This window comes from Hymenobacter polaris, assembly GCF_012927305.1.
GTDB classification, from domain to species: domain Bacteria; phylum Bacteroidota; class Bacteroidia; order Cytophagales; family Hymenobacteraceae; genus Hymenobacter; species Hymenobacter polaris.
This window is the reverse complement of sequence record NZ_JABBGH010000001.1, coordinates 1,257,058-1,313,772: the sequence shown is the minus strand read 5'-3', so window position 1 is coordinate 1,313,772 and position 56,715 is coordinate 1,257,058. Positions and strand designations below refer to the sequence as shown.

The window sequence follows — 56,715 nt, the reverse complement described above, 5'->3', positions numbered from 1 at the left end:
GCACGCCCCGCCCCAGCTCCGTAAGTTTCTGAGCGACTTCGCCGGCCCGGTAGCGGTGGACAATTAGCAGGTAGTAAGGAATATAAAGAGACCGTCATGCTGAGCTTGTCGAAGCATCTCTCCCGAACGATACCCTAGGCGGCGTGGTAGAGATGCTTCGACAAGCTCAGCATGACGTTCTGCTAATTGCTAACTGCTAGTTACTACCCAGCCACCTGACCACCGGGTAGCGACGGTAGCCGGCCTCGGCCCAGGGCGAGTGCTGGTACACCCATTCGAGTTGGGCGGGGCCGCTGGCGGCCAGCGCCGGGTCGGCGGCCTTGGCAGCGTCGAGCTGCTGGCGCACGGCGGGGTTTTTTGCTAGGTAGTCGGCCGCTAGGTCCTCGAATACATAGTCAGAATAGTGCTCTTTCTGCTGCAAGATGGCGTCGAAGAAATTCCAGGCAAAGTACGAGTCGGTGGCCTGAGGCTCCAGGGTTTCTACCACGAAGCGGGCGGCGGGGCCCTGCTCGGCCAGCACGGCCAGGTAGGTGCCCGCCGGCAGCGTTAGCGTCTGGCGCTGCACGGTTAGCTTCACCTGGCTGTGCGGGTAGTGCCCCTCGTGGGCCCTAGGGCTCGTTTTGTAGTCGTCCAGGGTATACACTTCGGCGGGGCCGGTGCGCGCCTCGGGTAGCGGGCGCAGCACCGCGCCGTTGCGCCGCAGGTGCTCCAGCACGTCGGCGTAGGCGGCCGGAATGGCGTAGGCCACCGGCGCCGTAGCTTGGGTGGTGGCGTGGGCATCGTTGTAGAAGGGCACCGGGCGGGTGTAGGGCCGGCTGCGGTCGTAGTAGAGGCGCGGCTGGCCGCTCACGGCGCTGGGCTTGTGGCCGGCCTCGTAGCCGCGAAACTCCACCGTGCCGCTGGGCTGCTCGTTGAGCGCCCAGGTGAGGGGAAAAACGGTTTGGGTGGCCAGCGCCCGGTCGGCGGCGGCGCGGGCGGCCAGCAGGGTAGGGGCCTGGGTGGCGGCGGTTTCCAGGAAGGTAACCAGCAGGTCGTAAGTCGCCTGCACCCGCGGGCCGAATGCTTTCAGCATGTGGGTTTCGGGCATGAAGCCGAGGCTATTAAACAAGGCCGCGTAGCCGGTGGAGTAGCGCGGGCTTTCCAGAAAGGCGCGCAGGCCGCTTTCGGGGGTCTCGCCCTCAAAGTCCACGTAAGGCGTCATCGGCCACTTTTTACGCGCCATGCCGCTGTAGAGCGCGGGCAGCAGACTTTGCTGCAAATACGCCCCTAGGGCCGGCGCTAGCTTGTTGTGCTGGCTCGGGATGAGCGTCATCGTATACTGATAATCAGCGCCGTTGCTGGTGTGCGTATCCACGAACAGCTCGGGCCGCCACCGCTGAAACAGGGCCGCAAACGAGCGCGCATTGCGCGAGTCCTGCTTCACGAAGTCGCGGTTCAGGTCGTAGTAGCGCGCATTGCCCCGGAAGCCGTACTCCCGGGGCCCGTTCTGGTTGGCGCGGGTAGTGGCGTTGCGGTTCAGCATGCCGCCGATATTGTAGACCGGCATAAGCACCACCGTCACCTGGCGCAGCAGCTGCCCTAGGCGCTTGTCTTGCAGTAGGTTGCGGGCCAGCAGCATGCTGGCGTCGATGCCCTCGGGCTCGCCGGGGTGAATGCCATTCTGGATGAAAAGCACCGGCCGGCCCTTGGCCCGGCTGGCGGCGGGCTCGAAGGTGCCATCGGCCGAGAGCACCACCTCGTGCAGGGGCTGGCCGCTGTCGGTGGGGCCGGCTTCGCGCAGCTGCATGGTGGCCGGGTAGGCGGCGGCTAGGGCTTCATAAAAGGCGATGCACTCGGCGTAGGTGGCCGTGGTGTTGTGGGTAGGGTCGCGCTCGAAAGGGGTAAGCGGGCTAGGGGCCGGGGCGGCCAGCGCGGGGATGGCCGCCAGCAGGGGCAGGGCCAGCAGAAGTATCCTGAAGGGAAGCATGGCCGCGAAAGTACATTTGCTCGTAGAACGAATAGCACGTCATGCTGCGCTGGCCGAAGCATCTCTACCCAACACTAACGGCGCGGTAGAGATGCTTCGGCCAGCGCAGCATGACGTTCTTTTTCGCTTCTATACTTTCAACATGCCCGTTTCCTCCCGTCCGCTCATCCTGGTTTCCAACGACGACAGCATTTACGCGCCCGGCATCCGCCACCTAGTGGAGCTGCTGCGCGAGCTAGATGCCGAAATAGTAGTAGTGGCGCCCGCCGACCCGCAGTCGGGCAAGGGCCACGCCATCACCATCGGCCACCCGCTGCGGCTCGATGCCTCCGACCGCTTCGGGCCCGGCGTGGTGGCCTACGCCTGCACCGGCACCCCAGCCGACTGCGTGAAAATCGCCAAACACTACGTGCTACTGGGCCGCCGCCCCGATTTGGTGGTGTCGGGTATCAACCACGGCTCTAACTCGTCGGTGAACGTGCTGTACTCGGGCACCATGTCGGCGGCCATCGAGGCGGCCATTGAGGGGCTGCCGGCAGTGGGCTTCTCGCTGTGCGACTACGGCGAAGGCGCCGACTTCTCGCACGTGGGCCCCTGGGTGCTGCAGGTGTGCCGCCTGGCCCTAGGGCAGGGCCTGCCCGCCTACACGGCCCTCAACGTTAATATTCCCAAAAAATCGGCCACTCCCATCCAGGGACTGCGCCTGGCCCGGCAGGCCCGCGCCAAGTGGGACGAGAAGTTTGAGCAGCGCCTCGACCCCTACCGCCGCCCCTACTACTGGCTGCTGGGCGACTTTGTGAACCACGACCGCGGCCAGGATACCGACGAGGCCGCCCTGGCCGACAACTACGTGTCGGTGGTGCCTTGCCGCTTCGACCTCACCAACTACGAAGGCCTCGGCGAGCTGGCCCAAGCCTGGCAGCTGCCCCTGCCGCCCGCCTCGCCCGCCGCCGCGCCGCCGCAGCCCGTGGCCAGCGAAGCCTACGGCCCCGCCGCCGAGCAATAGGCCCTGGCTGAGGGCTAGAAGCTGGGAAAGGCGCTGGTAGCAACCGCCCGTGAAACGTTCTTTTACTAACTCCTGGCCCCCCCTAGGGGCCGCACTACCTTGGGGCCCTGCGGCGTGCGCAGCACCCGAATGGGGCGCAGGTAGTGGCGGGATACCTGCGGGCCAAAGTCCCGCGCTCGGCGGTGGGCGCTGCGGCTGGTAGGCGGCGCCAGGGAAGCGGCCAGCAGCACCAGGATGAGCAGCAAAATTTTCATAGAGCAGAGGCAGAAAAGGAAGCCGCAAAGCTACTTTTTCGGGTATGAAAGCTCTATGAATCAGGTGCCTTAGCTGCTACTGAGCCAGCCCTTGCGCCAGAAGTAAAAGAGCTGCCCGGCCACGATGAGCGCCAGCACCGCCAGCAGTATTGGGTAGCCCCAATAAGAGTATAGCTCAGGCATATTGAGGGGCAGCACGTGGCCCTGCGGGTCTTCGTGCTGAAAATTCATGCCGTAGAGGCCCACCACAAAGCTGAGCGGGATAAAGATGGAGCTGATGATGGTGAGTACCTTCATCACCTCGTTCATGCGGTTGCTTTGGTCGGAGAGGAACAGGTCGGCCAGCGAGGAGATATTATCGCGGTAGCTCTCGGCCAAGTCCAGGGCCTGGATGGCGTGGTCGTAGGCATCGCGGTAAAACACCTTCAACTCCTCGGCCACCACCTCGTCGGGCAGGCGCAGCAACTCGGCTATTTTATCGCGCTCGGGGTACACCAGCCGCCGGAAGCGCACCACGTCCTTCTTCACCCCCAGGATGCGGTTGAGCAGGCGGCGCTCGCGGCGGGCGTCAAAAATGTGCTCCTCCAGCTCCTCAATGTAGTCGCCCAGGGCGGCCATGGTAGGGTAGTAGTGGTCGATGATGACGTCGGTGAGGGCGTAGGCCAGGTAGCCTACCGGCTTATGCCGCAGCTGGCTGAAATTGGCCCGAATGCGGTTGCGCAGCACCTCCAGGCAGTCGTCGTAGTCGTCCTGAAACGTGAGCACGTAGTTGGGCCCGGTGAAGATGGAAAGCTGGTCGTCGTTGATAACCAGGCCGGCGGTAAACTCCGTCATGCGCGACACCAGAAACAGGCGGTTATCGTCGAACACCTCCACCTTGGCCCGCTGGTAGTCGCCCAGCACGTCCTCCATTTGCAGCGGGTGCAAGCCAAAATCCTGCATCAGGCGCTCCATCAGGGGCAGGTCGCCGTAGCCGCGCACGTCCAGCCAGTGTTTTTCTTCGGAATGCTGGCGCAGGTAGTTCAGCAGCTCCTCGTAGCGGCCCGTGTACTCGGCTTCCTGGTGCGTATGGTCGGTGTAAGAAAGCAAAAACAGGCGTGGCTTCTGCGCATCGGGACGCACCTTGAGGGTGCCGGGGCGCTGGCCCACTTCCTGGTACAGCACCTGGCGCCGCGCCTCGCGGTCTTGGTGGCTGGCCTGGCGGGCGGCCACCTCGTCGTCGGCTGGGGCGCTGGCAGCAAGCCAACTAGGGGAAAGCGTGTCAGTGGGAGTCATGCGAGCAGAGCAGGTAAAGTAGTGGCAAGCGCCGGGCGCTGTCCAAGTTACTACCGTACCTTATCCAGTTTTAATGAAGACGCTTTGAAATCAACTACTTATAAATAAAAATGGTGCTATTTTTTGATTTAGCTCCACTTTTTGGTAACACTAAATTCGATTGCTGGTAGGGCTGGGTTCGATGTTGGGGATATTAAGCGAAAGTAGGGCTTTTTAAGGTCGTATCAGATGAAGCTGTAGCTCCCATTCCTGAGCTTGCCACTGTCTCACCCGCTTGACTCTCACCAACCCACTACTTATGAGTTCCGGCTACACAATTCGTTACAGAATTTAACACTTGATAAGGTAAGGGAGGACGCCATTACGGTCGAGCTTCAGAACACCTAATGTTTCACTGGCAAGTGGCCTAGCGAAGGGGATAAGGTTAAGTCACATCTTGCCCTATTTTCAACGAGCCTATTTTTAAAAGAGGCGTCCATCTAATACATAAAAGCACGAGTCAGTTTTTGGTCAATCACTCAGTGCACCGCTTTCTACATAATGGTATTTCTTCTAACCTGCCAACAGAATAAAAGTACAGTTAACAGCAGATTACCTAATTCTGCTCATTCAATATTCATGTTGCGCTGCCTATTTAGGCTTGCAAAAAAGAAGTCCTGACTATTTTTCATTGATTTTTTGGAGCTATGTATAAGTCTGATGGGCTTGACTATAAGCTAGTATTGGTTGATAATAATCAGACAAAGCGAATTCTAGAATTAGATGGGTTACGTGCTTTTGCTGTTGCTCTTGTTGTTTTGTATCACATGATAGATATAGCAGGTATTACTACCAATATAAATCCCTTTTTAATTTCATTAATTGCTATTTTAGGACAAGCAGGAGTTCACATTTTTTTTGTAATAAGCGGTTTCATTATCACGTCTCTCTTGTTGAAAGAAGTGGTAGATTCGGGAACAGTTTCACTAATAGCATTTTATCGAAGGCGTTTTTTTCGTATCATACCTCCACTTGCAGCTTATTTATTAATTTTGCTTTTACTTTTTAAGATTGGTTATATAACTATTAAGCCGATTAATTTTTTGTTGAGTTTTCTATTTATAGGAAACTTCGAGCCATTCGGTAGTTCAGATAGTGCAAATGGTTGGTTTTTTGGTCATACTTGGTCGCTATCAGTTGAAGAGCAATTTTATTTAATCATACCGTTTGTGATGGTTAGAATATTGAAATTCAATACTTGGTTAGCTACGTTTTTACTTATTATATGCTTTGTATTTTGTCTGTTATCGCTTAAAGTAGCAAAAGAAGCCTCAACGCTCAACTCTAATTTAATGGGATTAACTATATTCTATGCATTTCGCTATATTATTATAGGTGTTTTATTTGCTTTGAATAGGAATGAAGTACAAAAAATTATTAAAGAAAGAATAGTATTATTGCCGGTATGCCTTATACTTTTTATTTTGGTAAGTAATTTTTTGAATCATATGCCAGGATTTGTTGCGGTGTGCTTAAGTGGTTTAGAAGCTATCTGCTACGGGTTTTTAGTATTATGGTTTGTAGAAAATCCTGAAAAATGTGCTGCCCTGCGGTGGGGATGGATTCAGTGGCTCGGTGCTTGCTCTTACAGTATCTATCTGTGGCAACAATTATTCACCGGAAAACCCTTCTTTTATAATGGCTGGACAATTGCACAATCTCCCTACGCAATTTTAGCAATTATAGGCTGTGCCGCCTTATCTCATTACCTAATCGAATTGCCAAGTAGTCGTTTAGGACGCGTCGCATCCAAAAGAAAATTATATTCAAATTCTAATCGGAGTAGTCTAGCACAGGTGTAGCTATTTTCATAATAAGTTGTATTATTAGATACTGAATATATTGAAAATAAAATGTATGTATCAAATAATTTAGCCGTAAAAGTATTTATTTAAGTTGATTTAAAAATAGTTTGTACTCAGTAAATAGTTAAAACTAATATAAGGATTAAAAAATTTAGTTTATTAAATAAACTTATAAAAAATACAATATTTTGTTGTTTTTTGAAAAAAGTTAAGACAAATACATAAGAATGCAATAAATGTAATAATGATTGCTAATTTTCTTTCAATAGTTAATGAGTATCAAATTTTTTATTTGATGTGCCATAATTAATAAGTGCAATAGATATTTGTATTTGCTATTAGCGTATTAAAGTAAATTATGAAAATTGTCTTTCTATGTGGTTCTCTAGAAATCGGCCGTGATGGCGTTGGAGATTATGTTCGACGTTTGGCTATCGAGTTATCGCAGTACGAACACCAAGTGACAGGAATTGCTTTAAATGACCACTATGTTACGGAAGAAACATCAAGCTTATCGCAGATAGAAGATAATAATATTTCTATAATTCGTTTGCCATCTATATGGTCATCTAAGCAACGTTTTAACCGAGTGCAATATTGGATAGATATGTCAAATCCTGAATGGATAAGTTTACAATTTGTGCCGTTTTCTTTTCATCACAAGGGTTTGCATTTTGGATTAACCGAACAGTTAATTAAAGTTGGCAAGAATAGATTATGGCATATAATGGTTCATGAGCTATGGGTAGGAATGGAAAAGGAAACTTCGATAAAATATAGATATTGGGGTGAAGTTCAAAAATATTTAATAAAAAATCTTATCGCTAAAATTAATCCTAAAGTTATTCATACTCAATTGTTGCTTTATAAAATTGAACTTGCTAAGATGGGTTTTGTTAGCAATCTTTTGTTATTGTTTTCTAATATTCCTGCTGCTAATAAAGTTTTAAATAAAAACTCTGTATTAGTAAAGAATACTAGTGCCTATAAAAATGAAATATCTTTAATTGTATTTGGGCATATTCATCCAGACGCCCCAATAAATCAATTTGCATATGACGCTTCACAATATGCTAAGCGGAATAATATAGTAATATCGCTAACTATGATTGGGAGATGTGGCAGTGAGCAAGAGCATTGGGCTGCTCAGTGGAAATCATTTAATCTACCTGTGAGAATATTAGGTGAACAGAATGCGGAATGCATATCGTTAACTCTTCAAAATTCTTCTCTTGGTATAGCAACAAATCCTATTCATCTTGTTGGCAAAAGCGGCACGGCAGCCGCGATGAAAGAACATGGACTTCCCATTATTTGCGTGTCCAGACCGTGGAACCCTAGGGATACAAAAGAATTAGAATTGCCAGCCAATATATATGCTTATTCGGAAGGCGAATTTGATAAGTATATAGATAATTATTTGTACATATCTGCTCCGAGTGATATATCTGCTGTTTCTCAGCAATTGTTACATGATTTGTTAAACGCGAACTAGTTAGCCTTTTAGTATTAATCTTAATTTAAAATTAAATGCAGATGAAGATTTCAGTTTGTATTCCAACTTATAACCAAGCTGAATATCTGAGTGAAGCTATTATTAGTGCGTTTAATCAAACAATACCTCCTTGTGAGATTATAGTATCAAATGATTGCAGTACTGATAATACTGTAGAGGTATTGCAAAAGCTCATAAGTGAAATATCTTTATTAAAAGTCATTAACCAAACAAAAAATTTAGGTATTTCTCAAAATACAGATGCATGCTTGCGAGCAGCTAGTGGAGAATTTATTGTTAGATTAGATTCTGATGATATGCTTTCACCTGGCTATATCGAGCAACTTGGTGCTTTGCTGTTATCTAATCCAAATGCAGCGTATGCGCATGCAGCGGTACAGGAAATTGACAATAACGGCAAATTTCTTCAACAAAGATTGTTGGCAAGAAAACCAGGTTTTCAATCTAGTAATGAAGCTTTGCTAGCAGCTAAAAAAGGCTTTAGGGTTGCTGCTAACATTATTATGTTTAGAAAAAATGCATTGGAGAAAGTTGATTTTAGTACGAAAAGACCAAGTTATGTAGAAGATTTTCATTTATCAGCTGCCTTAGCTGCCGCAGGTTTTGGTAATGTGTATCATAATGGTATTCTTTCTTTCTACCGAGTGTGGGTTGATGATAATAAGGTTCGTCAACGGCGTAAATTACTCGAAATAGTAGGTGTTTATAGGGTATTTGAAGAAGTATTAGAGCCAGCTTATAAAGCTCGTGGTTGGGACTTGGTTCAATTATATAAACAACGGGCAGCTTTTGCGAAAGAATTGGCGGATTGTTTAGGGTGGAGTGTTTATACAATAGATGAAAAAAAGGAAATAGTAAGAGAATTAAGTAAGTTGTCTTCCTCCAAAAAATCAAAATTAATCGCATATTTTTATTTAAAAGGCTTTGGTTCTTTGATGAACATTTGCTTTGGTATTCCTAAGGTGGGAAAATCAATATTTAAAAAGATTTATAATATACCAGTTATTTATAATATAATTAACCATAGAAAGCCCCAGGCTGTATGATTGATTACATGTATATTATTATTACCTAAATCTTGCTAATAGTTGTATTTAAATAATCTTGTAAATAAAAATTAGTAATTGATAATTGTCGCTGAATAATTTTGCTAACAGTATTATTTTAAATTAGGACTTGTGCAGTAAATTATATTTATTTTACCAATAATTAACTTTTATGTTTACAGTTATTAAAGGCCTAATTTTAAATTATAAATTTATGTTTATGCCGTTAAATTGATTTAACTGGCAATAGGCAATGAATTAAAGTAGTTAAGTTATTCATTTTCAGTTTGGTGTAGGAACAGTAGCCTAGGGGTATGCAGCGACGGTCGAGGCTGAAAAATAGACTGATATACTAGATTACTCTATAACTCTTGACTAATACTGTAGAAAGTAAAAAGGTTGTTATCATTTAATGATTTCGCGTGCCATGTCAACGGGCTTCAAGAAGGTATACTGCTAGGCACGCCTGCTTCAAGGTGGTAATCCAAGAGGGTGAACGAGATTCCCGGAGTACGGGCTATGCCGTGATTGCCGTGCGCCGGTTGCCACTTGGTGCGAGCGCTCGGCTCATGAAAGCGGGCGTATAGTTTGGCTGGTGGTAGGCTAGCCAGTAGTTCAGTTCTTTTTGATTATAGATAGGTAAAACCTCTCACTGGTCGTCTTAGTTAGTACACCTACGGTTCTTTCCTAGGGGCTAACTTGGTTTTCAACTCTGCCGTTTTCTTGTATGGGCGTCCGGTTTCGGTTAGCACCAAGTCAGTTAGTTTATTAAGCACGGCTGCCTTATTCTTGGTATTACCACTAATCCAAGCGTATTATTCACATAAGCTCTTTGCCGCAGATTTGTACTTGCCGCATTGCCATAGCCAGGTAATTATTTAACAGTTGCTTAACGTGCATGCTATAGGACTGTTTATCGGCCGGTTCGGAGTCATCTTTATTACTAATCTGTCATTCTTGGTGTAAAAGCGCGCTGATGGGTAATGCACTTAGGCCAGAGCATTTTAATGCCATTTCCGTTAACCATATAGCCCTTAGGGACTGTAGTTTTACCAATCCTTTTGCTGGTGCAGTTAAGCTTGTAGAAGGCTTCAAAGGAGTAGGGTAAGAGTAGAAAGAAAGAATAGCTAAAGACAACCGGGATTATTGAAAGAATTATTTTCAATCCTCAGTTATCTTGGATTTTGCACTTAAGGAGTAACTTAATATTAAGATGCCACCCAGCTTTTGCTCCGCTCTGTCCAAACAAAATGAAGCTCTTTAGCTCCTCATTACTGGACGCCGCGCCGCCCGGCTGGGTGGTGTATGCCGCCGCGGCCGGGCCCGGCCAGGTGCCCGCCGGCCCGCGCCGCCCGCTGGCTTTTGCGAGTTGGCTGTTTCTGGAGCCCACCCACCAAGCCCTGCAGCCGGTAGCGGGCCCGGTGCTCAGCTTTTTTTTAGAAGAAGAAGCGGCCGGCCGCACCGTAGCGCAGCTCTTTGTAGCCCTAGGTTACCCTGCGCCCGGCCAGGCCAGCTCGCCGGCTCAGGCCCCGTTTGGCGCCGTGCAGCTGGCGCCCGGCGTGCCCGCGGCGGCCTTGCATGCCCTGCTAGCCGCCGCCGAGGCCGCCCTGCGCCAGCAAGGCCAACAGCGCCTCCACCTGCGCAGCCCCGCCCCCTGCTACGACCCCCTAGGGCTGCTCCAGCTAGCCGAGGTGCTGACTGAGCGCGGCTACCGCGTGGCGCTGGCCGAGGAAAACTACCACCTCGACCCCGCCCGCGACTACGAGGCCCATCTGCACCCCAGCGAGCGCCGCCGCTTGCGCCGCTGCCACCGCCTGGGCCTGGTGCCCGAGCAAGAACCACCCCTAATTTTACCCTGGGCCTACGACTTTATTGCCCATTGCCGCCACGAGCGGGGCCAGCAGCTCTCGCTGCCGCTCGTGCGGTTACAGGAATTATTTCGGGCGTTTCCGGCGCAGCATCTGCTGTTTTCGGTGCGCAAGCCCGGCGGCGAGTGGGTGGCGCTGACCATCGCTATTCAGGCCAGCGCGGGCGTGCTCTATAATTTTTACCCAGCCAGCCCGCTAGCCGACAACCAGCTAAGCCCCACGGTGTTGCTTAACGAAAGCCTGCACGCATATGCCCGCGCCTCCGGCCTGGCGGCCGTTGACCTAGGCACTTCCACGCTGCCTGCTGGGCCGGGCGCTGGCTTGCCCAACGAGCCGCTGCTGCGTTTCAAGCGCCACCTAGGGGGGGTGGTGGGCACCAAGCTAAGCTGGGAGCTGGCGCTCGGGTGAGGGTAGCTCGGCACTAAAAAGCGGTCGTACTGCTGACCTTTGCTACATGGCCGATTCGTCTGTGCGTTCTATCTGGCAGGGCTTTGTGCGCGGTTCTTTAGGTACGGGCTTGGCGGTGGGCGCGCGGGCGGCGGGGGTACTGATGCTCAATAAGCTGATGGCCGTGCTGGGCGGGCCGGGTGGCCTTACGGCCCTGGCGCAGTTCCAGAGCCTGATGAGCTTATTTGCCTCCTTGCCGGTTGATGGCATTCAGGCGGGGGCCACGGCCCGGCTGGCACCGCTGCGACCCGGCTCGGGGCGCTACCGGGCGTGGCTGGGGGCCGGGTTGCTGCTCACGGCTGGCCTGGTAGGGGCGGCTGGCCTGGTGCTGCTGGCAGTGGGCGGCGCCGAGTGGCCCCTAGGCCGCGTACTGCTGTTTACGCTGGGCATGCTGCTGCTGAGCTGGCAGGGCCTGCTACTGGCGGCCTTGCTGGCGGCCGGCCACCGCGCGGCCTACGTGCGGCAGTCGGCCGCCCTGAGCTTACTGGGCACTGGGGCGGCGGCCGGGGCCCTTGCTTTAGGCTGGCCCCTAGGGCAGGTGCTGCTGGCCTACGTGCTGGGGCAGGCCCTCACGCTGCCCCTGGCTGGCTGGGCGGCGGCGCGGGCGGGCCTACTGCGGGGCCTGCACTTACGCTTGCCAGGTAGCCTGGTGGCGCGGATGGGCCTGCTCCGCTTCGTGCTGATGGCCGTGGGAGTGCTGCTCTTCGGCCGGGCCGTTGACTACGCCGTGCGGGCCTGGCTGCTGGCCCACTACGGCGCGCACACCGACTTGTGGCAGGCCGTGGCCAAGCTCTCTGACACCTACACCCCGGTGGTGACGGCGGTGCTCAGCACTGTGCTGTACCCGCAGCTGGCGGCGCTGGCGGGGCAGCCACGCCAGGCGCAGCGCTACCTGGGGGCGGTGCTGGCCCTGCTGGCCCTGGGGCTGGGGCTGGCCCTAGGGGCCGTGTATGGGCTGCGCGGCTGGCTGCTGCCGCTGCTGTTTGCCCCGCGCCTGCTGGCGGCTCAGGTGCTGCTGGGCCCGCAACTGCTGGGCGACTGGGCCAAGTTTTTGGGGTGGGTGCTGCTGTATCCGCTGCTGGCGCGGGCCCGGCCGCTGCCCTACCTGGCGGTGCAGGCCGCTTCGGCGGTGGTGTACGTGGGCCTGCTGGCGGGGCTGCTGCCCCGCCTGGGTTTGCGGGGCATGGTGCTGGCCCATGCGGGCCGCTACGGGCTGATGCTGGCCGCCTGCCTGCTGTGGGAGCTGCTGAGCCGCCGCCGGCCCCGCCCCCTGCGGGTGGCCCCGCTGGCGGGTAAGCCAGGGCTGCCGTAGCCCATCGGCGCTGGGGTGGCTAGTATTGCTCCGCGTTTGCGCGGCCGGGGCTAGGCGTGCGGCGCTGCCTTGCCTCATGCCGCTGCCGCTCGTCACCATCATTGCCCTGTGCCACAACCACGCGCCGTTTTTGCGCGAGGCGCTCACTTCTATCGAGCAACTGGACTACCCGGCCCTGGAAGTGTGGCTGGTGGATAATGGCAGCACCGACGGCAGCCCGGCCCTGCTGCGCGCCTATGCCCAGGCCCACCCCGGCTGGCACTTGCTGCTGCTGCCCGAAAACCTGGGCAACTGCCGCGCCTTCAACCAGGCATTTTGGCAGAGCCGGGGCGAGTTCGTGGTCGATTTTGCCACCGACGACGTGCTGCTGCCCCAGCGGCTGCGCCAGCAGGTGGCGCTGTTTCAGGCCTTGCCGGCCGACTACGGTATGGTATATTCCAACTGCGAACTGCTGCGCGAAAATGGGGAGCCCCTAGGCTTCTACTACCAACCTACTGGCCGCGGTGGCTTGCGGCCGGCCCCGGCCAGCGGCTGGGTATTTAGGGAGGTGCTGGCGCGGTTTTTTATCAGCACGCCCACCATGCTCATGCGCCGAACCTGCCTGGCGGCCCTAGGGGGCTACGACGAGCGCCTGAGCTACGAGGACTTCGACTTCTGGGTGCGGGCCAGCCGCGACTGGCGCTTTCAGTACCAGGACGCGGTGACGACCCGCAAGCGCCTGCACCCGCGCAGCCTCTCGGCCCAAACCACCCGGCGCCACAACCCTCACTTGGCCAGCACGCTGGCCGTGTGCGCCAAAGCCCTCGGCCTGTGCCGCACGCGCGCCGAGTACCGGGCCCTGGCCAGCCGCCTGCGCTACGAGCTGGCCCACGCCCTGCGCCGGGGTCAGTGGGCTGAGGCCCGCCGCGCCGCCCGGCTACTCGTGCAGGTAGTCGGCCGCGTCGTAGGGGGCCGAGGCCAGGCATAGCAGCACAGCGCCGGGCTCGAACTCAATTTCGGGCCAGCAGTGGGGCGGCAGGTACAGCGCCTGGGTGGGGCTGCTGAGGCAAAAGCAGCTGGGCTCGGCCTGGCCCGGCACCCGAATGCGCAGGTGCACCGTGCCGTGGGCGGCCACTAGCAGCTGCTCGAGGGTGTGGTGGGCGTGGCGGCCGCGTACCTGGGCGGGCGGCACCTGGGTTATCCAGTAGGTGCGCTTCACTTCGAAGGGCAGGCTAGGGGCCTCGGCTACCGTGAGCCAGCCAGTGGCGGCCGAGCCGTGGGTAGGCAGTGAAAGTAAGTAGGGGAGGGTCATGCCAGCGGAAGGCTGCGGGCCGCAAAGGTAGCCTAGGGCCGGGCGTAGCGGCGCGTGAGCGCGGGCGAGGCACCGCCTATTGGCTGCTGCCGGCCTAGCGCCGCCACTCATTCAGCTAGTAAAGGCTGCCTTTTTATTGTTCAGCTTGCTTATATTCAAGGCGTTAGTCTTATTTGTAACGTATTAGTGAACGGCCGGCTTACTACCCGGCGCCAGTTGTTCTCGTTGCCTTTCTGAGCTATGGAACTACGTTTACAGAACCTCTCCAAAACCTACCCCAACGGCGTGCGCGCCCTGCAGGGCGTGAGCCTGACTATTCCCAACGGCATGTTTGGGCTGCTGGGACCCAACGGCGCGGGCAAGAGCACGCTCATGCGCACCATTGCCACGCTGCAAGAGCCGGACAGCGGCAGCATCACCCTGGGCGAGCTGGACGTGCTGCGCCAAAAAGACGAGGTGCGCCGGGTGCTGGGCTACCTGCCCCAGGAGTTTGGCCTCTACCCCGGCATCTCGGCCGAGGTGCTGCTCGACTACTTCGCCGGCCTCAAGGGCCTGCGCGACGGCCCCGCGCGGCGGGCGGCCGTGGAGAGCCTGCTGCACCAAACCAACCTCTGGAGCGCCCGCAAGAAGGCCGTGGGCGGCTACTCGGGCGGCATGAAGCAGCGCTTCGGCATTGCGGTGGCGCTGCTGGGCGCCCCGCAACTCATCATCGTGGACGAGCCCACCGCCGGCCTCGACCCCACCGAGCGCAACCGCTTCCTGGACTTGCTGAGCGAGATTGGCGAGAACGTGGTGGTGATTCTCAGCACCCACATCGTGGAAGACGTGACCGAGCTGTGCCCCCAGATGGCCATTATTGCCGGGGGCGAGGTGGTGGCCACCGGCAGCCCCAGCGACGTGATTGGCGAAATAAAGGGTAAGGTGTACCGCACCAAAACCGAGAAAGCGGCCCTAGCCCAGCTGCGCCAGCAGTACGAGGTCATTTCCTCGAAGCTGGTGGCCGGGCAACCCGTGGTGCGCGTGTTTAGTGAGGAGCCGATTAACAAAGTCTTCCAACCCGTGGAGGCCACCCTGGAGGACGTGTACTTCTACCGGCTGGCGCAGCGCGAGCGGGCGGTGGTGGCCTAGGGTCGTCGGATTAAAAAAGGCGGTCATGCTCATCTGGCGTCCGCTTGTCGAAGCATCTCTGCCGCGTAAGTAATCCTAACGTGTTGAGTTACTTACGCGGTAGAGATGCTTCGGCTAGCGGACGCCAGATGAGCATGACCGCTTTGTGTAAACCCTAGAATAAAGCAACCCGCCATGTTCTGGACTATCTTCAAGTTCGAGCTGCGCTACCGCTTCACGCAGCCCACTACCTACCTCTACTTCGGGGTGTTTGCGCTATTTGCGTTCCTGTCGCAAACGGTGGACGACTTTGGCTTCAACAGTAGCCCCAAAATCCACGTTAACTCGCCCGATGCGCTGGCCGAACTGTACCTGATGTCGTCCATCCTGGGCATGTTTGTGACGGCGGCGGTGCTGGGCACGCCCATTTACCGCGACGACAAGGACGGCATGACGGGGCTGCTTTATACCACGCCGCTGCCTAAGGGCGCCTACCTGGGCGGGCGCTTTCTGGGGTCGCTGCTGGCCATGTGGTTTATCATGGCGGGCACGGCCCTAGGGGCACTGCTGGGCATGCTGGCGCCCTGGGTTGAGGCCAGCAAGCTGGGGCCCATCCTGCCCGCGGCCCTGCTGGCGCCGCTGCTGTGGGCCGGCTGGGTGAACGCGCTGTTTGCGGGCGGGGTGTTTTTTGGGGCTTACCTGCTGTTTCGCTCGCCGCTGGTGGTGTACCTGGGCGGCATCGTGCTGTTTGTGGGCTACCAGCTGTCGCTGAATTTCAGCAGCCGCGTGGGCAGCGACCACCTGTTTGCCTTGCTCGACCCGTTTGGCCTGGTGGCCAAGCACCTCGACGTGAAGTACTGGACCATTGCCGAGCGCAACGGCCAGCTGGTAAACGCCCTAGGGGGCTACCTGGGGCAAAACCGCCTGCTGTGGGGCGGCGTGGGCGTGGCGGCCCTGCTGCTGGCGGCGGTGCTGTTTCGGCTGGGGCAGCCGCGCAGCCGGCGGCGCCGCGCGCCGGCCGAGGCGGCGCCGGTAGCCCCGCCCGCGGTGGCCCTGCCCCGCACCGCGCCCCAGTTTGGGGCGGGCCTGAGTTGGTGGCAGGTGCGGCAGCTGGTGCGGGTGCAGGCGCTGAACGTGGTGCGGGCCTGGCCGTTTCGGGTGCTGGCGCTGCTGGGGGTGGCATTCGTGCTGTTTGGCGCCTACTACACCTATCAGGACGCGCGCGGCGTGCAGCTGCCCGTCACCTACCAGATTATCAACCTGCTGAACGAAAACTTCACGCTCTTTTTGCTGCTCATCATCACCATTTACGCCGGCGAGCTGGTGTGGCGCGAGCGCGACACGCGCCTGCAGCTGGTGTTTGATGCGCTGCCGCTGCCCACCTGGGTGCCCTTCGTGAGCAAGTTGCTGGCGCTGCTGGCGGTGGCGGTGCTGCTCACGCTGGTGCTCACGCTGGTGGGCGTGGGTTTGCAGCTCTATCTCGACGCGGCGCTGGTTGAGCCGCTGCTGTACCTCAAAAACTTCGCGCTGCAGCTAGCCAACCTGGCGGTGCTCAGCACATTGGCCCTGGCCGTGCAAACGGTAGTCAACCACAAGTACGTGGGCCACGCCCTAATGATGGTGTACTACGGGGTGGTGTTTTTGCTGGCCGATGCCCTAGGGCTGCACCACGCGTTGCTCAAGTTCGGGGCCCCGGTGCCCTACACGTACTCCGACATGAACGGCTACGGGCACCTGGTGGCGCCGCTGCTGGCCATCAATGCCTACTATCTAGCCGGGGCGGCGCTGCTGGGGCTGCTGGCCAGCCTGCTGTGGGTGCGCGGCACCGACACCGGCTGGCGGGTGCGCACGCGCCTGCTGCAAGCGCGCCTGCGGGCTCCCGGCGTGCGCCCGGCCCTGCTGCTAACCGGGCTGGCGCTGCTCACGGCCGGCGGCTGGGTGTTCTATAATACCAACATCCTCAACGAGTACGTGACGCCCAAGGGCCTGGAGGCCCGCACGGCCCGTACCGAGCGGCTTTATAAAAAGTACGAAAACCTACCTCAGCCCAAGATGGTAGCGCTCGACTTGGTGGCCGACCTTTTTCCCACCGCGCACCCTAGGGGCTACCACCTGCGCGGCGTGTTTACGCTGCGCAACGAAACCGCCCGGCCCCTCGACTCGCTGCTGGTCAACTATGACCCCAGCCACGCCCTGCGCCAGCGCCTGACGCTGGGCCGCCCGGCCCAGGTGCTGCTCGACGACCCCGTGGCGGGCGTGCGCCTCTACCGCCTGGCCCGGCCCCTGGCGCCCGCCGACTCGCTGCCCCTGACCCTGGAGCAGGACTACCGCGCCCGCGGCTTCACCTCGCGCCTGCGCGGCACGGGCGTGTTCGACTGGGCCAGCATCTCGCCCGAAGACCGCCTCACGGCCAACGGTACCTTCTTGGATATTAGCAGCCTGCGCATTGGCTACCAGCCCGGCAATGAGCTGGAAGACGACGAAGTGCGTCAGCGCAACGGCCTGCAGCCCAAGGAGCGTGCCCTGCGCCTGCACGACCCTAGGGGCCGCCAGCGCGCCCAGTTCGCCCGCGATGCCGACCGGGTGCGCTACCAGGCCACCCTCAGCACCGACCCCGACCAGGTGGCCGTGACGGCCGGCGCTCTCGAAAAAGAATGGCAGGCCGGCGGCCGGCGCTACTTCCGCTACCGCATGGACGCGCCCATTCAGCCGCTGGTCAGCGTGTTGTCGGCCCGCTTTCGGCAGTACCGCACCAGCTGGCAGCCGCCGGGCGGGGGGGCGCCGGTGGCCATCGAAATCTACTACGACCCGCACCACCCCACCAACGTGCGCCGCATGGCCCAGGCCCTGCAAGACGGCCTAGGGTACTACAGCCGCGCCTTTGGGCCCTACCAGTACCGCCAGATTCGGCTGCTGGAGTTTCCGCGCTACAAGTCCTTCGCCCAGAGCTACGCCAACACCATCCAGACGTCGGAAAGCGCGGGCTTTATTGACGATGTGCGCGACAAAAACCGCCCCGATTTGGTGTATTTCATCACCAGCCACGAGCTGGGGCACCAGTGGTGGGGCCACCAGGAGGTGGGCGCCGACGTGCAGGGCGCCAGCCTGCTGGTGGAGTCGCTGGCCGAGTACTCGGCCATTATGGCGGCCAAGCACGCCTTCAACCCCGGCCAGATGCAGCAGTTTATGCGCCGCGAGCTGAACAACTACCTGGCCGGCCGCCGCGCCGAGCGCAAGAAAGAGGTGCCGCTGCTGCTGGTTGAAAACCAGCCCTACATCCACTACTACAAGGGCGGCATGGTGTTTTACGCCCTGCAAGACTACCTGGGCGAAAACAAGCTAAACGGGGCGCTGAAGGATTTTCTAACCCATAACCACCAGGACCGGCCGCCCTACGCCACCGCGGCCGACCTGCTGGGCTACCTGCGCCCGGCCACGCCCGACAGCCTGCAGTACCTGCTGCACGACCTGCTGGAAACCATCACGCTGTATAAAAACGAGCTGAAAACCGCCACCTACGCCCGCCGCCCCGACGGCCGCTACGACGTGGCCCTCACGGTAAAGGCCGAAAAGGTGCACGCCGACAGCCTGGGCAACGAAACCCCCGCGCCCCTGGCCGACTACGTGGAAGTCGGCATCTTCGGCCCCGACCAAGCGCCCGGCGAAAACTGGGACGTGCACGGCCAAGCCCTGCTGCTGCGCAAAATTAAGCTCACCAAGCCCGAGGAAACCCTGCACTTCGTGGTGCGCGAGCAGCCCGCCAAGGCCGGCATCGACCCCTACCAAAAGCTCATCGACCGCTTTTACTACGACAACGTGAAGCCGCTGGAAGCAGCAAAGCCGGTGCGCGCGGTGGCAAGGCGGTGAAGCCCGGCCGGCCCGTGTAGTGCCCGCGTCCCTAGGGGCTGCCCCCGGCGCTACTCGCGCCGCACCAGGCTAAAGCCTACCATGGCCCCTAGGTACCAGCTGCGGTAGCCATAGGTATAGCCCGTGTCGGCCCCGTAGACTTGGGCGCGGACAGAAGTGTTGTCGTAGAATTCGTCGACCCGGCTCAGGCGGCCATCCAGCAGCAGCAGCAACCGGTTTTGCCGCAGCCCCAGCTCTACGTAGGGCAGCCCGGCGAAGCCTCTGTAGCCACCGGGGTAGGGCGTGGGCGGGCCGAAGAAAGCAGTTCTGCTCGGTGCGCTCCCACTGGCCGGATACACCAGTTGGGAGCGCGTTTCGTCAGCGTCCTGGGGTATGGCTATCGTGAGGCCGGTGCCCGCCAGCACCCGCAGCTTGTGGCCGCCTACCGGCCAGAAGTAGCGCGCCCCCAGCCGGTACTCCATGGCGGTTCGGTAGTTGTCCAGCTGCCCAACCTGGCCGGTGCTTAGGGCGGGCACGCTGCCCCGGCGCCCGTAGGAAGAGAAAATCCCGGCCACGTGCAGGGCCACGCGTCGACCCGGCGACAGCAAATCCAGCTCTAGGCTGCCCAGCGGGTGCAGCTGGCCGTCGAGGTTTACCCCGTCGAGGCTGGGCGCCTCGAGGCCCGGCGCGTCGGCAGTACGCAGCCGGGCCGAGGCGTAGCGCCCGCCGGCCACCAGCGTTAAGTGCAGCCCGACCTTCGGGGCCGGGCGGCTTTGGTAGCGCGTACCCAGCTGGTGGCTCGGGCTGCACTGCAGGTTGTAGGTCTGCACCAAGCCAACCAGCCCCGCCCGCGTGAAAGACGTGGTAGCCAGCGCCTGCACGGCCGCCGGGCAGTCGCCCAGGTAGGCTTGCAGCTGCCCGCGGTAGTTGTTGCCATCGCCCACCAGCAGCGTGCCATCGGCGGCCCGGCGCAGGTAGCGCCGGGCCGCCAGCTCCATGAAGGCCTGCCCGGCGCGCCGCACAAAATAGTGGGGCACGTTGCCTACTCCAGAGTAAAGCAGCTGGGCTGGCCCATCTACCAGCACTTCCGCCAGCAGGGTTTCGGGCGCTTGGCGGGTGGCGTGCCCCTCCACCAGGCGGTCCATATCGGTTTGGGCCGAGCGGTCGAGGGGCACGGTTTCGCGCCGGTAGTACCGGCCAGCCGTGAACTGAAAGGCAAGGAGCTGAGCAGCCGGGTACGTGGTGGCTGCGGTAGTGCCCGCGGGGCGAAAGCGCACCTGCTCGGGGGCGTCGTCCCAGGAGTCATCCTCCAATTCACCCCGCAGCGTGTCGCCCGCCACTGTAACCAGCAAGCCCGGTTGAAACACCTGGGCCTGGCTGCTCAGAGCGGCGCCCATTACCAATAAACCTGTCGCTAACGTTTTTTTCATGAGTTGCTACTTGTCCCGCCTAAGTCCGCCAGCCAAGCAGGTGCCCCTTGAGTCGGCCTTGGTGGCCTAGGCCCCGCGCTGGCCGCCAGGCGCCGCGGCGCCGCTGCCCACGTGCCCCGACAAAGCTGCCGCTGGCTCCGCGGGCCCGCCGCTCCTAGCTGCCCCGAGGCAACGCCGCCCGACGGGCTTTAACTGAATTATAAGAATTAGCTAAAATAAGCTGGTTATTATACTGATATAAAGTACTGATTACGTGCCATAATGCAAGATAGGGGTTGGCTGCTACCCAGTGGTAGCAGCCAACCCCTAGGGCAGGCAAATGGGGAGTGGTGGTTACAGGCGCTCGACTTCCACGCGGCGGTTGCGGGCGTCGGGCGAGGGGTAGAGCAGGCGGGTGTCGCCGTAGCCAGCGGTTTCGAGGCGCTCAGGCGCCACGCCGGCTTTCACCAAGTAGGCCTTGACGGCGGCGGCGCGCTGCTCGCTCAGTACCTGGTTTTTGTCGGACTCGCCCAGGCGGTCGGTGTGGCCCACGATGCGCAGGCGCACCTGGGGCTGGGCCTGCAGTTCGGCGGCCAGCTTATCGAGCGCCGCGTGGCTAGTGGGCAGCAGCGTGGCGGTGGCTTGCTTGAAAAGTACCGTGGGCAGCACCAGCGGCGCCGGGCCCGCGGGCACCAGGATGGGGGGCGCCGGGGCGCCGACCGCCGGGCGCTGGCGGGCCGTATCGGGCGCGGGCCGCGGGGCCGGGGTAGGTGCTGGCTTGGGGGCCGGCGCTGGCGTGGCGGGGCGCGGGGTGGGCCGCGCGGCCACGGGCGGCACCTGGGCCGTGCCGGTGGTTTGCACCGTGATGGGCACGGCTTGGCTCTGGGCCGAGGGGTAGAAGCCCTGGGTGATGTAGAAGGTGGTGGTTTTGGCGAGCCGGGTGGCGTAGGTATTGCCGGTGGCCACCAGCTGCTTGTGCGCCGCGTCGAGGTACCAGCGCACGTCGCGGCCCGATACGCGCAGCGTGCTCAGCGCTCCGGCCTTGACCCTAGGGGCCGACTTGAGCTTGACGCGGTAAAAGATGAATTCGCCGGTGTCGCAGTCGCCGGTGGGGTCATAGGCGGCGCGGCCGGTGAGCTTTTCCTGCGCCGCATCGTAGGTGAAGCTGATGCTGCCCTCGCACCAGTAGCTGAAAGGCGAGGCGCCGGTTTCGTCGAGCTTGCGCCCGTGGTTGAGCTTGAAACCCGTGGCCGTGCGCGCGCCCTCCATCTCAAACGTGACCGTGATGCCGGGCCGCTGGCCTACTTCCTGGTACAAAATGCCAAACAAGCGCTCGCCCTGCCCGCGCTGCAGCCGCAGCACGGCCGGGTAGTAGCGGGCGGCTTCGGCGTCTTCTACGCCCTGCCAGGTGCCGGCCAGGCTTTGGGCGCGGGCCCCCCGGCTGCCGAGCAGCAGGAGCAGGGCTGCCAGCCAGTAGTGGTTACGAAGTGTTTTCATGCGGCGAAAATAGCCCTGCCCGTACCCCGGCCAGGAGGTTGCCGTAACGCGAAGTACGCAATGGGCCGGCGCGGGCAGGCATCCCAAAAATAGGGAGTACGGGAGGCGGCGGGAAGGTTGCGGGCGCCCGAATAACCCGCCCCCTGGCTTTTCGGCAGTCGTACGCAGGGGCCTGTTTTAAAGATGCGGCGCCGGCTAGCTCGGCTCTCGGCGCGCCTTGGCAAACAGCTACTGGCAACGGAACGTCGGTAGCTAGCCGCCCACTTTCGGCGCGCGGCTCGCCTACAAGTACGACAGCCACCAGTAGGTGTGCTGCTGCTTGAAGCGCTGGTACCAGCGGCACGGCCAGTACAGGACCAGCACCAGCAGCGCCCACACCAGGTAGGCCCGCCCCAGGCTGGGCGCGTAGGCGGGCGGCCACGCGCTGGCCGGCACAAACCCCAGGTTTACGGCCCGGCCAAAGGCCAGCGTCGTCCAAACCCAGGCCGCGCCGCTGAGGAGCGAAAAGTGCAGCAGGTAGTAGAAAAACGGTACCTGCCCAAACGTGCGCAGCACCCGGCTGAGCCAGCCAGTAGCCGTTTCGACCCAGCTGAGCAGCAGCAGGGCCACCCCGATAGTGAGGCTTAAAAAGAGCAGCGAGGGCGGCGATTTCGTCACGTTGACAAACGACAGCACCGTGTGCAGCAAGCCCTGCGGCTGTATGCTCCAGGGCGAAGGGTCGCCGTACCAGTTGGTGGCGCGCAGCACCAAAAATAGCCCCAGTAGCCCGGCCCCGGCCCCGCGCAGCCGCCGCGTGCGCTGGGGCAGCGGCAGCCGAAACCACGGCCCCACCAGGTAGCCGGCCAGCATTACCCCCAGCCACGGCCCTAGGGAGTACCCCACCAGCACCGGGTGCCCCCGCACCGGCAGCACGAAGGGCGTGTGGTACAGCAGCGCCCACCCGGCATTGGCCGCCGTCACGGGCTCACCGTCCGGCACCAGGTTGTGCCCGGCTAGGATGACGAAGGCCAGCCCCACCAGCAGCCAGCGGGGCAGCCACCGCAGGCCCGCCAGCAGCACCATGCTCGCCCCAATTACCCAGATAACCAGCAGCAAGGTCAGGTCGTAGCCCCAGCCGAGGAGGAAGGTAAGCAGCCCCGTTTCCGCCAAAATCAGCCACGCGCCCCGCGTCAGCAAAAAGCCACTGACCGCCGCCCGGTCCTGCCGCTTCTGCTCGTACAAATAGATGCTGCTACCCGACAAAAACACGAACGCCGGCGCGCAGAAATGCGTGACCCAGCGCGTAAGAAACAGCAAGGCCGGGGCGTGGGCCACGTCTTCGGGCCGCACAGGGGTGGCGCTCCAGTAGTCGCGGGTATGGTCGAGCGCCATCACCACCATCGCCAGGCCCCGCACAATATCAATCGCCTGCACGCGGGGCGTCGCCGCGCGGCGACGCGCCAAAGCAGCGGGAGCGGGCTGTTGGGGAGTCATGAGCAGGGCAGGGGTTTAGGGAAAGACCGGGGAAGATACTCTTTTCGGACTGCACCGCGAGGGGCGGGCCCGCAAGCGGCGGCCCGCGGCCCGGTCAGCGCCAGTCCCACGCCACCACCACCCATTCCTGGCTTGTAGCCGGCTCGTGAAACCGGGTGAGGGGCTGGAAGCCCACCCGCTCGTGCGCCCGCAGCGAGCGGGTATTGCGGGCCGCAATGTCGGTTACCAGCACCTGGTACTGCGGGCCGTACGTGGCCCGGTGGCAGTGGTAAAGCTGGTCGAAGAGGCCTAGGCCCCGAAAGCCGGCGGCCACGCACACCTGCCCCATGAGGTAGTACGCCTGCGCAGCCAGGGGCCGGCCCCGGTAGGGAATGGTTTCGGCCAGGGCAAACAGGCTTTCCAGCTGCGGCACCTGGGGCCGCACGACCGGCACGGCCGCCAGGGCGTAGCCCACGATGCGGGTGCCCACGCGGGCCACCACGCTCGGCGCCGCCGCGTGCATGAGCTGCAACTGGCCTAGGGTGTAGCGCAGGGTCAGGAAGCCTTCACGCGCTTGGGTTTCGGCGGGCACTGCGCCGGGTAGGTTTTGCGCCTGCAAAGCCAGGATGCCGGCCAGGTCCTGCTCGGTAGCAGCCAGCGTCACGAAAGGAGCGGGAAGGGACATGGCATTGGCGCGGCCAGGCCCGCGCTGGGTAGGTGCTGGTGAAAAACCGGAGCGCTAAGCCCGCCGCCTGCCGCCGCACCCGGTTTATTTTGCTAGTGCAGCGGCGCGGCGCCGGCAAAATAAACCGGGTTCGACTTTCAACCTTCCTCGGCCACCTCGCCTGGCATTTCGTAGCACCCCTTTTGCCCGGAGATGCCAGAAGCTGGCAATCAATACGCCAGCGCGGCCGGGCGCCTGGGGGCCGGGCTGGCTTCCCAAGCTAGCTGTCGCCGGCGAAGCTAGGGTTTTGGCCAGCGGCCAGCCCTAGGTCCTAGGTCCTAGGCCAGCTTGCGGAAGAAGCCGTGCGCGTACTGGTTGCCATACAGCTCCACCATCTGCTCGGGCTTGTCGGCCAGAAACTCCTCGCCCGCCAGCAGCACGCCGGGGTTTATCTCGCCGTAGCTCTCGGGCAGGAAGGGCGGCCGCTGGTAGTCCATGAGCACGCACACGGCGCCGGGGCTCAGGCGCGGGTACAGCGCCCGCAGGCAGTGCAGCACCACCGCCTTGTGGGCCAGCTTATCGTTGCCAAAGCCGCAGTCGATGTGCGCAAAGGCTATCTGGGCGGGCAGCTCGGCCGGCACCGTCTGCTCGAAGTAGCCCTTGTGCAGCACCGGCTGCGGCAGGCCGGCCCGCGCAAAATTGCGGTGCAGCACTTGCTCAATGGGCTTCGTGAGGGTGAAGCTCACCTCGAAGCTGTCGTAGAGGTGCAGCTGCTTGGCGCTGCCACGCTGCGCGAGCACCTGCTGGAAAAGCTGGGCGCACTGCCCCGTGAAGCAGCCCAGCTCCACCACCTCGCCGGGCACCTGGTAGGCCAGCACCGCGTCGAGCAGGTGGAAGTAGTTGATGCGCTGCTCCAGCGTGCTCATGTCCACCACGGGGTGGGGCAGCGGCTGCGCGTAGTGCCCCGTGCGCAGCCGCCGCAGGCCGGCATTGAGCAGCTGCAGCAGCCGGCGGCCGCGCCGCGTGTGGTAAGTGGGGCTGGCGACGTAAAAGTTATTCATAAGGTAATGAGCTGATGGCCAAAGATAGCGCCTGGCTGACCAGGTTACTCGGGCTGGCGGCCCTAGGGCCCCGGCCCCGCGCCAACCCGGCTAGCTGGCCGTCGTAGCTTCGGGCATGATTCGCCTTTTCCTGCTGGGCGGGGTAGTGGCGGCCGCGGCTGGGCTGGGCGCCTGCCAGCGCACCCCCGAAACGCCCACCCCCGCCCCGTTTAGCCTGCGCACCAGCCGCCTCAACGGGGCCGCGGGCACCAGCTTCAGCGCGGTGCCGCGCACGCCGCAGCTCACCTTCACCTTCAGCGCGCCCCTGCTGCGCGGGCAGGATTTAAACCGCGCCATCAGCCTGCAGGCCGGCGCGGGTGGGGCCTTGGCCTACGCGGCCAGCCTGCCCAACGACACCACCCTGCTGGTGCGCTCCGCCGCGGCGCTGCCCGGCCTCAGCCGCTATACCCTCACCGTCACCAGCTCGCTGCAAAGCGCGGCCGGCCAGCCCCTAGGCCAGTCGGCGGTGGTCAGCTTCTCGACGGGCATCGACAGCACAGCCAAGTTTGCGCGCCTCAGCACCCCGGCGCTGCTCGACCTGGTGCAGCGCCAAACGTTTCGGTACTTCTGGGAGTTTGGTCACCCCGTGAGCGGCCTGGCCCGCGAGCGCAACACCTCGGGCGACGTGGTGACGACGGGCGGCACCGGCTTCGGGGTGATGGCCATGCTGGCCGCCGCCAACCGCGGCTTCATCACCCGCGAGCAGGCCAGGGCCCGCGTGGCGCTCATCGTCGGCTTTTACCTCACCCGCGCCACCGCCTACCACGGCGCCTACGCCCACTGGCTCAACGGCGCCACCGGCGCCACCATCCCCTTCAGCGCCAAGGACGACGGCGCCGACCTGGTCGAAACCGCCCTGCTGCTGCAAGGCCTGCTGTGCGCCCGCCAGTACTTCAGCGGCGCCGACGCCAACGAAACCGCCCTGCGCACGGCCATCAATCAGCTCTGGGACGGCGTAGACTGGGCCTGGTTTCGGCAGCCGGGCCAGAACGTGCTCACCTGGCACTGGAGCCCCACCTACCAGTTTGCCATCAACCAGCCCATCCAGGGCTGGAACGAGGCCCTGATAGTGTACGCGCTGGCCGCCGCCGCGCGCGTGCCGGCCCGCGCCATCCCTAGGGTGGTGTACGACCAGGGCTGGGCCCGCGCCGGCGCCATCGCCAACGGCCAGGCGTACTACGGCGTGCCGCTGCCCCTGGGCGAGGCCGGCGGCGGGCCGCTGTTCTTCGCGCACTACTCGTTTCTGGGCATCGACCCGCGCGGCCTCACCGATACCTACGCCAACTACCAAACCCAGGTCACGGCCCACGTGCGCCTCAACCAGGCCTACTGCGTGGCCAACCCCGGCCGCTACGCCGGCTACAGCGCCGCCTGCTGGGGCCTCACCGCCAGCGACGACCCCGGCGGCTACGCCGCCCACTCGCCCACCGCCGACAATGGCACCATCGCGCCCACTGCCGCCGTGGCCTCGGTGCCCTACGATACCACCCGCTGCCTGCCCGCGCTCCGGTTTTTTTACTACACCCTCGGCGACAAGCTGTGGGGCGACTACGGCTTCAAAGACGCCTTTAATTTGCAGCGCCTTTGGTTTGCCGACTCCTACCTGGCCATCGACCAAGGCCCGCAGGTAGTGATGCTCGAAAATGCGCGCAGCGGCCTGTTGTGGCAATTATTTATGAGCTGCCCCGAAATAAAAACCGGGCTGCGCAACCTGGGTTTTCAGAGCCCCGCTTTGTAATAAATAGCGCGAGTTGCTACCGCTTAGGATGGGCGCAAGTTAAGCGGCAATAGCTAGGTAGCCAGCTAGTAATCAGTTGTTCGCTAGCCTGCCAAATTAGCCGCTGCATGGCGGAGCGCTAAATAAAAGCCAGCGGATTGCTGCTCACTAGCTAGCAGTTTGAGAGCTGGCTGCGCTGAAGGTAGCGGACGAGTTTACGGGAGTAGCTCGCGGCGTTTTTGTATTTATATAGCGACATTTCTACGCGTAGCAGGCCTAGGGTAGCCAGGCTTTTATTGCTCGGCCTAGGCGCCCGTAAATAAATAAGAGTAATTCAGTTATTGCTTGTTAGCGGAACTAAAATACTCATCTTCTTTATTGGTAAATAAAGCAAAAAATCGCTGAAGCGCTTAAAATAACCAGCGAGGCGGTAGCAATTAATAAGTAGTCGCCTTTACCTTTGCGTGCACCTACAATCACCCAGCACTAGCCCAACTGAACAATGGCCTTAAATTTTGATGAATTCCAAAAAGTAGTGGAAACGGCTCAGCAAGCCGACGCGGTAAAGGGCGACTTAAAGCGCGCGCTTAAGAAAGTAACCAGCGCGGTGGAAAACCTCCAAGGCGCCTTGAGCGATATGGAGAAAGTAATGGCCGACGACTACGTGGCGGCCCCCAAAGAGCGCAAAGTCCGCACGCCCCGCGCCCCCAAGGAGGATGGCGCCGACGGCACCACTGCTAAAAAGCCCGGTCGGCCCCGCAAATCAGCCGCCGAGTAACCGAACGTAAAAAAAGGCCCGACTATGCTAGTCGGGCCTTTTTTTTGGCCATTGCCCTAGGCGCGTTGGGCGCGCAATGGCGGCCTACGCAGCCGGCGCCGCACTGCCGATAGGCCGGCACGCAGATTGTGCCGCTGTTGTAAATGAAAATTACCGCTGAAAACTTAGTAGCGTTAGCTGGTATAAGTCGAACCGGCTATTTATAAGGGGTAGTTAGCTGCTGTAGGCTGTATATACTAGCTGGCTTGTCAAAAGCAGTAGGGCAGCGCTAGGGCGAAGAGGTAGCCAAGCCGCCAAAACCTTAAACCTTAAAAAAATACTGGCGCTGAGCGGCTCGCTAAAAAACTGTGCTCGCTGCTAAATAGCCCTGTGGCACCCGCGCCACATTTATAATTGGCTAAAACTACTTGGCCGCAATTTTATTAAATAGCCTTAGTGAAATGCCTAAGTAGGTAGCAAATAATTAGGATAGCTACCAGAAAGCCGCGTGGTGCGCATGGGTGAGCTGGCAACTGAATTAGCCACTTGCTGAATTAATTACGCGCCGCCGCAATTTGCCGCACTGCCAGCCGCGTTTTAATTGCGAGCTACCCTAGGAAAGCCATTTCCTCGGCGCTTAGCTCGATGGTGGCGGCGGCCAGGTTTTCGCGCAGGTGCACCAGCGACGACGTGCCCGGAATGGGTAGCAACAGGGGCGACTTGTGTAGCAGCCAGGCCAGGTTGAGCTGCGCCTCGATGATGCCGCGCTGCTTGGCTAGCTCGGCCAGCTTATTGCCAGCCTTGGGCAGGCCGTGCACCAGCGAGAAAAACGGCACCAGCAGAATGCCGTGCTGCTCACACAAGGGCAGTACCTCTTCGCCGCCCTGAGTTTTGCCGTGGCCATCGCGCAGGGTGGTGCGCCGGGCGTAGCCGTACATGTTTTTTACGCTGGCTACTTCGCCTAGGGCCAGGGCCTGGGTTAGCTCCTCGGGCGTCACGTTGCTCACGCCCACGTGCTGGATTTTGCCTGCGCGCTGCATGTCGTACATCGCGCCCAGCTGCTCGGCGAGCGGCACGCCGCCCCGGCCGCCCATCAGCCGCAGGTGCACAAGCTGCACCTGCTCCTGCCGGAGCGTGCGCAAATTGTTTTCGATGCTGGTGCGCAGGTTTTCGGGCGTATTGAAGGGCACTCAGCTGGCATCGGGCCGGCGGGTGGCACCTACTTTGGTGCAGATAACCAAGTCCGGCGGGTAAGGATACAGGGCCTCCACCAGCAGGCGGTTGGTCACGTCGTCGCCGTAGTAGTCGGCCGTGTCGAAGAAATTAACTCCGCTGGCCACGGCGGTTTTCAGAATTTCGAGCGCCTGCGGGCGGTCAGCAGGCTCGCCCCAAACCTGGGGGCCCGTCAGCCGCATGGTGCCGTAGCCCAGGCGGTTGGCGGTGAGCGGATGGGTTGAGTGCGGCGCGATGGTGAGGGTAGCGGGCATGGAAAAGAAAGGCGGCGTGCGTACGGTAGCCGCCAGCGACCGGCGCGGCCTCAAAGGCAACTACCTGATAACCGCCGCCAGCAGAGGTTTGGGCGGCGCGGCGGGCCTAGGGCTTGGGGCTGGCCGCTAGCGCCGGCCCAGCCACCGCAGGCTGTTGAGGAGGAATTGGCTTTGGGCCGGGCTGCTGAAGGTGGACGATAGCGGCTGGTTGGTGCCGTGCTCGTAGTCCAGGTCGTTGTGGCCCATGTTGGCATACACCATGCGGTAGCGCCGGTTGGTCCAGGCCACGGGGTAGTAGCCCGCGTGCCAGATTTCGAAGGGCTTGGGCCCGGTGCCGAGCGGAAAGCTGCTGGGGTCGATGGCCAGCAGCACGTCGATAGCCGGGTTTTGGCGCAAGTCACGGGTCCACTTATACCACTCGTTGGGCGCCGAGCGGAAGGTGGCCGGCAGGTGGCGCGTGGCCGGGTGGTGCCGGTCGGCCACTTGCAGCACGGCCGCCGTGGGCCGCCAGGTATTGCCCGCGTACTCGCCGCTGCCCAAAAACTGCTCGTGGTACCAGGCCCAGTTTTGCGGGTAGGCGGAGGGCGTGAGGGCAAAGGCCGCGAAGTGAAAGCCCAGCCACGCCCCGCCGTGCTCCATGTACTGCTGAAAAGCCAGCCGCTGCGCCGCCTGCTCGGGCCGCGAATCCAAAAAAACCACCACTTGGTAGCGCGCCAAAAACGCCGCGTTCAGGTGCTGCCAGTCAGAGGTCGTGTCGTAGGCGAAATGGTACTGCGCCGCCATGCGCGGAAACCACTGGTTGGCCTCGCGCACAAAGCTGATGTGGGCCAAATCCTGCTTGCCCGTAAAGAACGCGATAACCCGAAAATCGGGCGGACGGGCCTGCGCCTGCGCCTCCCCGCCGCCGGCCAGCAGCAGGCCCAGCGCCAGCAGCCGGGCCGCCCGCCCGCCGGTTCCCCTAGGCCCCCTGGCCGCCACCAGGCGGGTCCCGCCGCTAAAATGTGTGGGTTGCTTGCTGGCCACGTGCATACGCCTACAAAGTAAAAGCGGTGCGGCTATGCGGGTGCCCGCGCCGGCTACTTGGCGGCCGCCGATGCCGGCTGCACCGCCCGGATGCGCCCGGCCACTTCCACCATCGGCGCGATGTAGAGGTCGCGCTCGTGGGCCTTGAGGTAGCGCAGCAGCTGCCGGTGCGCCCCCAAGGACACGTTGAGGCTGTGGCCGCCGCCCACGCCGTGAAACAGGAACACCAGCAGCGTGTGCGACTGCTGCGCCTGCTTCACCAGGTTCACGAGGTAGTCGCCCGACTGGCCGTTAATCATGTAGCAGTCAATGTCATCGAGCTTGACCTGGGCGGCCGTTTGCAGGCCCGGCGTGACGCCGCGGGCCGCCACGAAGTCGTTTTTGAGCTGCTCGTAGAAGTAGACGCCCCCAATCTGCCGGTCGCCGCAGGGGTAGGCGAAGGTGCGCGCCGTTTTGCCGTCGATGGCAGTGAGCAGCGTATTGTTGGCGCGCACCTCGGCCACGGCCCGGCTCACGGTGTATTTGCTCAGGTCGTTGTCGGGCGTCACGAAGCCGCGGCCGGGCAGCGTGCCATCGCAGGGGTGAAACAGGGCGTGGTTGCCCAGCTCATGCCCGCGCTGGGCCGCCCGGCGCCACTCGGGCAGCCGCTTGCTCACCACCGGCGACGAGCCGATGAGGTAGAACGTGCCGCGCAGCCCCAGCGAGTCGAGGGCCGGCAGGGCGTTGTCGAGGTCGGCGTCTATGGCGTCGTCGTAGGTTAGCACCACGGCGCACTGCCGGCCGTTCCAAGCACTGGTTTGGGCCGTGGCGGCGGGGCCGGCGCCCAGCAGCCCTAGGGCCAGTAGCCCGTAAAAAGGAATACGCATAAGCAAACCTAGCACCGCCCGCGTCCGCGGTAGCTCGCTGGTCGCGCTCGCCCCGGCCCCGCCTGGCCCGCCTTAGCCCAGCCGCCGCCCCAACTCTGCTAAAAATAGCCCCACGTGGTAGGCGTCGGCCAAGCCGTGGTGCACGTTCACCGATACGGGCATCAGTGTGGCGGCGCCTTCGCGGTAGGTCTGGCCCACCGATATTTTGGGGGCGCTGTCGGGCCCCCCGAAGCGGCGGGCGTGCGTCAGGCCGGTGAAGCGCACCCACGGGATGGCCGAAAAATGGATGACGTCGGGCCGGGCGGTACTGGGGCCGAGGCGCAGGCCGGTGCTGGCCTGGGTGGCGGCCATCTCGGCCTGGGCCCCGCGCACGAAGGCCGCCAGCTCGTCGTGCTGCTCGATGAAGCTGAAGCTAAACGTGTGGTCGGGCCGCCCGAGGGTGGCCGAGGCGTGGATGCGGTCGTAGCGGTACACCTGGCCGCCCTCGATGCGGTCGCGCAGGTTCTCTACCGCGTTCACGGCCTGCACCGCGTGGTAGAGGTAGTACAGGAAGAACGACACCCCTAGGCGCTTGGCCTCGCCCAGCGCTGGGGTGCAGTCCACGTTGGCCACCAGGCCGTGAAACGGCTCGTCGAACTGGGAGAAGAACTCAAAATGCTCGCGCCGGTTCCAGGTGGCGAGGTCGATGGGGTGTCGCATAGGGTACTGTTGAGAACCCAAAAGAACGGCATGCTCAGCTGTCGTCCGCGCAGCCGAGGCAGCTCGCTTGCTTTTCCAGGCGGTGCGGCAGAGAGGCTTCGGCTGCGCGGACGACAGCTGAGCATGCCGTTCTTTGTACCCCATGCTCATCGCCTTCGACGCCGACGATACCCTCTGGCCCAACCAGCCGCACTTCGACGCGGTGGAGGCCACGTTTTTTGAGATGCTGGCCGCCCACGGCAGCCCAGAGGCCCTGCACCCGCGCCTCTACGCCGTGCAGCGCCGCAACCTGGCCCTCTACGGCTACGGCGCCCGCGCCCTCACCCTCTCGCTCATCGAAACCGCCATCGAGCTGACCGCCGGCCAGGTAACTGGCCCCGAAATCCAGCGCCTGCTGGAGCTGGGCAAAGACCTGCTGCGCTTCCCCATCGAGCTGCTGCCCGGCGTGGCCGAGGTGCTGCCGCAGCTGCGCCAGCGCGGCTACCAGCTGCTGCTGCTCACCAAGGGCGACCTCTTCGACCAGGAAGCCAAGCTGGCCCGCTCGGGCCTGGGCCCGTTGTTCGACCACGTAGAAATCGTGAGCGAGAAGGACGAGGCCACCTACCGCCGCTTGTTCCGGCGCTACCACCTTACCCCCGATAACTTCGTGATGATTGGCAACTCGCTCAAGTCCGACGTGCTGCCCGTGGCCCGGCTGGGTTACCGCGCCATCCACGTGCCCTACCACGCCACCTGGATTCACGAGCGGGTAAGCGAGGCCGAGCTGGCGGGCGTGCCCTTCGAGCAGGTGGCGACCCTAGGGGAGGTGCTGGCCCGGCTGCCCTAAGGACCGGCTGCTCAAGCGCCTACCTATCGGCATCCTTTGCGCGAAAGGGCCGGTGGTGGCCGCCGCCGCCTGGCTTTTCTCCGAAACCTATCCGGTAGTTCCAAGTACGTGGGGCGGCGGCGTACTTTGCCCGGCCCGCCACCGCCGGCGGGTACTTTCTTCCGCGTGTGCGTATGTCGGTTACCTTGTTCTTAAAGTGCGCGGGGTGGTGCCTGCTCGGCGGGTGCCTGGCCCAGCCCAGCCAGGCCCAGGCGGTGCCGCCCGTCACCATTCCCCAGTCCGAGCACCGCGTGGTGCAGTCGAAGGTGGCCGGCCACCCCTACGACGTGTACGTGCACCTGCCGGCCGGCTACAGCCCGGCGGCCACCGCGAGCTACCCGGTGCTTTACGTGGTAGATGGCGACAACGACTTCGCGCCCACCCTCGAATACCTGGGCCTGCTCATGGCCGAGTACCACATTCCCGAGCCGCTGGTGGTGGCCATCGGTGACGGTGGCCCCATCGGCAGCCCCGGCAACCAGCGCACCCGCGACTTCACGCCCACGGCTACGGCCGACCGGCCCGGCAGCGGGGGCGCCCCGGCCTTTCTGGGGTTTATCGAGCAGGAGTTGTTTCCGCTCATCGAAAAAAACTACCGCGCCGACCCCGCCCGGCGCACCTACTACGGCTACTCGCTGGGGGGCTTGTTTGGGGCTTACGTCTTGTTTAGCAAGCCTACGCTGTTTCAAAACATCCTGCTCGGCAGCCCGGCCCTGGGCTACGACAGTGGGCAGCTGTTTGAGTTGGAAAAAGCCTACCACGCCACCCACGCCGCGCTGCCGGTGCACGTGTTTATGGAGGTCGGTGCCCTGGAGCCCCCTAGCCAGCAGCAGCCCTACCAGCGCCTAGCCACCCTGTTGCAGTCCGGCCGCTACCAGGGCCTCGACCTGCACTCCCTCGTGCTTGCTCACGCCACGCACCTCACCGGCAAGCCCGATACCATGCTCAAGGCCCTAGGGTGGGCCTACACCAGCCCGCACGCAACCTTCTGATGGCTAGCCTGCTCCTCCTCTGGGGCCGCCGGTGCCTCGGCGGGCTGGCCCTGCTGCTGGCCGCCGGCCCCACCCGCGCCGCGGCCCAGCGCCTGGCCACGCTCACCGTGACCCTGGCGCGGCCCACCGGCGGGCTGGCCATTCCGCTCAGCACCAGCCTCGACGCCCTCACGCTGCTGCCCGACTCGGCCCTGCAACTGGTGGAGGTGCGCGGCGGCGCACGCACGGTGGTGCCCCTGCAAGTAGAGCGCCGCCCCGAGCGCGTGCTGCACTGGCTGGCCCTGGCCGGCCCCGCGCCCACCCACACCTACGAGCTGCGGCAGGTGCCCGCGCGCCCCCGGCCAGCGCCCGCCGCCGTGCAAGTGGCCGACGAGCAGGGCGGCCTAGTGCTGCAAGCCGGCGGCCGGCCGCTGCTGCGCTACAACTACCGCCCCGTGTACCCGCCGCCCGGCATCGATACGGCCTACAAGCGCAGCGGCTTCATCCATCCACTGTGGTCGCCCCACGGCCAGGAGCTGACCCGCATACAGGCCCCCGACCACTACCACCACTACGGCCTGTGGGCGCCCTGGACGCACGTGCTGTTCGAGGGCGACACGGTAGACTTCTGGAACCTGGCCGACCGCAAGGGAACCGTGCGCTTTGCCGGGGTGCTGGCCACCAGCGCCGGCCCGGTATACGGCGGCTACCAGGTGCTGCAAGCGCACGTGGCCTTCCCTAGGGGCCGCCCCGAAAAAACGGCCCTCCGCGAGGTGCAGGCCGTGCGCGTGTACCACCCCGCCGGCCCCGATGCCTACCTGGCCGACCTCAGCATCGAGCTGAGCTGCGCCAGCGCCAGCCCGGTGCGGCTGCTGGCCTACCGCTACGGCGGCCTGGGCTGGCGCGCCACCGCCGCCTGGAACCAAGCCAACAGCGAGGTGCTGACCTCGGCTGGCAAAACCCGCCACGATGCCGACGGCACCACCGCCCGCTGGTGCCTGGTGCAGGGCCAGCTCGGGGCCGGCGACTACGGCGGCGTGCTGCTGCTCGCCTTCCCCACCAACTACAATTACCCCGAGCCGCTGCGCATCTGGCCCGATAACATGAACGGCCGGGGCGACGTGTTCGCCAACTTTTCGCCCACCAAAACCAAAGACTGGCTCCTGCTGCCCGGCCAAACCTACGCCCTGCGTTACCGCCTGCTCGTTTATAACGGCCGCTGCACCGCCCAGCAGGCCGAAAACGCCTGGCAGTACTTCGCCCACCCGCCCGCCGTGGTGGTGCGGGTAGCCGGCCAGCGTGGGGCCGCCACCTTTTAAGCGCTTGTTTATTTTCTGCTCATGCACGCATGCTATCTGGCCGTGGTGGCCCTAGCCGCCCTGGCGCTCCCCGCCGATTCGCTCCCCTCGGCCGTGTACCACGCGCCAGCCGCGCCCGGCGCGGCTACCACCCAGCTTCTCACGGGCAGCACCCTGGACCTGGCCGCGCTGGAAGTTACCACCGCCACGCTGGCGCCGGGACAGGCTAGCCGCCCGCGGCCCACCGGGGCCGAGGAACTACTCATCGTGGCGCAGGGCCAGCTAACGGCCACGCTCGCCGATACCACCAGAACGCTGGGGGCCGGTGGCGTGCTCCTCGCCATGGCCGGCACCGCGCCCGCCCTGCGCAACGCATCGGCCGCCCCCGCCCGCTACTGGACGCTGAAATTCACGGCCGTGGCCGGCGCCGATGCCCGCCGGGGCCAGGCCGGCGGGGGGTCCCGGCTGCTTGCCTGGCCCGGCTTCCGAGTCATCAAGACCGATAAGGGTGAAACCCGGCCCGTATTCGACCGGCCTTCGTCCATGTTCCCGCGCTTCGATGTGCACGCCACCGTGCTCAAGGCCGGCCTAGCCAGCCACCCGCCCCACACGCACCGCGCCGAGGAAATCGTGCTGCTGACCCAGGGTCAGGGTCAGATTCAGATTAACGACCAGACTTACCCCGCCGCGGCCGGCGATGTTATCCTGCTGCGGGCCAACGTGCCCCACGCCTTCACCAACACCAGCAGGGCCCCGGTGAGCTACTTCGCCATTCAGTGGCACAGCCAGGCTGGCGAGTAGGCAACCCACCACGGAAGCCATCCGTTGGCCGCGACTAGCCCGCCCCGGCGAACCCTAGGGCTAGCGAATGTGTAGCTCGCCCTCGTCTTCGCCCTGCCAGTACTTGATGCGCTGGGCCTTCACGTGCACCAGCACCACGCCGGGCGTATCCACACCCTCGGGAAACCACTGGTTCAGGCTCGGCACCCAGTGCTGCTGCAAAATAGCCTTTTGCCGAATCAAAGACGCCGCGCCCGTAATGGATATGTACAGCCCCTTCGCCCCGCTGAAGCCCAGGTTCACGTGCGCGTCCTCGGTGATGTCCTGCACCGTGCGCGACTTCTCGAAGGTGAAGTAATAGGAGTTGCCATCGTATTCCACATCGCCGTTGTTGCTCATGGGCCGGCTGGTGAGTTGGCCCCGGCTGGTGCGCGTGGTAAGCAGGGCAATGTCGAGATTAGCCATTTTGGCGGCAATCTCCTTCAGAGTTTTATCGGCCATAACAGGGTGGGGGGTGGGTGAGCCTATCGTTACGACTGGTCTAGGCAGTAGTTGCTTTGCGCGCCACCCCGCTTGGCTGCCGGCGCGGCGGTGGGGACTAGAGGCTTCGGGTAGCTCAGAATTTTATCGAAAACTCCAGATGCCCGCCTAACCCGTCGGCGATGATGCGCTGCAACGTAGAAAGCCGCACGTCTTTCAAGTCGTTTTCCAGCTTGGAGATGTACGACTTATCGGTGCCCGACAGCTCGGCTAACTGCGCCTGGGCCAGCCCCTTGGCCTGCCGGGCCCGTTGCAGCAGCACGCCCAGCTTGAAGGTTTCGTAGCCGGCCTCAAACTCTTCGCGCGCCTTGGTGCCGGGCGCACCGTGCTCCTGGTCGATAAAGTCGCTGAGGCTGGTGAGGTTCTTAGTGGCTTTCATAGTATTTAGCTTTGATTTTGTGGGCGCGGTTCAGTTCGGCTAGGGGCGTTTTCTGCGTCTTCTTGGTGAAACCGTGGCCGATTACCACTACGTTGCCTTGGTCGAAGAAGCAGAAACTCTACAACTATCGCTGCCAACCTGCACCCTGATTTCATACAAGCCATCGGTACCATTGCTGCCGGTGATACGATTTAATACGATAGTGATACGAATTGTATCGAGCAGCCCCGCCCGGCCTTTGGCGCGGCGGCTAGGAGATTTACTTGGTAGCAGTTGCAGAGTAGTTTTACCGCGCTGTGCGGTAGCCTCCCGCCAACCACGGTGCTCGGTAAAACGAGCGAAGCCCGTGGTCGGCAAACCACGGGCTTCGAGAAGTGGGTGATTTGTTCCTGCCCATGACTTGAAAACCAATGGAGAACAAACCAAACGGTGGCGATGATTACGTGGTAATCGTCGTCAGGCTCCCGGCTAAGCTGCTGACGCGGCTTGGTCGGTGGCTAGTGCTGGCAGCGGGCACTTACGTGCTGCTGTCTCACGAGCCCAAGGCTGGTAGGTAGGATGCAAGTTATTGATTATTAGAGCGTTAAATTGGACCGGCCGCCGGAAGTTACGCAAAGATGCAAGGTTTTTGGGAAAGTGTGTGCCACTCTGCCGCCGCATGCCGCTAGGGCAACAGTAGAGATGCAACCTCCACCTCTTATTAGCCATGAATTACAACTTCGTCTAAACTCGCGTCAGTTTGAGTTGAGTCTTAATTCAAGATTGTCTATTTGCTTTGACAACTGCTATGAAAACGGAGGTATCGACAAAAGAAGCTTTTATATGTGGCTCTAAGGTTTCGATTAATGCTGCTTCGTCATCATTCAAATCATGAAACATAATCTCGCTTTCATGATTAATGTAAGTTGCAATTAATCGGTTATTGCTGAAAAAATAAAGAAAGTCAAATTCGTAATAGTTGTGAAATTTTTCACTCTCAAAATGATGGACCGCAAACTCATATTCTAGAAGCTTATCTCGGCAATTCTTATTAAGTTGAAACTTGCAAACTACATCGCCATCAGCTTCAGCTAAACCAACAATATCAAGTGCCCAGTCAGTAAAGTAATTTAAGCCATCTGGAAACAAGTCCTCTTTTTTGAAAACGTTATCGAAGGCAAAGCTATCGGCAATTTTAAATACGTAATTACTAAGCACATTTTGCCACTCTTCATCAGAGATAGAATCCCAGGATGGAAAACCGCCCGTTTGAAGATTTAGATTGCTGTAGAAAGATTTGTTGTGTATAGCCATTTTGATACTATTAAATAGCATTACATATTCCGCCGATATTGCCCCCCCACCTCAAACAACGCCCGCGTAATCTGCCCTAGGGAGCACGTTTTCACCGTTTCCATCAGCTCGGCAAAGAGGTTGCCGTTCTGCACGGCTACTTGCTGCAACTGCTTCAACGCTAGCGGCGAAGCCTCCGCGTTGCGCTGATGCAGGGCGTCGAGCATGGTGATTTGGTACTGCTTTTCGGCCTCGGTGGCGCGGATTACCTCGGCGGGGATGATGGTGGGCGAGCCTTGCGAGGAGAGGAAGGTGTTGACGCCCACGATGGGATACTCGCCGGTGTGCTTCAGCATCTCGTAATGCAGGCTTTCCTCCTGAATTTTGCCGCGCTGGTACATGGTTTCCATCGCGCCGAGCACACCGCCGCGCTCGGTGAGGCGGTCAAATTCGAGCAGCACCGCTTCTTCTACCAGGTCGGTCAGCTCCTCGATAATGAAGGCGCCTTGCAGGGGGTTCTCGTTTTTGGCCAGGCCCAGCTCGCGGTTGATGATGAGCTGGATGGCCATGGCGCGGCGCACGCTTTCCTCGGTGGGGGTGGTGATGGCCTCGTCGTAGGCGTTGGTATGCAGCGAATTGCAGTTATCGTAGATAGCGTAGAGGGCCTGCAGCGTGGTGCGGATGTCGTTGAAGTCGATTTCCTGGGCGTGCAGCGAGCGGCCCGAGGTCTGGATGTGGTACTTCAGCATCTGGCTGCGGGCGTTGGCGCCGTACTTGAGCTTCAGGGCCTTGGCCCAGATGCGCCGCGCCACCCGCCCAATGACGGCGTACTCGGGGTCGATGCCGTTGGAGAAGAAGAACGAGAGGTTGGGGGCGAAGTCGTTGATGTGCATGCCCCGGCTCACGTAGTACTCTACGAAGGTGAAGCCGTTGGAGAGCGTGAGCGCCAGCTGGGTGATGGGGTTGGCCCCGGCCTCGGCAATGTGGTAGCCCGAGATGCTGACCGAGTAGAAGTTGCGCACCGCGTGCCGGATGAAATACTCCTGCACGTCGCCCATCAGGCGCAGGGCAAACTCGGTGCTGAAGATGCAGGTGTTCTGCGCCTGGTCTTCTTTGAGGATGTCGGCCTGCACCGTGCCGCGCACCTGCGTCAAAGTCCTGGCCTTGATGTCGTTGTAGACCTCGGCCGGCAGCACCTGGTCGCCGGTTACGCCCAGTAGTAGCAGGCCTAGGCCGTCGTTGCCTTCGGGCAGCTCGCCCTGGTAGCGGGGGCGGGGCTGGCCTAGGGCGGCGTAGATGGCGTCGATTTTGGCGTTTACCTCGGCTTCCAGGCCCTGCTCGTAGATGTACTTCTCGCAGTTCTGGTCGATGGCTGCGTTCATGAAAAACGCCGCCAGCGTGGCCGCCGGGCCGTTGATGGTCATGCTCACCGAGGTGGCGGGGGCGGTCAGGTCGAAGCCCGAGTATAGCTTCTTGGCGTCGTCGAGGCAGCAGATGCTCACGCCCGCGTTGCCAATCTTGCCGTAAATGTCGGGCCGGTGGTCGGGGTCCTCGCCGTAGAGCGTTACCGAGTCGAAGGCCGTGCTCAAACGCTTGGCGGGCAGGCCCTTGCTCACGTAGTGAAACCGTCTATTTGTCCGCTCCGGCCCGCCCTCGCCGGCGAACATGCGGGTGGGGTCTTCGCCCTCGCGCTTGAAGGGGAACACGCCCGCCGTGTAGGGAAACTCGCCGGGGAAGTTCTCCTGCATGGCCCAGCGCAGCCGGTCGCCCCAGCCGCGGTAGCGCGGCACGGCCACCTTGGGTATCTCGTTGCCCGACAGAGAGGTAGTGTGCGTCTTGACCCGAATTTCCTTGTCGCGCACCTTATACACGTACTCCGGGTTGCGGTAGTTCTGCAAGGTGGCGTCCCAGTTTTCCAGGATAACCTGCGCGTCGGCATCGAGCTGGCGCATAGCCTTGTCCTTCTCCTTGGTAAATTCGCCCACCATGCTCGCCGACGACTGCCGCGCGTCGCGGTAGTGCTCCTCCAGCTTGGCAAACGCCCCGGCCACTTCGGCCAGCTGCACCTGCTCGCGCACACGCTGGTCGTAGGCGCGGTTGCTCTCGGCAATCTCGGAGAGGTAGCGCGTGCGGCTCGGCGGGATGATGTAGACCTTTTCCGACTGCTCGGCGCTGGTTTCGAGGTGCGAGGTGAGCTGCACGCCGGTTTTCTCCTCTAGCACCGTCAGCACGGCCCGGTACAGGCGGTTCATGCCAGGGTCGTTGAACTGCGAGGCGATGGTGCCGAACACCGGCATCGCGTCCAGCGGTGCGTCCCAGCGCTGGTGGTTGCGCTGGTACTGCTTGCGCACGTCGCGCAGGGCGTCGAGGCCGCCGCGCTTGTCGAACTTGTTGAGCGCGATGACATCGGCAAAGTCCAGCATGTCAATCTTTTCCAGCTGGGTGGCCGCGCCGTACTCGGGCGTCATCACGTAGAGGCTGGCGTCGGAATGCTCGATTATCTCGGTGTCGCTCTGCCCGATGCCGCTGGTTTCCAAGATGATGAGGTCGAAGCCGGCGGCCCGCACCACGTCCACGGCGTCCTGCACGTAGCGGCTCAGGGCCAGGTTGCTCTGGCGCGTGGCCAGGCTGCGCATGTACACCCTAGGGCTGTTGATGGCGTTCATCCGGATGCGGTCGCCGAGCAGCGCCCCGCCGGTCTTGCGCTTGCTAGGGTCTACCGAGATGATGGCCAGCGTCTTGTCGGGGAAGTCGAGCAGGAAGCGCCGCACCAGCTCGTCTACCAGGCTCGACTTGCCCGCGCCGCCCGTGCCGGTGATGCCGAGGATAGGGGCGGGGGGAGTTTCTATTTTCTGGTTTCTGGTTTCTTGTTCGGGGCTGCTATTCGACGGTTGGAAATCGGCTGCCAGTTGGCCCTTCACCCGCTCAAACTCCGCTGGGAAGTTCTCCGCCGCCGAAATCAGCCGGCCCAGGTCGCGGGCGTTCTTGTCTTTAATGTGCGCGGCCTCGCCGTTGAGGTGCTCGCCGGTGGGGAAGTCGCTCTTTTCCAGCAGGTCGTTTATCATGCCCTGCAGCCCTAGGGCCCGGCCATCGTCGGGCGAGTAGATGCGGGTGATGCCGTACTGCATCAGCTCCTCAATCTCGGTGGGCAATATGACGCCGCCCCCGCCGCCAAACAGCTTGATGTGGCCCGCGCCCCGCTCGGCCAGCAGGTCGTGCATGTACTTGAAGTACTCGTTGTGGCCGCCCTGGTAGCTGGTGATGGCAATGGCCTGGGCATCTTCCTGAATGGCGCAGTCCACGATTTCCTGCACCGAGCGGTTGTGGCCCAGGTGAATCACCTCGGCGCCGCTGCTCTGGATGATGCGGCGCATGATGTTGATGGCGGCGTCGTGGCCGTCGAAGAGCGCCGCGGCCGTGACGATGCGGACGTGGTTCTTCGGCTTGTAGGGGGCGGGGGTGGGAAACATAGGGGAGGGGTAGGAGAGGGTAGGTTCCTCAACATGCCCCGCGCCCGGCCGGTTTCCCTGCGCCGTCCGCCAGGCAGTTGGGTACGGCAAAGGTACGGCGGGCCCCCTAGGGGTAGCCAGGGGCACTAGATGTTGTCACCAAATAGATTGCCTGCTTGCAAACGCTGCCAAAACGCAGGCCACGTTTGGCCTATAATAACAGGAGTTTCTTCGTCGTGGCCGATAAATGGGGTCACTACAAAATAGCCAGTGGCTTTTTCGATAGCCAGCGCCTCCCCACCACCGTTTGAACCTATCAAAAGATAGCCGGGATAAAATTCTGCGGCGTTATAGTCAAGGTTGGTCGCTATCAAATCAGTAGCTCCATAAAGATAGCTGCCGTCTATTCCTAAGTAGCTATAGTTGCAGTGGTCATGGATAATGTTATTAGAGAATATAAAAACTAGATAGTCGGAGGGTGGCGTAAAGTCAAGCGCTGCTAAAAGAGTTTGTTGTTTGGAAACGGAAAGGTGCTGGGCTGACATAGTGATTAAACAGCTACCGCAGCTTGCGCAAGTCCACCCGCAGGCCTGGCAGCACTGCCTCGCCTGCTAGCTCCCGGTTGAAGCCCTCCAGGGTTTCGTAGCCTTCCTGCCCGGCGCGGAAGATGTAGGCCCGCTCGTCGTCGCAGGAGAGCAGCCAGCCCAGCAGCGCTCCGTTTTGGCGGTATTCCTTCATTTTCTCCGGCAGCACCCGCAGCGAGTCGGTTTTCGAGCGCATCTCCACTACGAACTCCGGGCACACCTGGGCAAACTTGTCTTGCTGCGCGGCGGTCAGCGCGTTCCAACGCCCGGCCGACACCCAGGAGGCATCGGGCGAGCGCACGGCCCCGTTGGCCAGCGTGAAGCCGGCATTGGAGTCAGACACGAAGCTAGGTTCGTCGTGCCCGCTCCATCAAGCGTATAGTTGGCCGATGAGGCTGGCATTGCACCGGCCGGAGAGGGTGAACGTAGGGACCATAATCAGGATTTCGTGCTGGGCGTTGCGCTCAATGTGCCACTTACGATGCTGCTGGCAGAAGTCAAAGAACTCCGCCTCGCTCATGCGACTGATGTAGGGGTCGTCGAGCACCAGCGGCTCGTCCAGGGCAAAAGGATTCATAGCGGGAAGTGGCATTAGCTATATGGTAAGGTACGCCAGGTAGGTATCGCGGCAGCTTTAGTCGGGGCTAGCCGTTGTGATATACAGGCTTAGGTTAATCGGCTGCACCTTCCACTGGTCTTCCGACTTATCCCGGAATACCATGCGGTGCGTAGCCGACAAGGCCGCCGGAATGGAGACGCTGTACCAGTCTTGCTGCTTGGCCGGCTCGCCGGCGAGCCACTCCAGGGTTACGGCAATGCGGCGCTGCGGGCCCACGTTGATAGTATAGGGCTTGAGGTCGAGGTGGTGCCAGCTGGCGGCCGAATCAGCCACGGCAAATTGCACATCCTGGGTGAGGAGGCTGGCGGCTGGGTGGTCTTGGCTGTCGAGGGCCCGCACGTTGAGCCTAAAGCGCAGGTGCCGGAAGCTGCTTTGCCGGATGTACACATAGGCTTCCTCCACGAAGCTGTTGGGTTTTACCCCCAGGATGGCACCTACTTCGCGCCCCAGCTTGTTGGCGGGTTCTTTGTCGGCCTGCAGGTGGAAATTGTAAAATGTGAAGCCGCCTGACCCCTCGCGGCCCACGTTGCGGCGCTGCCAGGTATCGCCTCTCACCTGGACTTCTGCTAGCGCCTGGGGCTGGGGCGTCAGGGCCAACTCGTGCAGTTGGCGTAGGTCGGCCGCTAGTAGCCGGCGCGACTGGTAGCCCACGCACGAAACCACCACCGTATCGGTAGGCGCCGCGCCCACCCGCGCCAGCATAAAACTGCCTTGGGCGTCGGCCACAGTACCTAGGGGCCGGCCTACCACGCCCACCGAGGCATAGGGTATGGGCTGGCCACTCTGGTGGCTGAGCACCCGCAATGTAGGCGTGCCCGGCTGCTCCTGCTGGGCCACGGCGCCACCGATGCTCAGGCCTCCCACAAGTAGAAAATGGCTAAAACGAAAGTTCATAAAAAGTTTAGGCTGCCCCACGGTGGGGCTGGTTGGCTCAGGGAGCCCCTAGAGCTTGGCGAAGGTTGCAACGCGGCTACCACTGCCGCAGCCACTCAGCCCAAAATTTCGATGGCCATGCCGCACTGGCGCGCCACCCAAGACGCCGGACGTCCCTAGGCCCCGAAGATTAGCAGAACGTTAGCACCCTTGGCTGGGGTTGTAGCCCCTAGGCCCCTTAATCTGGACTAACCGTCGTAATATACAGGCTCAAATTTGCCAAGTGCACCTGCCAGTTGTCTTCGGACTTGTGGCGGAATACCAGGTGGTGAGTAGCTGAAAAAGCAGCTGGCATCACCACGCCGGGCCAGTCCCGCCAGGTGGCCGGCTTGCCTGGCCTGGGCTGGCCGGCGAGCCACTCCAGAGTCACCGCTACCCGTTTTGCGGCCCCAACATTTACGTTGTAGGGGCGCAAGTCAATATGCTGCCAGCCCCGCGCCGAGTCAGACAAAGCGAGCTGCACGTCCTGGGTGAGCAGGCTGGCGGCCGGGTGGTTGTCGGCATCCACGGCCCGCACGTTGAGCCGAAAACGCACCCGCTGAAACCGGTACTGGCTGATGAAAACGTGCGCGTCTTCCATCACGCTGCCCGGCCGCACGCGCAGAATAGCTCCGGCCTCGCGGCCGAGCCGGGCCGATGGAAGAGTATCGGCGCGGCTGTGAAAACTATACAGGACAGGTCCCCCGGCCGCCTCGCGGCCCACGCGGCGGCGCTTCCAGGTAGCGGCGCGCACCACCACTTCGCCCAGCGCCTGTGCCTGCGGCGTCAGCGCCAGCTCGGGTAGCTGTTGCAGGGCGGCCAGCGGCAGGCGGCGCGGCTGGTAGCCCACGCACGATACCTCCAGCGTATCGGTAGCCGCCGCGCCCGTTTGGGCGGGCTGGAAGCGGCCCTGCGCATCGGCTACGGTGCCTAGGGGCTTGCCGGGCACCCCCACCGAGGCGTAGGGCACAGACTGCTGGGTGCGGGCATCGACCACGCGCACGGAGGCAGGCAGCGCCTGGCCGAAGCCAGCTAGTTGGGCCGTGCCGAAGAAGCTAAGCAAGTAGTAAAGGAACGGGCGGCGCATAAAAAAGCCACCAGCTTTCCGGCTGGCTGCCTAACAGAGTGCCTAAGCAAGCCTAGGCGTTGCACGGCGGCAGCTATGGTAGCTTCCGCAAGGTTCACTTGCAGCCTTCTTGGCTCTCAGCTAAAACCATACTATACCGCCCTGACTGCGACTATGTAGGAGTTTCGCTGGTTACTATTACCCGAGCGTAATCACTTCGCCGGGCCAGCCCAACTACTATATGAAAGACACGCCACTGCCCGCGCAGGATATTGACCGCATCATCGAGAGGGCATGGGAAGACCGCACCCCGTTTGAAGCCATTTTTCTGCAATTCAGGCTATCGGAAGCGGAAGTTATCCAGCTCATGCGCCGCGAGCTGAAAGCCTCCTCCTGGTGGATGTGGCGGGCCAGGGTGCAGGGTCGCCCCACCAAGCACCAGGCTAAAAGCGCAGTCGATGACGCCCGCTTCAAGTCCAAGCTCCAGCAGAACATCACGCTCAACAAGATTTCCAAGCGGCGCTGAAGCAATGAAGCTGTTCTAGAAAAGCACATCCTGCGCATCTGACGTTTGCCTGCCGAAGCAGCCCTACCACGCCCCTAGGGTATCTTTTGGTAGAGCTGCTTCGGCAGGCAAACGGCAGATGCGCAGGACGTGCTGGTAGTTCTGCAGTGCCGACAGCTACTTCACCGCCTCCACGCCGGCCTGGGCTACGGTGTGGTCATTCTCCACCGAGTCGCCCGATACGCCGATGGCCCCGATAATCTTGCCGCTGGCGTCTTGGATGGGGAGGCCGCCGGGGAAGCTGATGAGGCCGCCGTTGGATACCTCAATCTGGTAGAGCGGGCCGCCGGGCTGGCTGGCTTTGCCCAGGTCGCCGGTGGGCATGTCGAAGTAGCGGGCGGTGCGGGCCTTCTTGATGGCAATGTCGATGGAGCCGAGCCAGGCATCCTCCATGCGGGCGAAGGCCTTGAGGTTGGCGCCTTCGTCCACGACGGCGATATTCATCTTCAGCTGTAGCTCCTGCGATTTTTGCAGCGCGGCCTGAATGGCGGCTTGCGCCTGCGCTAGGGTAATACCCATAGTACTAAAGGAATTGGGGTGGGAAAAGCATTCGGCTACCGTAGCCTAGCTATAGAAAGTACCATTCGGTCCGCCATTTAGTTTTTGAGGCTGCACAGTAAGCGAGTCCCAAACCCGAACTTCCGCGCCCCCTAGGGCCAGCCGGCAGGCCAGGCTGCTCAGCAGGCCCCCAGCTACGTAGGTAAGGCGAACAGCTAGCTAGCGCTAGACTAAGCGCTGTAGCGTTAGCAGCGGGCCGGGGCGGAACGTTACGCCCGGTTTGCCGGGTTATTCAGGCTCGGTGGGGATTATTCCCGCCTAGCTTTTGCCCCCGCGAATGCCTACCTTTGGGCTTGCGAAAAAACGCCCCCGAATTGAAGAATATCCGTAATTTCTGCATCATTGCCCACATCGACCACGGCAAAAGCACCCTGGCCGACCGGCTCCTGGAGTTCACGAGCACCGTGGCCAAGCGCGACATGCAGGCCCAGCTGCTCGACAACATGGACCTGGAGCGCGAGCGCGGCATCACCATCAAGAGCCACGCCATCCAGATGCAGTTTCCCTACAAAGGGGAAATCTACACGCTCAACCTGATTGATACCCCCGGCCACGTCGACTTCAGCTACGAGGTGAGCCGCAGCATTGCCGCCTGCGAGGGCGCGCTGCTTATCGTGGATGCCTCGCAGGGTATTGAGGCCCAGACGATTTCCAATCTCTACCTCGCCATCGGGGCCGACCTGGAAATCATTCCGGTGCTCAACAAGATTGACCTGCCCCACGCCATGCCCGAGGAGGTAACCGACGAGATAGTGGACCTCATTGGCTGCAAGCCGGAGGACATCATCCACGCCTCGGGCAAGGCCGGCATCGGCATCGAAAATATCCTAAACGCCATCTGCGACCGGATTCCGGCGCCCCAGGGCGACCCGGAGGCGCCGCTGCAAGCCCTGATTTTCGACTCGGTATTCAACTCCTACCGGGGCATTGAGGTGCTGTTTCGCATCAAGAACGGCACCATGTGCAAGGGCGACAAGCTGCGCTTCATGGCCACCGGCAAGGAGTACGGCGCCGACGAGATTGGGGTACTCAAGCTCAACCAGGAGGCCCGCCAGGAAATGAGCGCCGGCAACGTGGGCTACCTCATCTCGGGCATCAAGGAGGCCCGTGAGGTGAAGGTGGGCGACACCATCACCACCGTGGGCAACCCCACCCCGGAAGCCATCCAGGGCTTTGCCGACGTGAAGCCGATGGTATTTGCTGGCATCTACCCGGTCGATACCACCGAGTACGAGGAGCTGCGCAGCAGCATGGAGAAGCTGCAGCTCAATGACGCCTCGCTGGTGTGGGAGCCGGAAACGAGCGTGGCCCTAGGGTTCGGTTTCCGCTGCGGCTTTCTGGGCATGCTGCACATGGAAATCGTGCAGGAGCGCCTGGAGCGTGAGTTCAACATGACCGTGATTACCACCGTGCCGAGCGTGCAGTTTCACGCCGAGGGCACCAGGGGGCAGGAGCTGGTCATTAACGCGCCGAGCGAGATGCCCGAGCCCAACCTGATTAAGTTTATCGAGGAGCCCTACATCAAGGCCCAGATTATTACGGCCGCCGAGTACGTGGGGCCCATCATCACGCTCTGCATGGAGAAGCGCGGCCTCATCAAAGGCCAGAGCTACCTCACCAGCGAGCGGGTGGAAATGAACTTCGAGCTGCCGCTGTCGGAAATCGTGTTCGACTTCTTCGACAAGCTCAAAACCATCAGCCGCGGCTACGCCTCGCTCGACTACGAGCTGATTGGCTACCGCGAGTCGGACATGGTGAAGCTCGACGTGATGCTCAACGGCGAGAAGGTAGACGCCCTCTCGGCCATCGTGCACCGCTCGAAGAGCTACGACTGGGGCCGGCGCCTGTGCGAAAAGCTGCGCGAGCTGCTGCCCCGCCAGATGTTCGACATCGCCATTCAGGCCAGCATCGGCCAGAAGATTATCGCCCGCGAAACGGTGAAGGCTCTGCGTAAGAACGTGATTGCCAAGTGCTACGGCGGCGACATCTCGCGCAAGCGCAAGCTGCTCGAAAAGCAGAAGGAGGGCAAGAAGCGGATGCGCTCGGTTGGCTCGGTCGAGATTCCGCAGGAGGCCTTCCTGGCGGTGCTCAAGATTGACTAACGGCAAAAGGCCGGCTCCCCAGGCGGGGAGCCGGCCTTTTCGTTGCGTGGCCGGGGGCTAGTAGGTGGTGGGCGGCGGGCCGGCCGTGGGCACGTAGCCCCCGCTGCCGGCCGTGGCGCCGGGGCCCTCGCTAGGCCCTAGGTAGCGGGTAGCGGCATCGAAGCCCCACAGCGGAATGGCGATGAAGCCCAAGAAGATGATGAATAAGTAGTTGCCAATGCCAGTTTTACCGAAGGATTTAGCTAAGCCGATGTACAGCGTTATGGCCACGTACAGGTTGGCCAGCGGGACGAGAAATAGAATGAGCTGCCACATGGGTTTGCCCACGATTTCGAACATGACAATGACGTTGTAAATCGGAATGAGGGACGCCCAACCAGGCTTGCCAGCTTTTTCGAATAGCTTCCAGAGCCCGACGATAACGAGGACGAAGATGGCCATGTACACCAAAGCGCCTATTCCGCCAAAAATGCTGCCCATCATACCAGAGGATTGCTGTTCCATGAGTGTGAAAATGAAGAAGGTGAGGTAGAGAAATTGTGTTTGCCAAGATAGGAGGTTGGCAAACAGAAATTTAGTAGGTCACAAAAAAATAAATTTTCGCTTGTTAGTACCAGCAAAGGGTAGGGCAGCCAGGCTACTTGCAACCCAGCGCGGGCCTTGGCCTGCCTGGGCGTCATTGCTCAGAAGCTGCAGTAGGTGCTTTGGCCACGCTTGCCTGCTGTGGGCCCTGCTGGCGGCGGGCCCGGCCCTAGGGCAACGACTGGCCGCTAGCCGCCAGCCGCCCAAGGCGACCGCCGCGCCGGTGCTGCCCGACTCGCTGGCCCAGCGCTTCGAGCGGGCGTACTTTTTGCTGGGGCGCATCAACAACACGGTGCGGCGCAGCACCGATACCCAGGCGCTGAGCGAGGACCTGCCGGCCATTGAGGACAACCTCGTCACCATTCGCGAGAACTTCGAGCAGTACGGCGACGTGGTGGACGTGAAGCAACTGCAGATGTACCGCGTGCTGCTGGCCGACATGCAGGAGCAGTTGGGCAAGTGGCGCACCACCCTCTCGCAGGGCAGCCAGCAGCTGGCGGCCATGCAAACCCAGCTGGGCACCGTGCAAACGCTGCTGCCCCCGGCCCCGCCGACCGGGCCCGGCGTGCCGCCGCCCACCGCTGTGGGTCGGGCCCTCGCCCGCCTGCAAGCCAAATACGCCACCACGGCCCGCCTGCTGGCCGCCCGCCGCCAGGCCGTGACGGGCCTGCAAACGCGCGTATCGGAAAGCTACATTGCCGCGCTGGAGCTGCAAGACCAGGTGCGCGAGCAGTTTGGGCACTTCAACCGCCAGGACCGGAGCGCCGCGCTGCCGCCACTGTGGCGGCCGGGCAGCATCCGCGCCGACGATGCCACCCGCGACCTGGTCCGGCGCTCCTACGCCGCCCAGCGCGGGCTGATGGGCTATTACTTCACCGAGCACTGGGACTACTGGGTGTGGATGCTAGTGTTGGCCCTAGGGTTCTTTGGGTGGGTGTTTCGCACCTTTCGCCAGGTGCGCCAGCAAGTTGCCCTGGCGCCGGTGGCGGGCGCCCCGGCCGCCGAGCCGCTGGCGCTGCCGGCCCAGCGGCTGCGCTACCTGCGGCCGGTGCCGGTGGCGGCGGCCCTACTGGTGGTGTTCAGCCTGGCTCCGTTTTTCGACTTGCAGCCCCCGGCCGCTTACACCGACTTGCTGCAGCTGCTGCTGCTGGCTACGCTCACCTGGCTGGGTGGGCGCAGCTGGCCGCGCCCGCTGTTTCGGTTTTGGCTGGGCGTGGTGGCGCTGTTTTTGGCCCTCGCCTTTGCCTACGCCAACCGGGCGCCGGGCCTGGGCACGCGCTGGCTGATGCTGCTGCTCAACGGCGGCGCGGCCACCCTAGGGTGGCTGTTCTGGCGCTACCTGCGCCAAACCAAGCTGCTGGCGGCCTTTGTGCGGCCGGTGGCGCTGCTCTACGGAGGCCTGCACGTGCTGGCGGTGCTGGCCGGCGCGGCCGGCCGCGTGAGTTTGGCCAAGCTGCTCAGCACCACGGCCGGGGTGGCGCTCACGCAAGCCGTGGCCCTGTCGGCCTTCGTGCGCATCGTCACCGAGGCGTTTTTCTTGCAGGCCCAGCAAAGCCGGCTGGCGGGCGGCCTAAGTGGGCGCCTCAATTTTGGCCAGCTCGAAAGCGCCCTGCGCAAAGGCCTCACGGTGGTGGTGGGCGTGCTGTGGCTGATGCTGGTTTCCACCAATCTCAACCTTTATAATCTCTTCTACCGGCTCATCGAGCACGCGCTCACCGCTCCGCACCACCTGGGCACCACCACGTTTACCCTGGGCGGCGTGCTGCTGTTCGGGGGCATCATCTTGCTTACGGTGCAGGTGCAGAAATATATCGGCTACCTGTTTGGCGTCACCGACGACGAGTTTAGTGCCGATACGGGGCGCAAGGGCTCGTGGCTGGTAGTCATTAGGCTGGGCATTATTGTGGGGGGCCTGCTGTTGGCTACGGTGGCCTCGGGCCTGCCGGTCGATAAAATTGCCATTGTGCTGGGCGCCCTGGGCGTGGGTATCGGCCTAGGGCTCCAAAACATCATTAATAACTTGGTGTCGGGCGTTATCCTCATTTTCGAGCGGCCCTTCCAAGTAGGCGACTACATTGAGGTGAAGGGCCAGACGGGCCGCGTAAAGGACATCGGCATTCGGGCCAGCAAGCTTACTTCGCAGGCCGGTTCCGAAATTATCTTGCCCAACGGCGACCTGCTCAGCAACCACGTCATCAACTGGACGCTTAGCAACAACCATATCCGCACCGAGCTAGCTCTGGCCCTAGGCCCCGACATCGACCTGACCGAGGCCCGCCGCCTCATCAGCGAGGAGATTCTGGCCAACCCCAACACGCTGCACAAAATCGCCCCCGAAATCCTGCTCAGCGGCATCACCACCAGCGGCTACGACCTCAAGGTGCAGTTCTGGATAAACAACATCCGCCAGGAAGACGCCCTCAAAAGCGAGCTGCTGGCCGGCATCTACCAGCGCCTCACCACCGCCGGCATCGCCATGCGGTAGGCGCGGGTGGGGTACTAAAGAAAGCGCCCCGAGGTCGTCATTCCGAGCTTGCCGAGGAATCTCGCCCGCGCCGCCTAGGGTACCATTGTTCACCGACGCGAGCGAGATTCCTCGGCAAGCTCGGAATGACGTTCTGTTTAAGTGAAGTCTACTTACTATTTTCTCTCCATGCCCGAAAACGCCCCGCACCTCATCGATGGCAAGCAAATTGCCGAAGACATCAAAGTAGAAATTGCCGCCGAAGTAGCGCGCCTGAAGGCAGCCGGCCAGAAGGTACCGCACCTGGCCGCCATCCTGGTAGGCCACGACGGCGGCTCCGAAACCTACGTGCGCAACAAGGTGCTGGCCTGCGAGCGCGTGGGTTTTGGTAGCACCCTGCTGCGCTTTGAGGCCGACATCACCGAGGCCGCGCTGCTGGCCGAAGTGCAGCGCCTCAACGACGACCCCGAGATTGATGGCTTCATCGTGCAACTGCCGCTACCTAGGCACATCGACGCCGAAAAGGTTATCGAAACCATCCAGCCCGAGAAAGATGTGGACGGCTTTCACCCCACCAACCTGGGCCGCATGGTGGCCGGCCTACCCGCCCTGCTGCCCGCCACGCCCTCGGGCATCGTGGAGCTGCTGGCCCGCGCGGGCATTAAGACCAGCGGGCAGCACGCCGTGGTCATCGGGCGCTCCAACATTGTGGGCACGCCGGTTAGCATATTGCTGGCCAAGAACTTAGATACGGCCAACTGCACCGTTACCTTATGCCACTCGCGCACCAAAAATCTGCCCGAAGTAGTGCGGCAGGCCGACATTATCGTGGCTGCCATCGGCCGGCCCGAGTTCGTGACGGCCGACATGGTGAAGCCCGGCGCCGTAGTAATTGACGTGGGCACGACCCGCGTGACGGACGCCAACAAGAAAAGCGGCTACAGCCTAAAAGGCGACGTCAACTTCGCCGAGGTAGCCCCGCTGGCCTCGCGCATCACGCCCGTGCCCGGCGGCGTGGGCCCCATGACCATCGCAATGCTGCTGCTCAACACGCTGCGCGCAGCAAAGGGCGAGGTGTACCCCAAGTAACCCTAAGCCCCAGCTTGGTGAATCGCCACGCCGAAAAGCAGTGGCTATCGCGCTAGCAGCGGCCAACGATTCACCAAGCCAGAGCTTAGCTTCGCTGTCCTGCGGTTGGTGTTACAACCATTCGTAAATTTGAGCGGCCGGAACCCCCGGCCGCGCTCCGGGCGTTGACGCTAGTCGCGCCCGGTTTTTATTTGCTTATGTCCGTCGTTACCGATTTCCTCGCCGCCTTGCCCGTGCTTTCGTCGCCCGAAAGCACCAGCACCCTGCCCGTCATGGAGCAGTTCTATACCATTCAGGGCGAAGGGTTTAATACCGGCCGGGCGGCCTACTTCATTCGCCTGGGGGGCTGCGACGTGGGCTGCGTGTGGTGCGACGTGAAGGAGTCGTGGGACGCCGAGGCGCACCCCAGGCTAGCCGTGTCCGACCTGGTGGCCGCCGCCCGCCAGCACCCCGGCCGCCACGTGGTCATCACCGGCGGCGAGCCGCTGATGCACGATTGCGGCCCCCTCACGCGGGCGCTGCAGGCGGCCGGCTTCCAAACCTGGATTGAAACCAGCGGCGCGCACCCGCTCTCGGGCAATTGGGACTGGATATGCGTGTCGCCCAAGAAGTTCAAGGCCCCGCGGCCCGACGTGCTGGCCCACGCCGACGAGCTGAAAATCATCGTCTTCAACGACAGCGACTTCAAATGGGCCGAGGAGCACGTAGCGCTGGTGCCAAGCACCACGCGCCTCTACCTGCAGCCCGAGTGGAGCCGCGCCGCCCGCATGACGCCCGCCCTCATCGACTACGTGAAGGCAAACCCGCGCTGGCAGGTATCGCTGCAAACCCATAAATACCTGGATATTCCCTAGGGGCTCAGGCTATTAAAATAGTAAAGGAACGTCATGCTGAGCTTGCCGAAGCATCTCTACCGCGCCGCCTAGGGGGTCGTTCGGTAGAGATGCTTCGGCAAGCTCAGCATGACCGCTTTTTGTTTTGCTAGCCCACCCACATCCCCCAACCAGCCAACACGAGCTTGCACGATGCGGGGAAAAAGTGCGTTTTAGCCAAGCCAGGGGCCTAGGGCCGGCTTCGCTCGGAAGCCTGGCTGCTACCTTAGCGGCTATATATGACGCATCGATTTCTGCTTTCGGCCGGCTTGCTGCTGGCGCTCGCCGCGGCTCCGGCGCTGGCCCAGCAGGCGCCCGCCAGTATCACCGACGGCAAGGCCCGCAGCCTCTACGAGAAGGCCCAGAACCTGTATTACCGCGACCGGCAGCCCCAGCAGGCCCTAGCCGTGTGGCAGGAGCTGACCACCAAATACCCCGACCTGGGCGAGCCCTACCTGCGCAAAGGCTCGCTGCAACTCATGCTGGGCGACAACGCCGGCGCCTTCGAGTCGCTGAAGCAGGGGCTGAGCAAGCTGCCCGTGGAGCCCGCTCGCGCCCCCGACTACATGGCCCTGGGCAAGCTGGCCGCCCGCACCGGCGACTACGCCACGCTGCGCCTGGCTTTCACTAATTTTCTGCAAACTCAGCCCCGCCGGCCCGACGATATTGCCTTCGCCAAGCTGCAACTGGCCAACTGCGACTTTGCCGCCCAGGCCCTGGCGCACCCCACCGGCGCGGCCCCCGAGCTGCTGCCCGCGCCCCTCAACCAGTACCGCGACCAGTACTTCCCGGTGCTGACGGCCGACAATCGCTTCCTCATCTTCACGGTGCGCCAAAGCCCCGAAAAAGTGGGCCAAGAAAACGAGGACGTGCTCATCAGCACCGTGGCGGCTGACGGAGCCTTTGGCGTGCCCCAGTCCATTTCGCCCGTCATCAACTCGCGCGACAACGAGGGCGCGGCCACCATCTCGGGCGACGGCCAGACACTGGTCTTCACCAGCTGCGGGCGGCCCGGCGGTCAGGGCTCGTGCGACCTCTACATCTCGCGCCGCCGCGGCAACGTGTGGTCGGCGCCGCGCAACCTGGGGGCGCTGGTCAACTCGCGCGGCTGGGACTCGCAGCCCTCGCTCTCGGCCGATGGGCGCACGCTGTACTTTGCCAGCAGCCGCGCCGGGGGCCTGGGGGGCATGGACGTGTGGGTGACCACCCTAGGGCCCGACGACACCTGGACGGTCCCGCGCAACCTGGGGCCCACCATCAACACGCCCCGCGACGACTACTCGCCCTTCATTCACGCCAGCGGCACCACGCTCTACGTGGTGAGCGAGGGCCGCCCCGGCATGGGCGGCGCCGACGTGTACCGCGCCACCCAGGATGCCAAGGGCCAGTGGCAAACGCCTACTAACCTGGGCTATCCGCTCAATACCTTCGCCAACGAGGCCTCCATTTTCGTCGGCTCCGACAACCGGCGCGTGTACTGCACCCGCACCCAGCTGCCGCAGGGCAACCAGCCCAGCAGCATCCGCCTCTACGGCAGCGAGGCGCCCGCCAGCGCCCGCGCCGCCGAAACCAGCACTTACGCCCAGGGCCGCGTGTTCGACGCCGTGACTAAAAAGCCGCTCAACGCCGTAGTGCAGCTCTTCGACCTGGGCACCAACGCCCTCAGCCAGCAGGTGCAGTCCGACGCCGAAACCGGCCAGTACACGGCCGTGCTTAACGAGGGCCGCGCCTACGCCATGTACGCCAGCGCCCCCGGCTACCTGCTCAAAAGCCTCAGCTTCGACTACTCAGGCCAGCAGAAGTTCGACCCGCTGACCCTTGATATTTACCTCGACCCGGCCAAGAGCGGCCGTAGCGCGGTGCTCAACAACCTATTCTTCGACTCCAACCAGGCCGTGCTCAAGCCGCGCTCGCGCACCGAGCTAGACCGCCTGGTGGAGTTTCTGCGCCAGGACCCCAGCCTGCGCGTAGAGGTGGCCGGCTACACCGACAACGTGGGTACGCCCGCCGCCAACCTTACCCTGAGCCAGCGCCGCGCCCAGGCCGTACTCACGTACCTGGCCGGCCACGGCATTGCCGCCACCCGCCTGCGCGCCCACGGCTACGGCGAAACCAAGCCCCTCACCGCCAACGACTCGGAAGCCAGCCGCGCCCAAAACCGCCGCATCGAGCTGCGCATTCTCTAGCTGCGTTCTGCGCAGTTACAAGCCAGCCCCCGGCGCGCCATTTGGCTATGCCGGGAGCTGGCTTTTTAGCGCGGTTGCGAGAGTATTGTATATCTCAGGACTCGCGGCGTCTATGGTACAAGTAGCCCGGCTTAGACCTTATCCAAGCTGGGCAGCCAAGGCAAAGTACTCGCCTAGCTGGGGTGGCTGACGCCTAGCGGGTGGCTCGCTGAAGAAACCCTAGGGTGGTTGCGCAGTCTAACGCGCGGCTAAAGGCCGTTGCCAGGCCATTTGGCGGGCGGATTTATAAGTAATCAGGCAACTTAAACCAATACTTTAACTAGGTGCTTGAGCGTTGCTAATTACTTAAAGTGAGGCTTTAAGGAGGTAAAAATATAATTGTGTTTTTTGAATAAAATGAAATAGAAAGTTAAGGGGATATGATAAAGCCTAAGTAAAGAAGCTGTTTTTTTATTTAAAATAAACAACTGATAATCAAGAGTTGAAAAAATTAAAGTAAAACACTTCGGTCCAAAAAATGCTAAAACGACCGGTTTTTATGCAAGCTGAAAAAGTCGCGTATGTTTGGAACAAGCCAAGCCGCCAGGGGCCGTAAGGTGCCCGGCCGGGCTTCTTAGACAAGCCATTTTTTCACTTCACCCTACTTTTTTAGTACCCATGCATCTCTTGCTCACTACCGCCTGCCTCGTAGCCAGCCTTACCACCAGCGCCCCCGCCCAGGGCCCCGATGTGCTCTACTCCAAAGCCATTCAGGTGCGGGCCACTACGCTTACCCAGGCGCTGGCCCACCGCATCCACTTCAACGAGGGCCAGTACCTGCGCGTGAAGCAGCTGCACCTGCGCTACCTCAACGAGCGCCAGGAGCTGGAGCTGTCGATGGCCGGCGCCCCCGTGGCCGACCGCGACGCCCAGCTGGCCGCCGCCCAGCTGCGCTACGAGCAGGAGCTGAGCGACCTGCTGCACCCCAGCCAGCGCCTGGCCTACCGCCAGTTGCGCGCTAACCTCACCGCCCACCAGCTGTAGCACGTAATGCGGGGCAGCTGCCGCCGATGTAGCCAGTGCCCTATATCGGCGGCAATTATCCGCAGCGCGCTTTCCCATGAAAAATTTTGAATACCTACTGCTGGAAACGAACAGCGGCATTTTTAAGGGCGTCGATTATAAGGAGCTGACCAGCCAGCTCAACCGCCTGGGCGGCGCGGGCTGGGAGGTCGTATCGACGGTCAGCCTCACGGCCAATGGCCAAACTACCAGCTTGCTTACCACACTCAAGCGGGAGCTGTCGGCGTAGCTCAGAAACCCAAAAAAAGCCAGCCCACCGTGCGGTGGGCTGGCTTTTTTGCTGCCGGGCGGCGCGCTTACTTGCGCTCAGCCATCGGCGTGTAGTCGCGCTCGGTGGCGCCCACGTAAATCTGGCGTGGGCGGCCGATGGGCTCCTTGTTTTCGCGCATTTCCTTCCACTGGGCAATCCAGCCGGGCAGGCGCCCTAAGGCAAACATGACCGTGAACATCTCGGTGGGGATGCCGAGCGCCTTGTAGATGATGCCCGAGTAGAAGTCCACGTTCGGGTACAGCTTGCGGTCGATGAAGTACTGGTCGGTGAGGGCGGCTTGCTCCAGCTCGGTTGCGATTTTGAGCAGCGGGCTATCCTGCATGCCCAGGGCTTGCAGCACCTCGTCGGCGGCTTTTTTGATGATTTTGGCCCTAGGGTCGAAGTTCTTGTACACGCGGTGACCGAAGCCCATCAGGCGGAAGCCGCTGTTCTTATCCTTGGCCTGGGCAATGAACTTGCTAGTATCGCCGCCGTCTTTTTCGATGGCTTCCAGCATCTCAATCACCTCCTGGTTGGCGCCGCCGTGCAGCGGGCCCCACAGCGCATTGATGCCCGCCGATACTGAGCCGTAGAGGCTGGCGTTGCTGCTGCCTACCAGGCGCACGGTGCTCGTCGAGCAGTTTTGCTCGTGGTCGGCGTGCAGGATGAGCAGTTTATTCAAGGCGCTCACAATCACCGGGTTGATGTCGTACTTCTCGGTGGGGAAGCTAAACATCATGTACAGGAAATTGGCGCAGTAGTCGAGGTCGTTGCGCGGGTAGTTGAGCGGGTGGCCCATCG

50 protein-coding genes and 2 pseudogenes (2 of these 52 cut by a window edge) are annotated in these 56,715 nt (G+C 61.4%); 25 read left to right on the top strand and 27 right to left on the bottom strand.

Going from position 1 to position 56,715, the window contains the following annotated elements; translation table 11 throughout:
• Positions 1-67, top strand: the final stretch of a protein-coding gene (locus HHL22_RS05575) for a BLUF domain-containing protein (RefSeq protein ID WP_169529954.1). 398 nt of this gene lie to the left of the window's left edge; 67 of the gene's 465 nt are visible here — the last part of the coding sequence; its start codon lies off the left edge, out of view; it ends in the stop codon at positions 65-67.
• Positions 68-196: 129 nt separating this feature from the next.
• On the opposite strand, the gene HHL22_RS05570 is transcribed toward HHL22_RS05575, so the two are convergent.
• Entirely contained in the window at positions 197-1,966 is a 1,770-nt protein-coding gene (locus tag HHL22_RS05570; RefSeq protein ID WP_169529953.1) for a M14 family metallopeptidase, read from the bottom strand.
• A gap of 142 nt (positions 1,967-2,108) precedes the next feature.
• On the opposite strand from HHL22_RS05570, the gene surE reads away from it, so the two are divergent.
• Positions 2,109-2,972 carry a 5'/3'-nucleotidase SurE gene (surE, locus tag HHL22_RS05565; protein ID WP_169529952.1) on the top strand — a complete coding sequence of 288 codons (864 nt, stop codon included), beginning with the start codon at positions 2,109-2,111 and terminating at the stop codon, positions 2,970-2,972.
• A gap of 65 nt (positions 2,973-3,037) precedes the next feature.
• Here surE and HHL22_RS05560 read toward each other — a convergent pair whose 3' ends face one another.
• Complete coding sequence (locus HHL22_RS05560; protein ID WP_169529951.1) at positions 3,038-3,226, bottom strand: hypothetical protein; 189 nt, start codon at positions 3,224-3,226, stop codon at positions 3,038-3,040.
• 69 nt (positions 3,227-3,295) lie between these two features.
• Positions 3,296-4,501, bottom strand: a complete 1,206-nt coding sequence (gene corA / locus HHL22_RS05555) for a magnesium/cobalt transporter CorA (protein ID WP_169529950.1) — start codon at positions 4,499-4,501, stop codon at positions 3,296-3,298.
• Positions 4,502-5,187: 686 nt separating this feature from the next.
• Between corA and HHL22_RS05550 the strand changes: the two genes are divergently transcribed.
• From HHL22_RS05550 to HHL22_RS05525, 6 genes are all read left to right on the top strand, one after another.
• Positions 5,188-6,342 carry an acyltransferase family protein gene (locus tag HHL22_RS05550; protein ID WP_169529949.1) on the top strand — a complete coding sequence of 385 codons (1,155 nt, stop codon included), beginning with the start codon at positions 5,188-5,190 and terminating at the stop codon, positions 6,340-6,342.
• Positions 6,343-6,703: 361 nt separating this feature from the next.
• A complete protein-coding gene (locus HHL22_RS05545) occupies positions 6,704-7,840 on the top strand; it encodes a glycosyltransferase (RefSeq protein WP_169529948.1) in 1,137 nt (378 codons plus the stop codon).
• A gap of 35 nt (positions 7,841-7,875) precedes the next feature.
• The gene (locus HHL22_RS05540) at positions 7,876-8,907 is read left to right on the top strand and encodes a glycosyltransferase family 2 protein (protein ID WP_169529947.1); all 1,032 of its coding nucleotides are present in this window, start codon (positions 7,876-7,878) and stop codon (positions 8,905-8,907) included.
• Between the two features lie 1,250 nt (positions 8,908-10,157).
• Positions 10,158-11,183: a hypothetical protein gene (locus HHL22_RS05535; RefSeq protein ID WP_169529946.1), complete on the top strand. Its 1,026-nt coding sequence runs from the start codon at positions 10,158-10,160 to the stop codon at positions 11,181-11,183.
• Positions 11,184-11,229: 46 nt separating this feature from the next.
• Positions 11,230-12,534: an MATE family efflux transporter gene (locus tag HHL22_RS05530; protein WP_169529945.1), complete on the top strand. Its 1,305-nt coding sequence runs from the start codon at positions 11,230-11,232 to the stop codon at positions 12,532-12,534.
• Between the two features lie 76 nt (positions 12,535-12,610).
• The gene (locus HHL22_RS05525; protein ID WP_169529944.1) at positions 12,611-13,501 is read left to right on the top strand and encodes a glycosyltransferase family 2 protein; all 891 of its coding nucleotides are present in this window, start codon (positions 12,611-12,613) and stop codon (positions 13,499-13,501) included.
• Here the strand turns inward: HHL22_RS05525 and HHL22_RS05520 are convergent.
• Positions 13,451-13,825 carry a sugar 3,4-ketoisomerase gene (locus tag HHL22_RS05520; RefSeq protein ID WP_169529943.1) on the bottom strand — a complete coding sequence of 125 codons (375 nt, stop codon included), beginning with the start codon at positions 13,823-13,825 and terminating at the stop codon, positions 13,451-13,453. The genes HHL22_RS05525 and HHL22_RS05520 overlap by 51 nt on opposite strands.
• 240 nt (positions 13,826-14,065) lie before the next feature.
• Between HHL22_RS05520 and HHL22_RS05515 the strand changes: the two genes are divergently transcribed.
• A complete protein-coding gene (locus tag HHL22_RS05515) occupies positions 14,066-14,953 on the top strand; it encodes an ABC transporter ATP-binding protein (RefSeq protein WP_169529942.1) in 888 nt (295 codons plus the stop codon).
• A gap of 174 nt (positions 14,954-15,127) precedes the next feature.
• On the top strand, positions 15,128-18,799 hold the full coding sequence (locus HHL22_RS05510; RefSeq protein WP_169529941.1) for a M1 family aminopeptidase: 3,672 nt from the start codon (positions 15,128-15,130) through the stop codon (positions 18,797-18,799).
• 50 nt (positions 18,800-18,849) lie between these two features.
• On the opposite strand, the gene HHL22_RS05505 is transcribed toward HHL22_RS05510, so the two are convergent.
• The 5 genes from HHL22_RS05505 to HHL22_RS05485 form a co-directional block, all read right to left on the bottom strand.
• Complete coding sequence (locus tag HHL22_RS05505) at positions 18,850-20,208, bottom strand: hypothetical protein (RefSeq protein WP_169529940.1); 1,359 nt, start codon at positions 20,206-20,208, stop codon at positions 18,850-18,852.
• A 333-nt stretch (positions 20,209-20,541) separates the two neighbouring features.
• The gene (locus HHL22_RS05500; protein WP_169529939.1) at positions 20,542-21,684 is read right to left on the bottom strand and encodes an OmpA family protein; all 1,143 of its coding nucleotides are present in this window, start codon (positions 21,682-21,684) and stop codon (positions 20,542-20,544) included.
• Between the two features lie 282 nt (positions 21,685-21,966).
• Complete coding sequence (locus tag HHL22_RS05495; protein ID WP_169529938.1) at positions 21,967-23,157, bottom strand: DUF1624 domain-containing protein; 1,191 nt, start codon at positions 23,155-23,157, stop codon at positions 21,967-21,969.
• 94 nt (positions 23,158-23,251) lie between these two features.
• Positions 23,252-23,821: a GNAT family N-acetyltransferase gene (locus HHL22_RS05490; protein WP_169529937.1), complete on the bottom strand. Its 570-nt coding sequence runs from the start codon at positions 23,819-23,821 to the stop codon at positions 23,252-23,254.
• Between the two features lie 317 nt (positions 23,822-24,138).
• Positions 24,139-24,861, bottom strand: a complete 723-nt coding sequence (locus HHL22_RS05485) for a class I SAM-dependent methyltransferase (RefSeq protein WP_169529936.1) — start codon at positions 24,859-24,861, stop codon at positions 24,139-24,141.
• A gap of 115 nt (positions 24,862-24,976) precedes the next feature.
• Between HHL22_RS05485 and HHL22_RS05480 the strand changes: the two genes are divergently transcribed.
• Positions 24,977-26,638, top strand: coding sequence for a glucoamylase family protein (locus HHL22_RS05480; RefSeq protein WP_169529935.1), 1,662 nt, complete (start codon positions 24,977-24,979; stop codon positions 26,636-26,638).
• A 481-nt stretch (positions 26,639-27,119) separates the two neighbouring features.
• Positions 27,120-27,395: a hypothetical protein gene (locus tag HHL22_RS05475; protein ID WP_169529934.1), complete on the top strand. Its 276-nt coding sequence runs from the start codon at positions 27,120-27,122 to the stop codon at positions 27,393-27,395.
• A 587-nt stretch (positions 27,396-27,982) separates the two neighbouring features.
• Here HHL22_RS05475 and HHL22_RS05470 read toward each other — a convergent pair.
• Positions 27,983-28,861 (bottom strand): annotated as a pseudogene (locus HHL22_RS05470) (aldo/keto reductase).
• On the opposite strand from HHL22_RS05470, the gene HHL22_RS24210 reads away from it, so the two are divergent.
• Positions 28,860-28,991 carry a hypothetical protein gene (locus HHL22_RS24210; RefSeq protein WP_262888341.1) on the top strand — a complete coding sequence of 44 codons (132 nt, stop codon included), beginning with the start codon at positions 28,860-28,862 and terminating at the stop codon, positions 28,989-28,991. The pseudogene HHL22_RS05470 and the gene HHL22_RS24210 overlap by 2 nt on opposite strands.
• Here the strand turns inward: HHL22_RS24210 and HHL22_RS05460 are convergent.
• The 3 genes from HHL22_RS05460 to HHL22_RS05450 all read right to left on the bottom strand — a co-directional run bounded on the left by HHL22_RS05460 (position 28,988) and on the right by HHL22_RS05450 (position 31,449).
• On the bottom strand, positions 28,988-29,890 hold the full coding sequence (locus HHL22_RS05460) for a ThuA domain-containing protein (RefSeq protein ID WP_169529931.1): 903 nt from the start codon (positions 29,888-29,890) through the stop codon (positions 28,988-28,990). The genes HHL22_RS24210 and HHL22_RS05460 overlap by 4 nt on opposite strands.
• 47 nt (positions 29,891-29,937) lie before the next feature.
• A complete protein-coding gene (locus HHL22_RS05455) occupies positions 29,938-30,750 on the bottom strand; it encodes a polysaccharide deacetylase family protein (protein ID WP_169529930.1) in 813 nt (270 codons plus the stop codon).
• 72 nt (positions 30,751-30,822) lie between these two features.
• The gene (locus HHL22_RS05450) at positions 30,823-31,449 is read right to left on the bottom strand and encodes a chloramphenicol acetyltransferase (protein ID WP_169529929.1); all 627 of its coding nucleotides are present in this window, start codon (positions 31,447-31,449) and stop codon (positions 30,823-30,825) included.
• A gap of 142 nt (positions 31,450-31,591) precedes the next feature.
• On the opposite strand from HHL22_RS05450, the gene HHL22_RS05445 reads away from it, so the two are divergent.
• The 4 genes from HHL22_RS05445 to HHL22_RS05430 all read left to right on the top strand — a co-directional run bounded on the left by HHL22_RS05445 (position 31,592) and on the right by HHL22_RS05430 (position 35,384).
• On the top strand, positions 31,592-32,275 hold the full coding sequence (locus HHL22_RS05445) for an HAD family hydrolase (RefSeq protein WP_169529928.1): 684 nt from the start codon (positions 31,592-31,594) through the stop codon (positions 32,273-32,275).
• A gap of 173 nt (positions 32,276-32,448) precedes the next feature.
• Entirely contained in the window at positions 32,449-33,306 is an 858-nt protein-coding gene (locus HHL22_RS05440; RefSeq protein WP_169529927.1) for an alpha/beta hydrolase, read from the top strand.
• Entirely contained in the window at positions 33,306-34,604 is a 1,299-nt protein-coding gene (locus HHL22_RS05435; RefSeq protein ID WP_169529926.1) for a DUF6807 domain-containing protein, read from the top strand. The genes HHL22_RS05440 and HHL22_RS05435 overlap by 1 nt, the downstream gene beginning before the upstream one ends.
• 21 nt (positions 34,605-34,625) lie before the next feature.
• A complete protein-coding gene (locus tag HHL22_RS05430) occupies positions 34,626-35,384 on the top strand; it encodes a cupin domain-containing protein (protein ID WP_169529925.1) in 759 nt (252 codons plus the stop codon).
• A 60-nt stretch (positions 35,385-35,444) separates the two neighbouring features.
• Here HHL22_RS05430 and HHL22_RS05425 read toward each other — a convergent pair whose 3' ends face one another.
• The 11 genes and pseudogenes from HHL22_RS05425 to HHL22_RS05380 all read right to left on the bottom strand — a co-directional run bounded on the left by HHL22_RS05425 (position 35,445) and on the right by HHL22_RS05380 (position 44,205).
• Positions 35,445-35,864, bottom strand: a complete 420-nt coding sequence (locus HHL22_RS05425; protein WP_169529924.1) for a pyridoxamine 5'-phosphate oxidase family protein — start codon at positions 35,862-35,864, stop codon at positions 35,445-35,447.
• A 115-nt stretch (positions 35,865-35,979) separates the two neighbouring features.
• The gene (locus HHL22_RS05420; protein ID WP_169529923.1) at positions 35,980-36,282 is read right to left on the bottom strand and encodes a helix-turn-helix domain-containing protein; all 303 of its coding nucleotides are present in this window, start codon (positions 36,280-36,282) and stop codon (positions 35,980-35,982) included.
• Positions 36,269-36,370 (bottom strand): hypothetical protein, encoded by a 102-nt coding sequence (locus HHL22_RS23930; RefSeq protein ID WP_317172628.1) that lies wholly within the window; start codon positions 36,368-36,370, stop codon positions 36,269-36,271. Before HHL22_RS23930 ends, HHL22_RS05420 begins: the two co-directional genes overlap by 14 nt.
• A complete protein-coding gene (locus tag HHL22_RS23925) occupies positions 36,370-36,708 on the bottom strand; it encodes a hypothetical protein (protein ID WP_241737970.1) in 339 nt (112 codons plus the stop codon). The genes HHL22_RS23930 and HHL22_RS23925 overlap by 1 nt, the downstream gene beginning before the upstream one ends.
• 330 nt (positions 36,709-37,038) lie before the next feature.
• Positions 37,039-37,575: a hypothetical protein gene (locus HHL22_RS05410; protein ID WP_169529922.1), complete on the bottom strand. Its 537-nt coding sequence runs from the start codon at positions 37,573-37,575 to the stop codon at positions 37,039-37,041.
• A gap of 20 nt (positions 37,576-37,595) precedes the next feature.
• Positions 37,596-41,024: a methylmalonyl-CoA mutase family protein gene (locus HHL22_RS05405; RefSeq protein ID WP_169529921.1), complete on the bottom strand. Its 3,429-nt coding sequence runs from the start codon at positions 41,022-41,024 to the stop codon at positions 37,596-37,598.
• Positions 41,025-41,149: 125 nt separating this feature from the next.
• A complete protein-coding gene (locus tag HHL22_RS05400; RefSeq protein ID WP_169529920.1) occupies positions 41,150-41,548 on the bottom strand; it encodes an SMI1/KNR4 family protein in 399 nt (132 codons plus the stop codon).
• 13 nt (positions 41,549-41,561) lie between these two features.
• Positions 41,562-41,933 (bottom strand): annotated as a pseudogene (locus HHL22_RS05395) (Uma2 family endonuclease); the annotation flags it as partial.
• Between the two features lie 24 nt (positions 41,934-41,957).
• On the bottom strand, positions 41,958-42,164 hold the full coding sequence (locus HHL22_RS05390; RefSeq protein WP_169529918.1) for a hypothetical protein: 207 nt from the start codon (positions 42,162-42,164) through the stop codon (positions 41,958-41,960).
• A gap of 57 nt (positions 42,165-42,221) precedes the next feature.
• Entirely contained in the window at positions 42,222-43,100 is an 879-nt protein-coding gene (locus HHL22_RS05385) for a carboxypeptidase-like regulatory domain-containing protein (protein ID WP_169529917.1), read from the bottom strand.
• Positions 43,101-43,317: 217 nt separating this feature from the next.
• Complete coding sequence (locus HHL22_RS05380; protein ID WP_169529916.1) at positions 43,318-44,205, bottom strand: carboxypeptidase-like regulatory domain-containing protein; 888 nt, start codon at positions 44,203-44,205, stop codon at positions 43,318-43,320.
• 220 nt (positions 44,206-44,425) lie between these two features.
• Between HHL22_RS05380 and HHL22_RS05375 the strand changes: the two genes are divergently transcribed.
• Entirely contained in the window at positions 44,426-44,710 is a 285-nt protein-coding gene (locus HHL22_RS05375; protein WP_169529915.1) for a TIGR03643 family protein, read from the top strand.
• 156 nt (positions 44,711-44,866) lie between these two features.
• On the opposite strand, the gene HHL22_RS05370 is transcribed toward HHL22_RS05375, so the two are convergent.
• Positions 44,867-45,268, bottom strand: a complete 402-nt coding sequence (locus HHL22_RS05370) for a GlcG/HbpS family heme-binding protein (RefSeq protein WP_169529914.1) — start codon at positions 45,266-45,268, stop codon at positions 44,867-44,869.
• 353 nt (positions 45,269-45,621) lie between these two features.
• Here HHL22_RS05370 and lepA point away from each other — a divergent pair, with 353 nt between their 5' ends.
• Positions 45,622-47,409 (top strand): translation elongation factor 4, encoded by a 1,788-nt coding sequence (gene lepA / locus HHL22_RS05365; protein ID WP_169530979.1) that lies wholly within the window; start codon positions 45,622-45,624, stop codon positions 47,407-47,409.
• Between the two features lie 57 nt (positions 47,410-47,466).
• On the opposite strand, the gene HHL22_RS05360 is transcribed toward lepA, so the two are convergent.
• Positions 47,467-47,913: a DUF5684 domain-containing protein gene (locus HHL22_RS05360; protein WP_195809226.1), complete on the bottom strand. Its 447-nt coding sequence runs from the start codon at positions 47,911-47,913 to the stop codon at positions 47,467-47,469.
• A gap of 175 nt (positions 47,914-48,088) precedes the next feature.
• Between HHL22_RS05360 and HHL22_RS05355 the strand changes: the two genes are divergently transcribed.
• The 6 genes from HHL22_RS05355 to HHL22_RS05330 all read left to right on the top strand — a co-directional run bounded on the left by HHL22_RS05355 (position 48,089) and on the right by HHL22_RS05330 (position 55,893).
• Entirely contained in the window at positions 48,089-50,476 is a 2,388-nt protein-coding gene (locus tag HHL22_RS05355) for a mechanosensitive ion channel domain-containing protein (RefSeq protein ID WP_169529913.1), read from the top strand.
• Between the two features lie 168 nt (positions 50,477-50,644).
• Complete coding sequence (locus HHL22_RS05350) at positions 50,645-51,544, top strand: bifunctional 5,10-methylenetetrahydrofolate dehydrogenase/5,10-methenyltetrahydrofolate cyclohydrolase (RefSeq protein ID WP_169529912.1); 900 nt, start codon at positions 50,645-50,647, stop codon at positions 51,542-51,544.
• A 272-nt stretch (positions 51,545-51,816) separates the two neighbouring features.
• Positions 51,817-52,398 carry a 7-carboxy-7-deazaguanine synthase QueE gene (locus HHL22_RS05345; protein WP_169530978.1) on the top strand — a complete coding sequence of 194 codons (582 nt, stop codon included), beginning with the start codon at positions 51,817-51,819 and terminating at the stop codon, positions 52,396-52,398.
• 257 nt (positions 52,399-52,655) lie between these two features.
• Positions 52,656-54,602 carry an OmpA family protein gene (locus tag HHL22_RS05340; RefSeq protein WP_169529911.1) on the top strand — a complete coding sequence of 649 codons (1,947 nt, stop codon included), beginning with the start codon at positions 52,656-52,658 and terminating at the stop codon, positions 54,600-54,602.
• Between the two features lie 657 nt (positions 54,603-55,259).
• A complete protein-coding gene (locus HHL22_RS05335; protein ID WP_169529910.1) occupies positions 55,260-55,625 on the top strand; it encodes a hypothetical protein in 366 nt (121 codons plus the stop codon).
• 76 nt (positions 55,626-55,701) lie between these two features.
• The gene (locus HHL22_RS05330; RefSeq protein WP_169529909.1) at positions 55,702-55,893 is read left to right on the top strand and encodes a DUF4177 domain-containing protein; all 192 of its coding nucleotides are present in this window, start codon (positions 55,702-55,704) and stop codon (positions 55,891-55,893) included.
• A 67-nt stretch (positions 55,894-55,960) separates the two neighbouring features.
• On the opposite strand, the gene HHL22_RS05325 is transcribed toward HHL22_RS05330, so the two are convergent.
• Positions 55,961-56,715: the 3' portion of a citrate synthase gene (locus tag HHL22_RS05325; RefSeq protein WP_169529908.1), read on the bottom strand. It continues 541 nt past the right edge of the window; only the last 755 of its 1,296 coding nucleotides appear in the window; the start codon falls outside the window, past its right edge; the stop codon is at positions 55,961-55,963.

Coding starts and splice junctions, on each gene's coding strand:
- HHL22_RS05350 (WP_169529912.1), top strand. CDS start 50,645: ATGCCCGAAAACGCCCCGCACCTCATCGATGGCAAGCAAATTGCCGAA.
- HHL22_RS05460 (WP_169529931.1), bottom strand. CDS start 29,890: ATGCACGTGGCCAGCAAGCAACCCACACATTTTAGCGGCGGGACCCGC.
- HHL22_RS05570 (WP_169529953.1), bottom strand. CDS start 1,966: ATGCTTCCCTTCAGGATACTTCTGCTGGCCCTGCCCCTGCTGGCGGCC.
- HHL22_RS05475 (WP_169529934.1), top strand. CDS start 27,120: ATGGCCTTAAATTTTGATGAATTCCAAAAAGTAGTGGAAACGGCTCAG.
- HHL22_RS05360 (WP_195809226.1), bottom strand. CDS start 47,913: ATGGAACAGCAATCCTCTGGTATGATGGGCAGCATTTTTGGCGGAATA.
- HHL22_RS05390 (WP_169529918.1), bottom strand. CDS start 42,164: ATGAATCCTTTTGCCCTGGACGAGCCGCTGGTGCTCGACGACCCCTAC.
- corA (WP_169529950.1), bottom strand. CDS start 4,501: ATGACTCCCACTGACACGCTTTCCCCTAGTTGGCTTGCTGCCAGCGCC.
- HHL22_RS05330 (WP_169529909.1), top strand. CDS start 55,702: ATGAAAAATTTTGAATACCTACTGCTGGAAACGAACAGCGGCATTTTT.
- HHL22_RS05425 (WP_169529924.1), bottom strand. CDS start 35,864: ATGGCCGATAAAACTCTGAAGGAGATTGCCGCCAAAATGGCTAATCTC.
- surE (WP_169529952.1), top strand. CDS start 2,109: ATGCCCGTTTCCTCCCGTCCGCTCATCCTGGTTTCCAACGACGACAGC.
- HHL22_RS05525 (WP_169529944.1), top strand. CDS start 12,611: ATGCCGCTGCCGCTCGTCACCATCATTGCCCTGTGCCACAACCACGCG.
- HHL22_RS05400 (WP_169529920.1), bottom strand. CDS start 41,548: ATGTCAGCCCAGCACCTTTCCGTTTCCAAACAACAAACTCTTTTAGCA.
- HHL22_RS05505 (WP_169529940.1), bottom strand. CDS start 20,208: ATGAAAAAAACGTTAGCGACAGGTTTATTGGTAATGGGCGCCGCTCTG.
- HHL22_RS05540 (WP_169529947.1), top strand. CDS start 7,876: ATGCAGATGAAGATTTCAGTTTGTATTCCAACTTATAACCAAGCTGAA.
- HHL22_RS05335 (WP_169529910.1), top strand. CDS start 55,260: ATGCATCTCTTGCTCACTACCGCCTGCCTCGTAGCCAGCCTTACCACC.
- HHL22_RS05405 (WP_169529921.1), bottom strand. CDS start 41,024: ATGTTTCCCACCCCCGCCCCCTACAAGCCGAAGAACCACGTCCGCATC.
- HHL22_RS05430 (WP_169529925.1), top strand. CDS start 34,626: ATGCACGCATGCTATCTGGCCGTGGTGGCCCTAGCCGCCCTGGCGCTC.
- HHL22_RS05545 (WP_169529948.1), top strand. CDS start 6,704: ATGAAAATTGTCTTTCTATGTGGTTCTCTAGAAATCGGCCGTGATGGC.
- HHL22_RS05440 (WP_169529927.1), top strand. CDS start 32,449: ATGTCGGTTACCTTGTTCTTAAAGTGCGCGGGGTGGTGCCTGCTCGGC.
- HHL22_RS05530 (WP_169529945.1), top strand. CDS start 11,230: ATGGCCGATTCGTCTGTGCGTTCTATCTGGCAGGGCTTTGTGCGCGGT.
- HHL22_RS05450 (WP_169529929.1), bottom strand. CDS start 31,449: ATGCGACACCCCATCGACCTCGCCACCTGGAACCGGCGCGAGCATTTT.
- HHL22_RS05375 (WP_169529915.1), top strand. CDS start 44,426: ATGAAAGACACGCCACTGCCCGCGCAGGATATTGACCGCATCATCGAG.
- HHL22_RS05410 (WP_169529922.1), bottom strand. CDS start 37,575: ATGGCTATACACAACAAATCTTTCTACAGCAATCTAAATCTTCAAACG.
- HHL22_RS05340 (WP_169529911.1), top strand. CDS start 52,656: ATGACGCATCGATTTCTGCTTTCGGCCGGCTTGCTGCTGGCGCTCGCC.
- HHL22_RS05490 (WP_169529937.1), bottom strand. CDS start 23,821: ATGTCCCTTCCCGCTCCTTTCGTGACGCTGGCTGCTACCGAGCAGGAC.
- HHL22_RS05510 (WP_169529941.1), top strand. CDS start 15,128: ATGTTCTGGACTATCTTCAAGTTCGAGCTGCGCTACCGCTTCACGCAG.
- HHL22_RS05535 (WP_169529946.1), top strand. CDS start 10,158: ATGAAGCTCTTTAGCTCCTCATTACTGGACGCCGCGCCGCCCGGCTGG.
- HHL22_RS05420 (WP_169529923.1), bottom strand. CDS start 36,282: ATGAAAGCCACTAAGAACCTCACCAGCCTCAGCGACTTTATCGACCAG.
- HHL22_RS24210 (WP_262888341.1), top strand. CDS start 28,860: ATGGAAAAGAAAGGCGGCGTGCGTACGGTAGCCGCCAGCGACCGGCGC.
- HHL22_RS05435 (WP_169529926.1), top strand. CDS start 33,306: ATGGCTAGCCTGCTCCTCCTCTGGGGCCGCCGGTGCCTCGGCGGGCTG.
- HHL22_RS05560 (WP_169529951.1), bottom strand. CDS start 3,226: ATGAAAATTTTGCTGCTCATCCTGGTGCTGCTGGCCGCTTCCCTGGCG.
- HHL22_RS05480 (WP_169529935.1), top strand. CDS start 24,977: ATGATTCGCCTTTTCCTGCTGGGCGGGGTAGTGGCGGCCGCGGCTGGG.
- HHL22_RS05500 (WP_169529939.1), bottom strand. CDS start 21,684: ATGAAAACACTTCGTAACCACTACTGGCTGGCAGCCCTGCTCCTGCTG.
- HHL22_RS05550 (WP_169529949.1), top strand. CDS start 5,188: ATGTATAAGTCTGATGGGCTTGACTATAAGCTAGTATTGGTTGATAAT.
- HHL22_RS05485 (WP_169529936.1), bottom strand. CDS start 24,861: ATGAATAACTTTTACGTCGCCAGCCCCACTTACCACACGCGGCGCGGC.
- HHL22_RS05455 (WP_169529930.1), bottom strand. CDS start 30,750: ATGCGTATTCCTTTTTACGGGCTACTGGCCCTAGGGCTGCTGGGCGCC.
- HHL22_RS05370 (WP_169529914.1), bottom strand. CDS start 45,268: ATGGGTATTACCCTAGCGCAGGCGCAAGCCGCCATTCAGGCCGCGCTG.
- HHL22_RS05445 (WP_169529928.1), top strand. CDS start 31,592: ATGCTCATCGCCTTCGACGCCGACGATACCCTCTGGCCCAACCAGCCG.
- HHL22_RS05385 (WP_169529917.1), bottom strand. CDS start 43,100: ATGAACTTTCGTTTTAGCCATTTTCTACTTGTGGGAGGCCTGAGCATC.
- HHL22_RS05520 (WP_169529943.1), bottom strand. CDS start 13,825: ATGACCCTCCCCTACTTACTTTCACTGCCTACCCACGGCTCGGCCGCC.
- HHL22_RS05345 (WP_169530978.1), top strand. CDS start 51,817: ATGGAGCAGTTCTATACCATTCAGGGCGAAGGGTTTAATACCGGCCGG.
- HHL22_RS05495 (WP_169529938.1), bottom strand. CDS start 23,157: ATGACTCCCCAACAGCCCGCTCCCGCTGCTTTGGCGCGTCGCCGCGCG.
- HHL22_RS05380 (WP_169529916.1), bottom strand. CDS start 44,205: ATGCGCCGCCCGTTCCTTTACTACTTGCTTAGCTTCTTCGGCACGGCC.
- HHL22_RS05515 (WP_169529942.1), top strand. CDS start 14,066: ATGGAACTACGTTTACAGAACCTCTCCAAAACCTACCCCAACGGCGTG.